The sequence below is a fragment of the Mesorhizobium sp. B2-3-2 genome, assembly GCF_006442295.1.
Lineage (GTDB): Bacteria > Pseudomonadota > Alphaproteobacteria > Rhizobiales > Rhizobiaceae > Mesorhizobium.
In genome coordinates this window covers 346030-400872 of the sequence record NZ_VFWA01000005.1, presented here as the reverse complement: position 1 = coordinate 400872, position 54843 = coordinate 346030, and the positions used below count along the sequence as shown (strand labels likewise).

The window sequence follows — 54843 nt, the reverse complement described above, 5'->3', positions numbered from 1 at the left end:
GACGATGCCGCGCTCGGCCAAGCCTTCCTGACGGCCGCGCAACGCGCGCTCGCCGATCTCCAGAAGATCGACCCGCGGGAGATCTCGCAGTCGGTTGTCAAATATTGGGGGCTCGATCCCGCGCTGGGCGCCAAGGTCATCGGCGACGAGGTGCTTTTCCAGCGCGGCTGGATCTGGCCGACCGAAGGCGATGCAGCGGCGATCAGCCAGATCTCCCAGTTCATGGTTGCCGGCAAGATGATTCCTGAGGCGCTGAGCTGGGACCAGGTCAAGGCGGCCTTCGGCAAAGCGGCGCCGCTGCTTCAGAAAGCCTATGAGGGCACGGGCAAGGTCCCGGACGAAAGCGGCTTCACCGACAAGAATGCCAAGGATCTGCGTGGCTTGCCGGCATGGCAGCTCGACCAGTGGAAAGTGCCGTCCTGAGGAGTTCGGGCGGCACGCGCATTCGCAGTAGAGTCATTCAGGGAAGGAAGTTGATCCATGACGTCAGTCGGTTTTGTCGGACTTGGAACCATGGGCGCACCGATGGCCCGCAACGTGCTCAAGGCGGGGCACCCACTGACGGTCTTCGACCTCAATCCCGTGGCGGTGAAAAAACTGGTCGACGCCGGCGCCCGGGCGGCGGCGTCGCCGCGCGAGGTTGCGCAGCAATCGGAAATCGTCATCACCATGCTACCGGATGCGCCTGATGTGGAGGCCGCCGTGCTCGGTGCCGACGGCATCGGTCAGGGCCTCAAGGCCGGCAGCCTCTATATCGACATGAGCACGATCGACCCGCAGACCACCCAGCGCATCGGAGCATGGCTGGCGCAGCGCGGCGTCGATATGATCGACAGCCCGGTCGGCAAGACGGTGGAGCACGCCATCGCCGGAACCTCGACGCTGATGATCGGCGGCGATGCCGCCGTGCTGGAGCGCGCCCGCCCGATCCTGTCGAGCATGGGGGCCGACCTCATCCATTGCGGCGGGCTCGGCATGGGGCAGGCAATGAAGCTCACCAACAACCTGCTGGCCAGCGTGCTGATCACGGCCAGCTCCGAGGCGCTGGTCGCCGGCGCCAAGGCGGGCCTGACGCTCGACACCATGATCAGCGTGCTGAAGACGACGATGGCCTGGAACCAGCAATTGGCGGTGGCGATGCACAACCGCGCGCTCAAGGGCGACTTCGAGCCAGGCTTCATGGTCAAGCTTGCCCACAAGGATTGCCGGCTTGCCTTGGCGATGAACGATGCGCTCGGCGTCGAGACGCCGGTCGGGGGCGCCACGCTCGCCGTGCTCAGGGAGGCGATGGACGCCGGCATGTCCGGCAAGGACGTCGGCGCCGTGCTGAAGCTGCGCGAAGACGCGACCGGCGTCCAGGTCCGGCTTGCCGGCGCATGACCAAGCCTGGAGCCATAGTGCTGCACGCTGACGACGACGTGGCTGTCCTCGTCGAACCAGTCGAGGCAGGCGCCGAAGTGACGACGCGAGGCGCCCGCGAGGGGCTTGTCCTCAAGGCCGGCGCCGCGCTGCAAGCCGGCCATAAGCTGGCGTTGCATGACTTGGCCGCCGGCTCCATCATACGCAAATACGGCGAGGCGATCGGCCGCCTGACGGCTGCCGTGGCGGCCGGCGACCACGTCCACGTGCACAATCTGCAAAGCCTGCGCGGACGCTGACGCCGGACCAGCATCCCGAACAGGCCGGACCTTATCGATCGGCCATGGCCACGCCGTCCTTGCGGTTGCCTCCTGGCCGGTTCACTGCCACATATTGCAACATCATTCGTTCGATATGAGGCTCTTCATGTCCCCCGACAGCCGTCTGCCGGCACGTGCCCTTGCTCCCCGCCGCCATGACGAGATCCTGAGGCGCCTGGGCGTCCAGGGCTCCGTCAGCGTCGCCGAACTGGCCGGTTTCTTCGACGTCTCGCGCGAGACCATCCGCCGCGACCTGAAGCTGCTTTCCGACCAGGGACGGCTCGGCATCGTGCATGGCGGCGCCGCTCGCTTCGAGCCGAGCGAGCCGGCGATGGAGCGCATCACCGCCCGCGCCACGGGATCGTAGCGCCGCCTCAGCCGGGTTTGCGTTCGACGATGTAGATGTGGTCCGCGGCCAGCACCACTTCATCGCGCTGGTTGATCACCTCGCAGCGCTCGATCACCCGACCCGCGGCCGGCCGCTTCGGATCGTCCTCTTTGGCTGCGATGGTGGTGCGCGTGCGGATCGTATCGCCGATGAACACCGGCTTGATGAAACGCAGCCGGTCATATCCATAGGAGAAGGCAACCGGGTTGACGACGCTCGCCGTCAGTCCGATGCCGACCGAGAACACCAGCGTGCCGTGCGCGATGCGCTGGCCGAACGGCGTCGTCTTCATGAACTCGGCGTCCATATGGTGTGGGAAGAAATCGCCGGTGTGTCCGGCATGGACGATGAAGTCGGTCTCGGTAATGGTGCGGCCGCTGGTCAGCCGCGAGGAGCCGATTTCGTAGTCTTCGAAATAAATTATCTGTTCCATGTCCTGCCCTCCGGCCTTTCGGCCAGCGGCGTCGCCGACGCCGCGCTCGATTTATAGGCGGCTTCCACCAGCGCCATCGTGCTCCAGGCGTCCTCGACCGAGCTGACCAACTCGTCGTCTTCCCCGCAAGAAAAGCGTTGGACATTGGCCATGCGCCCGACAAAGGCATCGGGGAACCATTCGCCGGCGAGTGGCACGGCAATCCAATCCGTCCCGCCTTTCGGGTATATTTCCAGGACATCCGGTTCGCCGCGGGGATAGTCGAGATTGAGGCCGAGTTTGAGATAGGCCGCGCCCTCGGTGCCGCAGATGCGGAATTCGCAGGCCTGGTGCCGGCGCCCGAACTTGTGGTCATGATTGATCGACAGCGCACAGCGCACGGTGTCGCCATAATCGAGGATGGCGCTGGTGCGCGTCTGAGCCACGCTACGGTTGGGGTGGCCGAGTGTCTTGGCGTGCACCCCTTTGGGATCGCCCAGCAATTGCCTGACGAGGTCGAGATAGTGGATCGAATGCATGGCGATCTCGACACGCGGCGCCTTGAGCAGGAATTCCCACAATTCCCAAGGCGTCGCCAGCGCCAGCCAGGCGTCGAAGTCGACGACCTCTCCGAGCCATCCCTTGGCGATGGCATCCTTGAGCGCCAGCACCATCGGCGCGAAACGCAATTGGAAATTCACCGCAGCCTTGAGCTTCCTGGCGCGGCAGATTTCGAGGATTTCGGTTGCCTCGCCGAGATAGTTGCCCATCGGCTTCTGGATCAGTGCGACCGCCCCCTCGGGAAGCGCCTTCAGGATCTCGGCATGCCGACCGGGCGGTGTCGCGAGATCGAAGATCGCATCGTTGATTCCGGCGGCTTCTTCCACGGAGCGGAATGCGGTGACCCCCCATTTCTCGGCCAGCGTCCGCGCCTTGGCCTGGTCCGGATCATAGAGGCCGGCAATCGGAAACTTGGCCTTCCGGTAGGCGGGAAAATGGGCATCGCCGACAATCGAACCTGCGCCAAAGGTGACGATCGGCCGGGGCTTTGTAGGCTTAGGCCAGGACTGGATGAGTGAGGCAGGGTCGAAACCGCCATCAGTCATGATGGAAGACCTCGTCCATCGAAGCCCACCATTCGCCCTCCTTGCGGGTCGCCAGCGGCTCCTGGCAAGGCATGCAGAGGGCCCACCATTCCTGCGTTTTCGGGTCTGCCGCCATCTTGGCCATGTCGGCGGCATAGTCGGTGCCATGGTATTCGAAATAGGCAAACAGCAGGTTCTCCGGCCGCTTCAGGTAGATCGAATAGTTCTTGATGTTGCAGGCCGAGATCATGGTCAGCACGTCGGGCCAGACGGCGGCATGGAGGCGGATATACTCCTCGACCTTTTCCGGCTTCAGTCCCAGCACCATTCCCATCCGCTGCATATCAGTTCTCCTATTTGGTGATCGCCGTGGTGAATTCGGCGATGCTCATGGCCTTGACCGCGTCCCAGTCCCAATCGATGCCGATGCCGGGCTCGTCGGGTGCCAGCGCCTGCCCATCCTCGATGCGCATGCGCTTGCCGGTCAACTGGTCAAGCTGCGGAATGTACTCGACATACCGGCCGTTCTGAACAGCGCAGGTGAGGCTGACATGCAATTCCATAAGGAAATGCGGGCAGACCGGGATGTCGAAGGCCTCCGCCGCGTGCGCCACTTTTAGCCAGGGCGTGATGCCGCCAATGCGACCGACATCGACCTGCACGATCGAACAGGCGCCTTTCTGCATGTATTCGCGGAAATGCCTGATGGAATAGAGCGACTCGCCGATGGCGATCGGCGTCGGCGTCGAGTTCGACAGCCTGACATGCCCATCGATGTCGTCCGCCGGCAGCGGCTCCTCGATCCAGGCGAGATCGAGTTCACGCAGCCTCGCCGCGCGGCGGATCGCCTCATCGACCGAAAATCCCTGATTGGCGTCGGTCATGATCTCGTAGCCGTCGCCCACCGCCTTGCGCACCGCCGCCAGCCGCGCCAGATCTTCCGATCCGTGTGGTTTTCCGATCTTCACCTTCGAGCCGCGAAAGCCCTTGGCCTTGGCGGCCAGCGCGTCATCGACCAGCGCCTGCGTCTCGATGTGCAGCCAGCCGCCCTCCGTCGTGTAGAGCGGGCAGCGGTCCTTGGCGCCGCCGGCGAGCTTCCACAGCGGCAGGCCCTGTTTCTTCGCCCTGAGATCCCACAGCGCCGTGTCGATCGCGGCTATGGCTATGGCGGTGATCGCGCCGATGGTCGTTGCGTGGGTGGCGAATTCGAGATCGTGCCAGATCGCCTCGATCATGTCGGGGTCGCGGCCGATCAGGCGCGGCGCCAGATGGTCGGACAAGAGCCGCATCACCGACGAGCCGCCGGTGCCGATCGTGTAGCTGTAGCCGGTGCCGACGGCGCCGTCGGAATCGGTGATCGTGACGAGAGGCGTTTCCTGGCTGACGAAACTCTGGATCGCGTCCGTGCGCTTGACCTTGGGCACAAGGTCCACCATCCGCAGTTCTATTTTTTCGATCTTGGCCATGTCTCAGCTCCGCAATGACTTTCCGGTGTCGGCGGCAAACAGATGCGCCTGCGACAGGTCGAGGCTCATGGCCACCCGCTCGCCCGATCCAAGCGGTCGTGGGTTCAGCATCCGCGACACCCAGTCTTGGCGGTTGAATTCGACGAACACCAGGGTCTCGTTGCCAAGCGGCTCGGTGACCGTGATCGGCAGTTCGATCCGGTGGACGTCGGCCGCGCCGCCGGAACTGATACCATGGCCGGTCGGATAGATGTCGTCGGGCCGCAGCCCGAACACCACCTTGTCACCCCGGGCGACATTGGGTTTGAACTGGTTGGGCAGTGGCAGCTTCTCGCCGCTGGCGAAAACCAGTTGGCCGTCATCGATCGTCGCCTCGTGCAAATTCATCGGCGGCGAGCCGATGAAGCCCGCGACGAACCGTGTCGCCGGCCGCCGGAACACCTCGTCTGGGGTGCCGACCTGTTCGATATGGCCGTCGCGCATGATCACGATGCGGTCGGCAAGCGTCATCGCCTCGACCTGGTCATGGGTGACATAGATCACCGTCGACCGCACCTTGGCGTGCAGCTTCTTGATTTCGGTCCGCATCTGCGTGCGCAGTTTGGCGTCGAGATTGGAAAGCGGCTCGTCGAACAGGAACACGTCGGGATCGCGTACGATGGCGCGGCCCATGGCGACACGCTGGCGCTGGCCGCCGGAAAGCTGCGACGGGCGACGGTCGAGGAGCGTGTCGAGGCCGAGGATGGCCGAGGCTTCGGCGACGCGGCGCTCCATGTCCTCCTTGGCGGCCCCGGCGATCTTCAGGGAGAAGCCGAGGTTCTCGCGCACCGTCATGTGCGGATAAAGCGCGTAGGACTGGAACACCATCGAGATGTTGCGCGAACGCGGCGGCAAATCGTTGACGACACGGCCGCCGATCTCGATCGAGCCGGCGCTGATCTCTTCCAGCCCGGCGATCATCCGGAGCGTCGTCGACTTGCCGCAGCCGGACGGACCGACCAGCGCGATGAATTCGCGGTCCGCGATGTCGAGGTCGATGCCGTGCACGATCCCGACATTGCCGTAGCGCTTGGTCAGCTTTTGGAGGGAAACCGTTGCCATGGGATCAGCCTTTCACCGCGCCGGAGGTCAAGCCGCCGACGAGGTGTTTCTGGACGATGTAAGTGAGGGTGAGCGCCGGGATGATCATCACCACGGCGAGCGCGCACATGCCGCGCCAGTCGATGGTGAACTCGGCCGTGTAGTCGAGCAGGCCGACCGGCAGCGTCTTGGCGCTGACCGAACGGGTCAGCTGCGAGGCCAGCGCAAACTCGTTCCAGCAGGTCAGGAAAGCAAAGATCGCGGCCGACGCGATGCCGGGTCCCGCAAGCGGGAACTCGACCTGCCAGAAGGCCTGCCAGCGGGTGCAGCCGTCGATCTGGGCGGCTTCGGCGAGGTCCTTCGGCACTTGGCGGAAGAAGCCGTCGATCAGCCAGATCGTGAACGGCACGTTGAGCGCGACATAGGCCAGGATCAGCCCGAAATGCGTGTCGATGATGCCGAGCCGCACGTAGAGGAAGAACAGTGGCAGCGACAGTGCGATGCCCGGCACCGTGCGCGTCAGCATCAGGCCGAGGAAGACGCCCGACTTGCCGCGGAAACGGTAGCGCGCGAAGGCATAGCCGCCGGCCATGCCGATGGCCACCGCGATCACCGTCGAGGTCACCGAGATGATCAGCGAGTTGCGGAAATATTCGATGACCGGGATGCCGCCCTTGCCGATGCCTGAGAACATCGCGACATAGGCGTCGAACGAGATCTGCTGGGGGATCCACACCGGCGGCTTGGCCATGATCTCCACCGTCGGCCGCAGCGACGAAAACACGATCCACAGGCCGGGCAGGCAGATGGTCAGCATCGCCAGGAACAGGCCGATGCGATAGGCGATGCCCAGCAGCCGGCGCTTGAGGCGGGCGGAAGAATTCTCGTCCATCACCACTCCGCACCGATCTGCGTGCGCGCCGCGGCGAGCTTGTTGAAGAAGTAGACGGTGAAGGCGATCGACAGCAGGATCGAGAAATAGGCCATGGCGTTGGCCATGCCCATGCGCCCGTCGCTGTAGGCGGTGCGCGCCACCAGCGTCCACAAAAGCTCGGTGCGGCCGGCCGGTCCGCCATCGGTCATGATCTTGACGATGTCATAGGCGCGCGCGACGTCGAGCGAGCGTATGGTCATGGCGATATAGGCGAAAGGCATGACGAACGGCCACGTCACATAACGGAATGTCTGCCACGGCGTGCAGCCGTCGACGCGCGCCGCCTCGATCGGCTCCTTGGGCATGGCGAGCAGGCCGGCGAGGATCAGGATGGCGAAGATCGCCGTCGACGACCAGATCTCGGCGATCGAGATGGCGATGAAGGCGAGATGGCCTTCGATCAGCCACGGGATGGCATCCCTGGTGATGCCGAGCGATTGCAGGGCGTTGTTCACCAGGCCGATATTGTCGTTGAACATGAACTTGAACTGGAAGCCGACGAGGATCGGCGAGAACATCATCGGAAACATCATCAGCGTGCGCAGGATGCGCTGGCCGCGGGTCGCCTTCTCGACCAGCATGGCGAGGCCGAGGCCCAGCAGCATTTCGAGATTGAGCGCTATGGTCAGCAGCAGAACCGTGCGCCCGAACGCCCACCAGAAATCGGCGTTCGCCAGGATCGAGAGATAATTGCGGAAGCCGACAAAGACGAAGAACGTTTCGGGCTTGGTCAGCCGGAACGGCGTGAAGCTGGAATAGAGCGACAAAAGCAACGGCACCATGACCACCGCCGCCAGCACGATGATCGCCGGAAGCAGCAGCAGGAATGGCGCGGATGGCTTGAAGCCCTTCATTGGGACCCTGTGAGTTGCATTCGATTGCCGCCTGTCGAGCCCGGCGGGGCAGGCGTCGTCATCGTGGAACACCCGAGGCAGTGCGCGCCTTAAGACGCGAGCGCCTCCCCCATGACTGATGGGGGAGGCGGCCTTGGGAGCGGTTCTACAGCTTGCCGGCGTCTTCGAGGATTTGCGTCGCCTTGGCGGCGGCTTCGTCGAGCGCCTGCTTGGACGTCTTGTCGCCGAGAATCGCCGCCTGCAATTCGGGATAGACGGCGTTCGAGATCTCGATCCATTCAGGCGTCTGCGGCACGGCGAAGGCGTGCTTGGCTTCTTCCTGGAAGGCGGAGAGAACCTCCTTCTTGTACGGATCGTTTTCGGCCTGCTTCAGGTCCCAGTCCCAGACCGCGCTGCGGGTCGGCAGCGGGCCCGCGGCGGCTTCCAGCTTCTGGCTGTCCTCATTGGTGAGCCACCACACCAGCGATGCCGCGGCCTCCTTGTTCGGGCAGTTCTCGGTCACCGAGAAGCCATGGAAACCGGACCAGCCGGTGCGCTTGCCGGACGAGCCTTTCGGCGCGACCTTGACGCCGACATTGCCGGCGACCTTCGACGATTTCGGATCGTTGAAGAAGCCGGCCCAGCCCGGCCAGTCCAAGTTGATGGCAACGGTGCCGGAGGCAAAACCCTGGCCGAGATCATCCCAGAGATAATTGGTGGTTCCGGCCGGCACGGCCTTGGCCTTGTAGAGGTTGACGAACCAGTCGAGCGCCCGCACGCCGGCTTCGGAGTTGAAGACCGGCTTGCCGTCCTTGTCGAGATACTCGCCGCCCTCGGCCACCACCATCTCGTAGAAGCGGCCGTTGATCGCCTCTTCCTTGCCGGCGAACTGTGTGCCGTAGAAATTGGGCGGGTTGGCGAAGAACTCGGCCTGGTCGGTGACCTCTTTCCAGGTGTCCGGGGGCACCAGATCATAGCCGTATTTCGCCTTGAACTTGGCCTTGTTGTCGGCATTCTCGTAGAGGCTCTTCTGGTAATAGAGGGCGGAGACGTCGAACTGCGCGCGCGGCAGCATCTCCAGCTTGCCATCGATGGTCGCCGCCTTGATCGTCGACGGCACGAAGGCGTCGATCTCTTCCTTGGGCAGCAATTTGCTGAGGTCGGTATAGAGGCCGGTATATTGCGGCGCGAAGGAGGAGTGATTCCAGCCGACGCACCAGTTGGTGCTGCCCGAGGCAATGTCGGACTTCAACTCCTTATCGATGTCGAAGCCGTTCTTCTTGGTCAGGATGTTGACCTTGGCGCCGGTCGCCTTCTCCCATTCGGGGATGCGCTCGTAGAGCTTTTCATATTGCTGGCCGCCGATCAGCTTCACGTCGACGGTAATGCCTTCGAACTTGCCGGGCAGCTCCGCGGCAAGGGCTGCGCCTGCGCCTGACGCAAGCAACAATGCGCCGGCGCACACGCCGGAAAGCAGTCTGTTCATTGGTATCCTCCCTGGGTGCGCCTCAGCGGCGACCGCAACTCGTCTGATGACAAGAAGCGCTACATTCATATACAAACAAAACATTCATGGATACGTCAAGGCGAAATTTGTTTCCGCCGGCCGCGTTCCTGCGTATATGAAGAATCGATTTCACTGGAGGGACGGTCGATGGATGATAGCGAAGACGAGCGGTATCGCGCGCCTGCGCTCGACAAGGGGCTCGACATCCTGGAACTGCTGGCCGGCGTCGACGGCGGCCTGACGCAGGCGGAAATCGCCAAGAAGCTCGACCGCAGCCCCAACGAGTTCTACCGCATGCTGGACCGGCTGGTGCGGCGCGGCTATGTCACGCGGCTCGACGGTGACCGCTATTCACTGACGCTCAAGCTGTTCGGTCTGGCGCAACTGCACGCGCCGGTGCGGCGGCTGGTTTCCTATGCGACGCCCTTGATGCGGGAGCTGGCGGAGACATCGCAGCAGGCCAACCAACTTGTTGTTTTTGATCGCGGTTCCGCCGTGGTGATCGGCCAGCAGGAGGCGCCGAACTACTGGGGCATCTCGATCCGGGTCGGTGCCCACATCAGCCTGTTCGACACCGGTTCGGGACATGTGCTGCTCGCCTTCCGTTCGCAGGAGGAGCGCCAGATGATGATCTCCGAACATGTCCGCAGCACCGACAATACGGCGCAGCCGCCCGAGTTCTTTGCCCGTCTCGACCAGATCAGGGAACGGGGATATGAGATGATGGCCTCGATGCAGACCGCCGGGGTCTACAATCTGTCGGCACCGGTGCGCGGCTCCGACGGCAAGGCCATCGCGGCGCTTTCGATTCCTTACATCACCGTCGTCAACGCACCGTCCGCGCCGGACATGACCCGCACCATCGAACTGCTGCTGGCGACATGTGAAAAGCTGTCGCGTCTGGCCGGGTCGGCCGTCGGCTCATCGGTGTAATTCTTATTTGAATGAAGAATTCCTCCGTGAGATGATGTGAAAGACATAGGGAGGAGCCTTGCCATGATCGTCGACACCCACCTGCATCTCATCGATCGCTCGGCCCTGCGCTACCCGTGGCTTGCCGGCGTGCCGGCACTCGATCGCGACTTCTCCTATGAGGAGTACGCCGTGGAAGCCCAGCGTGTCGGCGTCGAGCGCGTGCTGCATATGGAGGTCGATGTCGATCCGGCCGACATCGAGGCCGAGACCCAACGTATCGAAGGCCTGTCGAGACAGGCCGGCAGCATGCTGGCCGGGGCGATCGCCTCCTGCCGTCCGGAAGAGGCCGGCTTTGCGGCCTATCTGGAGCGCCAGCGAGCAAAGCCGTTCGTCAAGGGTTTTCGCCGCGTCCTCCACGTCATGCCCGACGAACTCTCGGAAGGCGCGCTGTTCCGGGACAACATCCGGCGGCTTGGCGGCACCGGGCTCACCTTCGATCTCGTCGTGCTGCCGCACCAGATTCCCAAGGCGATCGCGCTCGCCGACCTGGCGCCTGACGTCCAGTTCGTGCTCGACCATTGCGGCGTTCCGGACATCAAGGGCAATGGCGAGCACCCGTGGCGCGAACACATGAGCGACATCGCGCGGCGTCCGAACGTCGTGGCCAAGATTTCCGGCGTCGTCGCCTATGCAGATCCCGGCAGTTGGACGGTCGAGACGTTGCAGCCCTATGTCGAACACACGATCGGTTCGTTCGGCTGGGATCGTGTCGTCTGGGGCAGCGATTGGCCTGTCTGCACGCTGGGTGGCGGTCTGTCGACCTGGGTGGCGGCGACCCATGCGCTGCTTGCCGGCTGCAGCGTTGCGGAACGCGACAAGCTCTTGTCGGCGAACGCCCGCAAGCTCTGGCGGCTTTAACCGGCTCTGCTTGGGGTTCTTCAGATCGTCGCCGAAACGTGCCGTTCGCGGCCGTAGAGCGAAACCAGCAGCACGATGATGAAGCCGAGTGCTGCCTGCACCGCCGAGGGTTGGAAGCCGAGCCCGATCAGCAGCGTGTTGATCTCGGTCAGCACCAGCACGCCGGCGATGGTCCCGAGATAGCTGCCGCGCCCGCCGACCAGCGCGGCGCCACCGACGACCACGGCCGCGATGGTCTGGAACAGATAGGGCTGGCCGACATCCCCATAGGCCGAGCCGGTGAAGCCGAGCAGCAGCACGCCCGCCACCGCGGCGAAGAAGGCGCTTGCCGCATAGGTGATCACCCACATGCGGACGGGATCAATCAGCGCCAGCGGCGCGGCACCCGGATTGCTGCCGAGTGCGTAGAGCCGGCGTCCATAGGGCGTCCGCTCCAGCACCAGGACGACGAGCGCCGCCAGCACGACGAGGCAGGGCACCAGCCATGGAACCGGCAGCGGCCCGGCCGATCCGCCGATCGACACGAAGCTCGAAACCGCTTGCGGCGCGGAGCCTGAAGGGAAGCCGGCTGTCCACAAGAGCACCAGCCCTTGCACGACCATGCCTATGCCGAGCGTGACGATGAGCGGCTGGATGTCGAGGCTGCGCGCGATCAGCCCGTTGAGGCCGCCGATAAGGATCGCCAGCACGCCGACGAGGCCGCAGACCAGGACAAAATTCCAGCCATCGCCGTAGAGTTGCGCGGCCACGACATTGGCAAAGCCGATGACGAAGGGGATCGACAGGTCGATGCCGCCCATGATGACGACCAGCGTCTGCCCGATCGAGGCGACGGCGAGCAGCGAGGCAAGCACCAGCATGGCGCGCACCGCAAACGGGCTGGAGTAACCCGGAATGAGGATGGTGCCGGCAAGGTGCAGAAGGGCGGCAACACAGAAGGCGCCGACGACACGGGCATTGGTTGTCGCGAATAGATTTCGGCCAGCCATGTCAGCGCCTCCCGATGGCAAAGCGTTCCTGCAGCGCGGTCAGCATCACCGCCAGCACCAGTATTGCGCCGTAGGCGATCTGCAGCACGAAGGTCGAGACGTTGAACGTCGTCAGCACGCTCTGCAGCAGGAAGATGTCGACAGCGCCGATCGCAGCACCCGCAACGCCACCACGGCCGCCGGCAAGACTGACACCGCCAAGCGCGACAGCCGCAATGGCGATCAGCGTGTAGGTCGGGCCGATGTTGGGATCGGCCGACCCGATCAGCGCGGTCAGCATCAGTCCGGCGCAGCCGGCAAGGATGCCGGTCATGACATAGGCGATGAAGCGCACGAGCGTGACGTCGACGCCGGCGGTGTAGGCGGCGCGATCATCGCTGCCGACAGCCATCAGTTGGTCGTAATAGGGGCTGCGCCGCACCAGCCACCAGAAAAGGAACATCAAGGCCAGCGGCAGAAGCGAGAACGGGCCTGCCAGGGCTTTCAGCCAGGCCGGCGCCGGGCCGATCGGCGCCGGCAGGATGGTCAGCGTCACCCCGGTCAGGATCAGATAGGTGCCGAGCGTGGCTACGATCGGCTGGATGCGCACGATTGTCGCCAGGAACCCGTTCGCCGCCCCGACCAGCGCCCCGATGAGCAGCGCCGCCGGAACAAGCATCAGCGGCGAGGATATTCCGGCGCGCAGAAACAGCACCTGGATCACGATGGCGTTGACGAAGCCCATCAGCGGCCCGACCGAAATATCGATGCCGCCGCGCCCGGCGAGGATCACCGGGGTCGAGGCGATGGCCGCGCCGATCAGCGGCGCCGCCAGCCCAACCAGCGCACCCCAGGAGCCCGTCTGGAACCGTGCCGGGCTAAGGATCAGATTGACCGCCAGCAGGACGATCAGCAGCACGACGGCGAAGCCGACGCTTCGCCCGAAGGACAACAGGCGTGCAAAGGGTCTCATGCTGCGCGTCCGAACATGGCTGCGATCACGTTCTCGGTGGTCATCGCCAGACCGGCGATTTCCGCCGCGACTTCATTTTCGCGGAACACCAGCACGCGATGGCAGAGAAGAAGGATCTCCTCGATCTCGCTGGACAGGATGACGAGCCCCATGCCGTCGGAAGCCAGCCCGCGAAAGACGTCGTAGAGAACATGCCGGGTCGCCACGTCGACGCCGCGCGTCGGGTCGTTGAGAAGCAACATTGCGGGGTCCAGCGCCAGGGCTCGCGCCAAAAGCACCTTCTGCTGGTTGCCGCCAGACAGGGTTGTGATCGGTGCCTCGGGCCGGGGCGCTGATATCGACAGGCTTTCGCGATAGGCCTCGTAGCGCGCCTTGCGCGCCGCCGGGCTGATCAGGCCGAGGCGGGTGTCGCGCGACAGCGTCGAAACGGCGAAATTGTCGAGTACCGACTGGGTCGGGAAAATGCCATTGGCACGCCCGCGCGGAAGATAGGCGATGCCGCTCGATACGGCCTTGCGAAAGCCGGTGATGGCGCGGGATGCGCCGGGCAGATCGAGGGTGATCGAACCGCCGAGCGGCGCGACAAGGCCGGCGAGCATTTCGAGGAAAAGCTCCTGGCCATGGCCATCCAGGCCGGCGAGCCCAACGATCTCCCCGGGAGCTATTCGCTGCATGATCGGGCTGGCGCCCGGTGCGATGACGAGGTCGCGGATGGTGAGGGCGGCGCGATCAGCCATGCGCCAGCTCCGCGGCGGTGCGTGGCGCCATCGCCTTGAGAAGTTCCGCCGGCGTCGAGGCGCCGCGCTCCTCGGTGCGCACCACGCTGCCGCCGCGAAGGATGGAGATGCGGTCCGAAAGCGACGTCACCTCGTCCATGCGGTGCGTGATGAACAGGATCAGGCAGCCATCGCCGGCAAGCGTGCGCATCAGCGAAAAAACCGATTCGCGGTCGGCGAAGTCGAGTGCTGCCGTCACTTCGTCGAGGATCAGGATCTTTGGATTGCGCACGACCGCACGGGCAAGAACGACGAGTTGCTGCGCTGCGAGCGGCAACTGCCCGGCGGGCATGTCGAGCGGCACGTCGGTGACGGCGAAACGTTTGAGCGCGGCGGCTGCCCTGTCGCGCCGCTCGTTGCGGGGAACCGCGCGCCGGACCAGGCCGTCGAGGCCAAGCAGGATGTTGTCGGTGACGCTGCGGTCCGGCGCGATCAGCACTTCCTGGAAGACCGTGGCGAAGCCTTGCGCCTGGAAGGCCGAGGGGATTCCGCCCGAAAACGGCCTGCCTTGCAGCAGGACCGCGCCGCTGTCTGGCTGAACGATGCCGGACAACAGCTTGACCATGGTGCTCTTGCCCGAGCCGTTCTCGCCCAGGATGGTGTGGATCGTCCCCGCCCGGAACGCGATCGAAGCGTCCGCAAGCGCGACCGTCTCGCCATAACGTTTGGATATGTTTCTGATTTCAAGCATGTCGCGTTTCAAAGCTGGCAAGCCGGCCCTCCGAAAGAGCCGGCTTGTCGAGGTCCTATCTGGCCCAGGCGTCACTTCGCGCAGGCGTCAGGTACTTTCGAGTAATCCCATCCCTTGGTCGGCGCCGGGTTGGAGAAATAGGCGTCGAGCCATTCTTCCGGCATCGGATCCTTGGGCGGCACCGGGAAGATCGATACGGCATCCGTCGTCATGCAGTCCTTGTACCATTGGCCGAGATCGGCGTTGTGGACCGGCGGAATCGGAATGAGCAGCGTGTTCAACTTCGGCTTCTGGCCGTCGAGCATGCGTTCGCCGACGCGAAACAACGTTTCGGCGGTCCAGTGCGGCAGCACGGCATGGCCTTCGAAGCGGTACTTGTCGGGGTTGGCCTTCCAGTAGCCCAGGGCATCGCCGGTGATCGAACCGGTGATCAGCGGCGCCGGCCGGCCGGCTTCGGCGAAGGCTTCCGCGACGACGCGGCTTTCGCTGCCTGTCGTCCATACCGCATCGATCGGGGCCGGGTTGGTGGCGATCGCCTGCAGCACGACCGTCTTGGTGACATTGGCCGTCCAATTGCCGTTGACCGTGCGCGAGACCTTCAGCTTGGGGTTCTCCGCCAACGCCTTGTCGGCGCCCTGGCGCTCCTGAACCACGATCGGGTGGCCGGCGATGCCCTCGACCAGCAGGATGCTGGCGCCATCAGGCTCGGCCTTGCCGATCGCCGTCATCATGTCGTAGCCCCAGCGCGCATAGTTGGAATCGACATTGATCGCGTTCGGGCTGGTCACCGAACCGGCGGCGGTGATGAATGGGATGCCGGCCTTGGCGGCGGCATCGATGGCGTCGTCGAGCGCTGTTGCCGAGCCCGGAATCGAGGTGATGATCGAGCACTTCTTGTCGATGAAGGCGCGGATCTGGTTGATCTGCTGGCTGGCGTCGTTGTTGGAATCCGACACTTCGAAGCTGGAGACGGTGCCGTCGGCGATCAGTCCGTTCACCAGGCGCTTCAGCTCCTTGGTGACGGTGACCCGCCAGGGGTTGCCCTGGTAGGATTCCGAATGGCACCATTTCCATGGCTTGGGCGGCGGGGTGAAATTGTCCCAGGCCGATGGCAGAACCTTCTGCGGCGCGCCGTCATATTGCGCCTTGAGTTCATCGGGCAGCCCGCTGATGACGCCTTGCACGTCTTCGGCAAGCGCAGTCGTTGCGAGTGAGGCGAAGGCGGTTGCGGCCACAAGGCCGCGGATCAGGCTTTTCATTTGTCTCCTCCGTTCGATTTCTTCAGGCTCCTCCACCGGCAGTGCCGGTCGCCTGCGTCGGGGCGCTCTGCCGAAACAGGCGATTGAGATCGGCAATGACCTGGCTGGAACGATGCCCTGAGGTGATGCCGGAATTGACGCGGTCGGACGCGGCCTGCTGGAACGCCATGTAACCATCATGGCGAGGCCGCACCCATGCGCCCTCCAGGGTCGCGCGCGTATCGCGATAGAAATTGCCGGTTGCCGCATTGACGGCCTGATCCTCCCAGGCCGCGGCATGGCCGGGCTGGCCGCCGGCCGCAGCATAGGGGCCACGCTGGACCTCGCCGCTGGCGAGCCAGTAGGCGAAATCGGTTGCCGCTTCTTTCGCCTTCGTGAAGGCCGACACCGCTATGCCTGTGCCGCCAAGCGCCGTGCCAACCGGGCCGCTGGCGCCGACAACAGGGATGTCGCCAAAAGCCAGGCGATGTGGGCGAAACCCGGCCATCGCATAGGAAACGTAGCCATAGATCAGCGGCGAGCAGGCGATCAGGGATCCGGCCTCACCCATCCGCTCCGAGACGGCGATCGGGTCCATCTCGAGGCAGGCGGGGTCGACCAGCGCGGCAATCTCTCGCATTGTCTCGAAGACCTCGCTGCCGGCCTCGCCGTCGATGAGATCGCAGGACGGGTCGGTCGCGCAAGCATGCCCGAGATTGCCTGCGAGCGTGAAGAACACCATCATCGAATGCGGTGGCCGCAACGGCAGAAGCACGCGGCCCTGCCGGGCGAGATCGAGCACTTCGCTCCATCGCGATGGCGGTGCGTCGAGCGCATCGGGTCGCCATGCCTGCACCTGCGTCGCCGCATCGATGGGAAACGCCCACTGCCGTCCTTGCCATGTATAACTCGGATAGGACTGGCCGACGCTACCGGAGGAAAGGGCTGCGCGTTCCGCCTCACGGCCGGCGACATCGAGCGGCTCCAGGCAGCGTTCGGCGGTGATCTGGCCGACATGCGGATGATCGATGACGATCAGGTCATAGGCGCGTGCCAGTTCCTCGACCGGGAAGGACTCGAAGTCCTGCAGCGAACGCTTGTCCCATTCGACGGCAATGCCGGTTTTCTGCTTCCACAGCGACGAGCAGGCGACCATCGGATCATAGCCGCGCGGATGGTTCCAGGTCATGCCCCTGAGCGTGGGCTTGATGAAGCGCGTGGTCACAGGCCGAACTCCGCGCGGATCGCGGCACTGTGCTCGCCGATGCGGGGTGCTGCCCGATCGACCTTGGCCCTGATGCCGTCGACCCTGAGCGGCGAGCTGGTGGTGAGGATCGAGACATCGTCCTCGCGCGTCACCGTCTGCAGCATGTCGAGCGACTGGAACCCTCCGCTTGCCAACAATTCCGGCCAGGTCAGCACCTTGGCGCACCAGATGTCGGCGGGTTCGAGAACATCAAGCCACTCGTCGACCGTCCCGGTGGCGATCCTCTGCGCGATGATCGCCTTGATGTCGTCGCGCGCGGTGAACCACGATGCCGGCTTGTCGCGGTAGGGTGCCAGTTCCTCCAGCGACAGCAGGTCGGCGAGTTTCGGGATCGGCGTCATGGCGATGGCGAGGTAACCGTCCTTGGCGGGATAGACGCCGTAAGGTGCCGACAGATAGGCATGCGCGCTGCGGAAGCTGGAGCGGCGCGGCAGTCGCCGGCCGTCATTGAGATGCGTGGTCAGCACCTCGAACTGGAAGTCGACCAACGCCTCCAGCAGGCTGGTTTCGATATGGCTGCCCTGGCCGGTGATGCCGCGCCGCACAAGGGCGGCCAGTATGCCTTGCGCGCATGCCGCGCCCGCCAGCATGTCGCCGATGGCAAGCCCGAACGGCACCGGCCCCTGGTCCTCGTCGCCGTTCAGCCACATCACCCCGGAGCGCGCCTGCGCCAGGAGGTCCTGGCCGGGCCGCTTGACCCATGGGCCTTCCTCGCCATAGCCGCTGATCGAGGCATAGACCAGGCGCGGGTTGATCTTGCGGACGGCCTCGTAGTCGAGGCCGAGCCGTTCGATGACACCCGGCCTGAAATTCTGGATCAGCACGTCGGCCTTGCCCAGCAGGCCGTGCAGCGCCTTGAGATCCGCCTTGTCCTTGAGGTCGATGGCGAGGCTTTCCTTGGCCCGGTTGATGGCATGGAAAATGGTGGAATCGCCGCCGATCTCGGTGTCGCTGAGATAGAGCCGGCGCGACAGGTCGCCGCCGTCCGGACGCTCGATCTTGATGACGCGGGCGCCGAGATCGAGCAGCCTGAGCGAGCAATAAGGCCCGGACAGGAACTGGCTCATGTCGACGACGACGAGACCGGCAAGCGGCAATTCGGCTGCTGCCGGCATTTCTACTTCTCCGTTTTGCCGACGAAATCGGCAGGGTTGCGGTACTTCACCGTCTGCAGATGCTCGCAATAGAGAACGAGTTCGCCTTCGCCCTTGAACACCTCGTAACTGGCGCGGATCAGCCCCATTTCCTTGTAGCGCGGCGTCTTGTCGAGGTTGGAGCGGATCGAATAGATCGTATCGCCGATGAAGACGGGCTTTATGAAGCGGAGCTTGTCGTAGCCATAGGAAAACGCATTGACGCAGTTGGTTGCGACGAGCCCCAAGCCAGCCGAGAAGACGAAGGCGCCCGCCACCAGCCTCTTGCCGAAAATGCCCTCTGTCTCAGCAAACATCTGGTCCTGCACGTAAGGATGGATGTCGAGCACCAGCGTGTTGAAGAGGTGGCTGTCGCCCTCCGCCATGGTGCGGCGCAAAGAGCGGATCTTCTGGCCAACCGGCCAGTCCTCGTAGAACCAGTTCTCGGCGTTCCAAACCGGCAGGGCGGCATGCGCCTCGGGCATGTTGGCCGGGTGCGTCGAGGCGACGCCGACAGTCGGTGCGAAGTCGTTCATCGCTGGCTCCGGAAGCCCTGCGCGAGGCACGGCACAAGTTTCGGAACACGCGTCAAGGCGCCAGATTGCACGACGTCTCCTCCCGTCAATCTTCTTTTGTAAATAGTATTTTCACATATGGGGTTGCGTTGCAAGCGAGGACAGGCGAAATTTTGGCTGTTTCCGCTGCGCTCGAGCGCGAGCGGACAGGGAGGAAAACATGCGCGATGCCTGTCTGGTCTTTGTCGGCAGCCTGAACCGGGAGGCGCCCTATTTCCAAGGCGCACGCGGCGTCGGTCTCGGCGTCTACAGCTTCGACGAGGAGACGCTGGAAACACGCAAACTGGCCGAGACCAGTGACATCGACAATCCGACCTTCCTGTCGGTGACGCCGGACGGTTCGCGCCTCTACGCCAATTCGGAAGTGTTCGCCTGGCGCGAAGGAACGGTTTCGGCCTACGGCTTCGACCGCGCCTCGGGTACGCTCACTTACCTGAACAAGCAGCCGTCGCTCGGCAGCATCACCGCGCATAACACCATCAGCCGCGACGGCACGAAGCTGCTGGTCGCCAATTACGGCATGGGCGAGGGCGGTCCGGATCGCGCAGTCGCGGTCTATGGCTTCGACAGGGATGGCGCCTTGTCGGCTCCTCTGGCCAGCGTTTCGCACAACGGCACCGGCCCGAACGCGGCCCGGCAGGAGCGCTCGCATGCCCATAGCGTCACCGAAACCATCGCCGGCGGAACGGCCATCGTCGCCGATCTCGGCATCGACCGGCTGGTGTCCTACCGGATCGAGCACGATGGCAATCTGACCAAACTGGCCGAATCCGCTTTGCCGCCGGGCGCCGGTCCGCGCCATCTCGCCTTGCATCCGAATGGCCGTTTCGTCTTCGTCATGAACGAGCTGGATTCGACCATCGTGTCGATGGCGCTGGACGAGGCAAGCGGCAAGCTCTCGATCATCGACGCCAGGCCGGCCGTGCCGGCCGAGGCGCGCCAGGCCAATCACTGCGCCGATATCCAGATCTCGCCCGACGGCCGCTTCCTCTACGGCTCCAACCGAGGCCATGACAGCGTGGTCATCATGGCCGTCGACCAGCAAAGTGGCGCGCTGAGCCTCCTCGGCTATGTCCCTTGCGGGGGCGCCACGCCGCGCAACCTGGCGCTTACGCCGTCAGGCGGCCATCTGTTCTCGGCCAACCAGAATGCAGACCGCATTTCGATTTTCGCCCGCGATGCCGAGAGCGGCGGGCTGACCGACACCGGCCGTGCCATCGAGATCGGCACACCGATGTGCGTCAAGATCGTGCGGTGAATCGTGCGCAACATCGGCATCGAAGCCTCGGACTGAAACGGGCCGGAGCTCAGGCCAAGGCAACAAATCCGAGCTGATGGATCGCTCGGACCCTTCGCCGGAGCTGTTGACGGAGCCTTGAACGAAAAAACCCGCCTGCGCGGCGGGTTCCTGGCGCAACTCAGCACCATAGATAAATATCTACCATAGCTGCCTGCATCTAGTCAAGAAAAAATTCCTATCTTGAGCAGTTGCGGGCTATGGAAGGCTGCTGGCACAGCCGGACCGGCCGTCGTCAGGCCGCCTTTGTCAACTCGAGTTCACACTCTGGAGCTCAGGCCTGTTGTATTGCCGAGAGCTTCCAGCTCGAGCCATTCTGACGCGTGAAGGTCCACAGCTCCGTCGTCTCCGTGGGATGATCCTCGTCGCCCTCGACGACCTTGCCGCTGGCCCGGTCGCGCATCACGTCGCGCGATTCGTAACGCAGTGCGGCCGTTGCATAGTCACGGTCATCCTCGCGCCAGCTTTCCGCGATGTCGGCCTGCAGGAGGGTGACGTCGGACACCTCGTTCCTGAGGCCCTTCTTCGCATTGTCGGCCAGCTCTTCCGACAAATAGGACACCATTTCGGGCGTCAGCGCACGCCGCAAGGCGGCATGATCTTCACGCCCGAACGCTTCCTGGACATCGCTCAACAGCTGCTGGAATGCGTCGAGGTCGGCCTGGGCGAGCCGGATCTCATCGGAACCGGCCGCCGCGGAGCCTCCTCCTGAACCGCCACCAAAGCCGGGAATCGTGAAGGAACGCGCATTGTCCGCATCGCTCTGTCCGGCGGCGCGGTTTTCGAATCGCGAGGCATTGCCGGCGCCGGCGAGCGCAGGGGCGGGGCCACGCGCGGATTGCGACCGGAAGAACCTGATTGCCAGCATGATGGCGCCACCGATCAGCACGGCCTGCAGCAGGAAACCGAACATGCCGGCCAGCCCGCCGAAGCCCTGGCCCAGGAGCAGCCCGATCAGGCCGCCAATCAGCAGGCCGCGCATCATTGTCCCACCGAAGCCGCTCATGAAGCCGGGCCTCTGTGGGCCGGCCTGAGGCTGCCGGGCCGCGGTGTTCACGCCGGTGTTGGGTGTCATCGAACGCTCGACCGGAGCGGTCGGCGCCGGAGCGGTCCTGGTCGGCGGCGCCGATTGGAACGTGCGCATGCCGCGGCTGCCGAAACTGCCGCCGCGACGGGCCTCGGCATGGTCGATCGCGACCATTGAGAATGCCAGGAACAGTCCGGCAAACAGGGCGGCAAATCGGCTTGTGCGGGAAGTCATCTGGACGGACCTTTTATCGATGTGGTTTCGGAAATTCTCGGCGGACGCCGACCCGGCTAACCGGGCGTCGTGCGGTCAATCGAACAGCTCTTCGAAGAACGATTTCTTCCGTTTCGGATAGCGGTGGCCCTGCGAGCGCGCATAGTCGTCATCGCGGTCCCGGCCATGCTGGGGCTGGGAGAACGCGGCCGGCTGTGGCGCGGGCGAGGCCTCCTTGGCCGATCGCTCGATGATCTTGTCGAGTTCGCCTCGGTCAAGCCAGACGCCACGGCACTGCGGGCAATAATCGATCTCGATACCCTGGCGTTCGCTCATCACGAGCGCGACGCGGCAGGAGGGGCAAACCAAGCCAAGAAGGGAAGAAGATGTCATATGGGGCTCCAAACCAAAAGAGATGAGCCCGCTTGACCGAAAGGGTGGAAACGGGCCCGTTAAAGCGGTCCGACATCACGGTCGCGAGATGCGACAGTCAGAGGGGCCCGGCCCGCATGCGAGAATTAGGAACGCAGAGCGGCGCCTTCAAGGGCGACATTGTCCGCAAGGATCGAATTTGTTCCCCATCGCTGACGTCATTGCGCGTCGAGCGCTGGGTACCGCGCCTGCGCCCACGACCCCGGCGTCCCTGCTCAGACCGTCACCACGATCTCAGATCGTCACCACGATCTCAGATCGTCACCACGATCTTGCCGAACTGCTCGTTCGATTCGAGATAGCGATGCGCCTCGACGATGTGCTCGAACGGGAAGGTCCTGTCGATGATCGGCTTCAGCGCGCCGGCCTCCAGCCCTTCGAGGATGAACGCCTTGGCGGCTTCCAGCTTTGCTGGGTCGCCGGTGATCTCGTGGACGAGGTAGCCGCGCAGCGTCAATGTCTTGCCAAGCACGGCGGGCAAGGGAAACGGCGTCGGCTCGGGGCTCAACCCGCCATATTCGATGAGAATGCCACCACGGGACATCGCCGCCGCGAGCGGCTCGAAGATCGGGCCGCCGATCGCGTCCAGAACCACGCGCACGCCTTGCGGTCCGGCGATTGCTTCCAGTCTTGCGGCAAGATCCTCTTCGGCCAGAACCACGACATGTGGCGCGCCGGCGTCGAGCAGGGCCTGTTTCTTCGTCGAGGTCCGTGTCACCGCGATCGCCGTCGCGCCGACGCTGTTGACGATCTGGATCGCGGCAAGCCCGACGCTGCTCGAGGCTGCCGTGATGACGACGAAGTCCTCGTTGCGCAGCCTGGCGATGTCGATCAGCGCGCCATAGGCGGTGAGGTACGCCATCCACATCGCGGCCGCGGTCTGCCAGTCGAGTGATGTCGGGTTTTTGACGACGAGCCCGGCGGGATAGGTAACTAGCTCTCCATAAGCCGGCCAGCGGATCATCGATTGCGGCGGGATGACGCTGACGGCATCACCCGGCGCCAGACCCGTCACAGCTTCACCGACCGCGTCGATGAGGCCTGCGGCCTCCAGGCCAAGCCCGGACGGCAGGGTGGGCGTCTCGATATAGGTGCCCGCGCGCAGCAGCGCCTCGGCGCGATTGAGGCCGAGCGCCTTGACGCGGATCTGAACCTCGCCCGGGCCGGGTTGGAGAGGGTCCACATTTTCGATCCGCAAGACCTCGGGCCCACCATGCTGGTGAAAGCGAACGACGCGCGCCATTGGGTTACTCCAAATTGTCTGAACCGAAAGGAGCTATGCCGGTAAGACGAACTTGGATAAATGGCATCGGGAGCAGGACAGTAGAAACCAGGAGTTTCGAATATGGATCGGCTTGAGAGCATGGCCGTGTTCGTCAGGGCGGTCGACCTCGGCTCGTTCGCGGCGGCCGCGGCCGCGCTCGATCTGTCAGGACCGATGGTCGGCAAACACGTCCGGTTTCTGGAGGAGCGCCTCGGCATGCGCCTGCTCAACCGCACCACGCGCCGGCAGAGCCTCACCGAGTTCGGACGCGCCTATTACGACCGCTGTCGGCTGGTTCTGGCCGAGGCCGAAGCGGCCGATCAACTCGCCGCCGGCCAGCTTTCGGAACCGCGCGGCAAGCTGCGCGTCACCATGCCGGCGCATTTCGGCCGCCACTGCGTAACACCGGTGCTGCTGAACTTGGCGCGGCAATATCCGATGCTGGAACTCGACCTGTCGCTCAGCGACCGCTTCGCCGATCTTGCCGAGGACGGCTACGATCTTGCCATCCGAACCGGCGATCTGGAGGACAGGGCAGGCGTGATCGCGCGCCGCGTCGCTCGCCAGGGCATGGTTGTCTGTGCGGCGCCGTCCTATCTGAAAACTCAGGGCGAGCCACGGCGGATCGAAGACCTCGCCAATCATCATGCCATCGTATACCGCCGGCTCGGCCAAGCCGTTCAGCCTTGGCTGTTCCCGCGCGAGGGACAACCAGCACAGGAGATCATGCCCGGCGGCCGGCTGCGGCTCGACGATCTCGATGCCATCGCCGACGCTTCGGCCGAGGGCATGGGGCTCGCCTGGTTGCCCTGGTGGCTGGTTCGCGAGCGCATTCAGGCCGGCGCGCTGGTCGAGCTCCTGCCGGACCAGCCGCGATGTCTCTATGACTGCCACGCCCTTTGGCTGCAGACGCCCCATTTGCCGCTGAAAGTTCGGCTGGCCGTCGATGCGTTGGCGGCCGCCTTGCCGAAACGGATGGCTTGATCGCCAGCGCCCGCGACCACTCTCGTTTGGGATCGCGCGGACATTCCGTGAAGAGGCGCCTCGGCTCTTTGAGGCATCGCTTTCCAGTGCCATATCAGGCAAAGCTGGCGGCATGCGGGCACATTGCAGGAGAGACGGTTGATGACCAAAGGTTCGGATCTGTTCGTGGCGGCCCTCGAGAACGAAGGGGTCGACCGGATATTCGGCATTCCGGGCGAGGAGAATCTCGACATCGTCGAATCCATCCGCCGCTCCTCGATCCAGCTCGTCCTGACCCGTCACGAGCAGGCGGCCGCCTTCATGGCAGCCACGTATGGCCGGCTCACCGGCAAGCCAGGTGTGTGCATCACCACGCTCGGCCCCGGCGCGCTCAATCTGACGACCGGCTCGGCCTATGCGCTGCTCGGCGCCATGCCGATGATCATGATCACCGGCCAGAAGGGAATCCTGTCGTCCAGGCAGGCGCGGTTCCAGATCGTCGACATCGTCGCGGCGATGAAACCGCTGACCAAGCTGTCGCGCCAGATCGTCTCGCCCAAAATGATCCCCTCGCTGGTGCGCGAAGCCTTCCGCGTCGCCCAGGAAGAGCGGCCAGGCCCCGTGCATCTGGAACTGCCGGAAGACATTGCGGCGGCGGAGTGCGATCCGGTTCCGCTGGTGCCGACGCATCCGGTCGAACTGCCGTTGGCCGGTGCGGGCGCGCTCGACCGCGCCGCCCGCATGATCATCGAGGCCAAACGTCCCCTGCTGATGTTCGGCGCCGCGGCGTCGCGGCCACGCGTCACGCCTGATGTCGCCCAGTTCGTGCTGCGCACCCAAATTCCCTATTTCACCACGCAGATGGGCAAGGGCACCGTGCCTGGCGGCACCGAACTCTACATGGGCACGGCGGCCCTTTCGGAACGCGACTACGTGCACGAGGCCATAGAACAGGCCGACCTGATCGTCACCATCGGTCACGATACGGTCGAGAAGCCGCCCTTCATCATGGGCGCCAACGGGCCGAAGGTCATCCATGTCGGCTATCAAACCGCCGATGTCGAGCAGGTCTATTTCCCGCAGACCGAGATCGTTGGCGACCTCGGCCCTTCGCTGGCGCTGCTGGCGGATCGCATCGAGGGCAAGATCCCCAACGCGCAGGCCCTGCTGCCGCTGCGCGAAGGCATTCTGAGCCGCATCGCCGCGCGCGCCACCGAGGACCGCTTCACGCCGCAACGCATCGTGCATGACGTGCGTTCCGTGATGCCGGCCGACGGTATCCTTGCCCTCGACAACGGCATGTACAAGATCTGGTTCGCGCGCAACTACCGCACGCGCATGGCAAATACGCTGCTGCTCGACAATGCGCTGGCCACAATGGGCGCGGGGCTGCCGTCGGCGATGATGGCGGCACTGCTCTATCCGCAGCGCCGCGTCATGGCCATCTGCGGCGACGGCGGCTTCATGATGAACAGCCAGGAACTGGAGACCGCCGTCCGCCTCAAGCTCAACCTTGTCGTCCTGCTGCTCGAGGACCACGCCTATGGCATGATCCGCTGGAAACAGGCGGTCGACGAGTTTCCGGATTTCGGCATGACCTTCGGCAATCCCGACTTCGTCAAATACGCCGAGGCCTATGGCGCCAAGGGAACCAGGGTCGGCGCGATCGCCGAATTCCGGCCGGCGCTGGAACAGGCCTTCACCGGCGGCGGCGTCCATCTCGTCGTCGTGCCCATCGACTATTCCGAAAACATCAGGGTGCTTGTCGACGAATTGCGAGAGCGGCTGCCGGCGGTGCAGGCGAACTGACGGCGGTCGGCGCCAAGGCGTTGCCGGCAAAGACCAGATTCGGTGCGATGGCTGCGCGGCTGGGGCAAACCCGTATGCCGCGCAGCCGGGACTCCTACAGCTTGCAGTAGGGCGTTACCGGAGCAATGGTGCCAAAGTCCTTGACGATCTCGTAGCTGATGCCATCGGCCGCCGCCTTGCCGACATAGGAATGGCAGAGCGTGTGGTTGTTGCTGGCGTCGACGCGGATCTTGCCCTGAGGCGCGTCGAACTCGATGGTCGGCAGTGCCTTGAGCACGTCGTCGTCCTTCAGCGACCCTGCTTTTTCGGCGGCAAGCGCGTAAAGGTGCAGGCCGTTGTAGCCGGCCTCGCCGATCCCGTTGACCATCTTCTCCTGGCCGAACTTTTCGCGGAAGCTCGAAATGAACTTCTTGTTGACCGGGTTGTCGAGCGCCATCCAATAGGGTTGCGGCGCATAGGTTCCGGCCGCCACGCCGGGCGGCAGCGCGTCCTTGTTGAACACCTCGTCGAGCGGCGCGATCAACGGCTGCTTGACGTCGAAGCTGCGGTACTGCTTGAGCTGCGTGACCGCGTCGTTGCCGACCACCATCGACCACACGACATCGGGCTTCAGCGACTTGATTTTCTGGAAGGCGGGACCGAAATCCGTCGTGCCGAACGGATAGTAGTCTGCGCCGATGATTTTGCCGCCCGCCTTTTCATAGGCGGCCGTGATCGCCTCGGTCATCTTCTGCGGCCAGGCGTAGTCTGAAGCCATGATGTAGATCGTCTTGCCGAGATTCTCCGCCACCCATGGCATCATCGGGTCGACCTGCTGCATCGGGATCGGACCGGTGGCGACGAAGTAGCGGTTGCACTCGCCGCCCTCGAAATTGGTCGGATAGAAGAACAGCTTCTTGGCCTTCGATGTCACCGACAGCGTGGCACTTCGCTCGGGCGAAATGATCGTGCCCATGATCACGTCGACCTTGTCTTCGTTGAGGAGCTTGCGCGCCTTGTCGATCGAGCCCTTGGTCGTGGTCTGGTTGTCCTCGACGAACAGTTCGACTTGGCGCCCGCCGATGCCATTGGCGGCGTTGAGCTCCGCGGCGGCGAGCTTGTAGCAATTGAGCAGCGTCTCGCCGAGTATCGCCTGCAAGCCGGTGATCGGGATCGACAGGCCGATCTTGACGGTGTCGGCCGCGCGCAGGATGCCCGGAGCGCCGACTATGGCGAAGGCAGCCGCGGCGCCGCCGGATTTCAAGACAGTTCTTCTGCTTATCATTGTTGTGTTCCCTTCCAGTCCAGGCGCGCCCCATGCACGCCTTACAAAGTCAACAGGTTCCAGGCGCTTCAGGCGCGCCCTATAAGGCCAACAAATCCTTGAGCAGGCTCTCGTCGGCGAATGACTCCGGCGGGCCTTCGTGCACGATCCTGCCTTTCTCCATCACCAGACAGCGGTCCGCCGCCTTGAGGACGAGATCGAGATTCTGCTCGACCAGGACGATCGCGATGCCGCGCTCGCGCGCGATGCGCGGCACCAGTTCGGCGATCGTCTGGACGATGTTCGGCTGAATGCCTTCCGAGGGCTCGTCGAGCAGCAGCACCGATGGCAGGCCGCACAGCGCACGGCCGATCGCCAGCATCTGCTGCTGTCCGCCCGAGAGCGTGCCGGCGATTTGCGCCTCGCGTTCGCGCAGGATCGGAAAATAGCCGAAAATGTCGGCCGGAATGCCGCCGTCGCCACGATCTTTGGCGGCACGGGTGCCGACTTCAAGGTTCTGTCGCACAGTGAGCTGGTTGAAGATGCCGCGCCCTTGGGGCACATGCGCGATGCCGGCGCGCGCGCGGCGGAAGGCCGGCGCACTGGTAAGGTCCTGGTCACCGAGAACCACCGCGCCGCCGCTCGCCTTCAAACCGCCGGCGATGACGCGCAGCAGCGTCGTCTTGCCGGCGCCGTTGCGGCCGAGCAGGCCGACGACTTCGCCCGCCGCGACGCCGAGATCGATGCCGTTCAGCACCGGGAGCAGGCCATAGCCAGCCGAGACGGCAAGTGTCCGCAGCATGCTCAGCGCCTCCCAAGATAGACGTCGCGGACCATCTCGTCGGCTTCGATGTCGTGGAAGGGGCCGCTGCGCAACCGACGCCCCTGGTGCAGCACCAGCGTCTCGCAATTCAGCGCCCGCACGAAACGGATGTCGTGCTCGACCGCGACGATCGAGAACTCGCCCTTGAGCCGCAAAAGCATCTGCGCCGTCGCCAGCGTCTCCTGCGGCGTCATGCCGGCGGTCGGCTCGTCGAGCAGCAGCAGGCGCGGCTCGATCGCCAGCGCCATGCCGATCTCCAGCCACTGCTTCTGGCCATGCGCAAGTTCGCCGGCCAGCGTGGCGGAGCGGTTGCCGAGCGCGACCAGCTCCATCAACTCGCCGACCGGGCGCGCCGGGGAGGGGGCGCCCCAGCGCGCCACCTTCAGATTGTCTTCCACCGACAGGCTGGGGAACACCGACGGGATCTGGAATTTGCGGGCGATGCCGAGCCGGGCGATACGGTGCAGCGGCAGGCCGGCTATGTCGTGGCCGAGGAAACGCACGCTGCCGGTGGTCGGGCGCAGCGTGCCGGTCAGAACGTTGAGGAACGTGCTCTTGCCGGCTCCGTTCGGCCCGATGATGCAGCAGAGTTCCTTGTCGCGCACGGTAAGGTTCAATCCTTCCAGCGCTTGCAGCCCGCCAAAGCGGATGCCGACATTCTCGGCCTCGAGCAGGACGTCGCTCATTGCGTGCGCCTCCGGGCCCTGAACAGGTTTTTCAGCCGTGCATAGATCGACAGGATGCCGTCCGGCAGCACGAAGACGATGATGACGAAGACGCAGCCGAGCAGCAGCGGCCACAGGCTCGGGTTGAAGCTGCTGATCTGCTGCTGCGCGCGCTGGATGAAGATTGCGCCGAGCACCGGCCCAAGCAGCGTGCCGCGCCCGCCGACCGCCACCCAGACGATGACTTCCGTCGACAGAAGCAGTCCGGAGAGGTCCGGTGCCACCAGCCCGGCCATGCAGACGTAAAGCGCGCCGGCGAGCCCGGCGATTGCCGCCGATGCGATGAAGGTCACCAGCAGCCGCAGCGGAGCGTTGTGGCCCAGTGCTGCTGCCCGAACCTCATTGTCCTGGATCGCGGTCAGCACCGTGCCCCAGCGGCCACGGCCGATCGACCACAGCGTCAGCACGGCCACCGCCGCGATGGCCGCGACGAAGATATAGCTCGGCAGGTCCTGGCTGAGATCGACATGCAGACCGCCAAGATCGAATTCGATCGGCGGGATGCCTATCAGGCCGCTGTCGCCGCCCGTGACCGAACTCCAGGAGATGGCCGCCTGCTGGCAGATGACGCCCATGGCCAGCGTGACGATGGTGAAGTAGCTGCCACGGATGCCGCCGAAGAACAGGAAGTAGCCGATGATGGCGGCGACGAAGGCCGCGCCCGCGACCGCGCCTGTGATGCCGACAAGGCTGGCGAAGGGGATCGCGTCATTGAGCGTGACCAATGCCATGATGTAGCCGCCGATGCCGAAGAAGGCGGCGTGGCCGAAACATAGGATTCCGGTGCGGCCCCAGAAGAAGTCGAGGCTCGCCGCGAACAGGCCGAAGATCAGCGCGTCGCGGATCACCGTCAGCTGGTAGCCGTCGGCGAAGAAGGGATAGACGATGGCAAGCGCCACGCAGACGCCGAAGATCAGCAGCCAGTTGCGGTCCCGGGCGATCATCGAGAAGCCCCGTTGAACAGGCCGTTGGGTCGCACGCGCACGGCGACGATGGCCGCCAGCAGCACGACCGCCTGCGCCAGCGATGGCGAGATCTGGTAGTTGAGGATGCTGGTCAAGCCACCGACGAAGACGCTGCCGGCGACGAGGCCGCCGATCGAGCCGACGCCACCGACGATGACGACGAAGAAGGCGTTGGCGAGATAGTTCACCCCCATCTGCGGCAGCACGATCGCCAGCGGCGCGACCAATCCGCCGGCCAGCCCCGCGATTGCCGCGCCGAAGGTGAAGGCGATGGCATAGGTGCGCCGCGTGTTGATGCCGACGCCCTCCGCCATTTCGCGATTCTGGATGACGGTGCGGATGTCGAGCCCGAACGACGTCCGGCTGATCAGCAGGATGACACCGAGCAGGGTCAGCATGGCGATGGCAATCAGGATCAGCCGGTAGGCCGGATAGACTGTGAAGAAGAGGTCGAGCGTTCCCTCGACCGGCGGCGTCACGGGCTTGGCGCCGAGGCCAAAGGTCAGTTCCAGCCCCTGCTGGAGGATGAGGCTGACGCCCCAGGTGGCAAGCACCGTCGACACCGGCCGCGAATAGAGGTGGCGAATGATGGCGAATTCCAGGATGCAGCCGACCACGGCGCCGGCGATGGGTGCGGCCGCCAGGCCCAGCCAGAACGAGCCGCCCATGCTCTGGATGAAGTAGACCGCGAAGGCGCCGACGCTGACGAACTCGCCATGCGCCAGATTGGTCACGTTCATCAGGCCGAAGCTGATGGCGAGTCCGAGCCCGACCAGCATAAGGATGCTGATCAGCGTCAGCGCATTGAGCAATGTCGTGATGGCGAAATCCATCGCTTCAGGCCGCGCTGGCGAGGCGTTGGCGCAAGCCCGCGAGCAGGCCTTCGGCCGCATCGATCACCGCCGCCTGATGCGGCTGCAGGTCCTGCCCCGCCCAGTCGTCGATATGGTCCGACAGCGGGTCGACCACCTCGGTGCGGTGATTGGCTAGCGTCTCGATGACGGCGTGGCCGCAGAATGGCACATAGCCTTCGGAATAGCCGCCTTCATGGCTCATCATCAGCCGTCCGTTCGAGACTTCGGCGGCGAGGGCCACCATGCGTGCGGCAAGGCGGCGAAAACATTCGCTGTTGAGCATCATGCGGCCGAGCGGGTCGAAGCCGGACGCATCGAAACCGGAAGCGACGATGACGAGGTCCGGCTTGAACGCGCGCAAGGCAGGGCCGATGACGCGGTCGAACGTGGCTTCATAGGCGCCGGTGCCGCTGCCGGCCGGCAGCGGGACGTTGATGTTATAGCCTTCGCCGGGCCCCTTGCCGTTGTCGCGGAGCGCGCCGCGTCCGGTCGGATAGAGATTGTCCTGATGCACGGAAATGGTCAGCACCGAGGGGTCGGAATAGAAAACCGTCTCGGTGCCATTGCCATGATGCACATCCCAGTCGACCACGGCGGCGCGGCCGAGCAGGCCCTCATGCTGCAGCCGGCGGACGGACACGCCGATGTTGGAGAACAGGCAATTGCCTATGGCCTGGTCGGGCTCGGCATGGTGGCCCGGCGGCCGCGCCAGCGCGTAGGCGTTGTCGACGCGGCCGGTCAGCACGGCGCGCATGGCGGCATAGGTCGTGCCGGCGGACAAAAGGGCGATGTCGAAACTGTTGAGCCCGATCGGGGCCTGCGGCCCGGCGAAGCCGGAACCGCGTTCGCTGAGCATCCTGATGTCGTCGACATGGCGACGCGTATGCACGCGCAGCAGATCCTCGACCGAAACCGGCTCCGCGATGATCGGCACGAGATGGCGGGACAGGCCGCTGACCTGGATGAGATTGTTGAGCCGGCGCTTCGAGCCGGGTGACTCCAGGTGCCGGCCGGGCTCCACGAAACGGCCGGGAGGCATCATGTCGGCGCTGGAGCCGGTGTCATGCCACATCAGCTGTTCGTGAAAAACGTAACCTGTCGCCATCCGCAGCGTCCTCCAAACGATTTTGAGGCTAACAGGCCTGAGCAGGCTTCGCCCGACCCGAAAGGATGGGTTGGCCCGTTGCCTATCCCCCTCCTTTCGGAGGGGTATGCCGGCGATCGGCGGCCTGGGCCGCGCGCACCGCCTGGACGCGGTTGGTGACGGCCAGCTTGCCGAAGATGTTCTTCAGGTGCCATTTCACCGTGGTTTCGCTTACCGACAGGGCAACCGCTATATCGCGATTGGACATGCCTTCGGTCAGGCAGTGCAGCAGTTCGGACTCGCGCTGCGTGAGTTGCTCCTTCTCCGCGGCCGGCGCGGCTGGCTTGCGCGTCCCGAGGGGCATCGTCTGCGCCGCATCGATGATGCGCGTGGCATAGGCCGACAGTGCCGGATCCGACTTTGCCTGCGCCGCACGCAGCCGCATCAAGCCTTCGATGACGAGCTTTCCCTCGTCGACGAAGGAGCGGATGAAGCCGGACGGTCGGGCAAGCCGCAGCGCATCGAGCAGATAACGGTCGGCTTCGCGCATGTCATGGCTGGCACTGGCCGTCTTGGCGCGCAGGATCAGCGCCAGTATGTGCCGGCGGATGCGTCCGCCGCTTCCGGTCCGCGCCAGAAGAGCATCGAAAATCCCGGCCGCTTCGGCATGGGCTTTCTCGGCTGTCAGCAGGCGGCCTTCGGCAAAGAACTCGAACTCGTTGGCGGTGGTGATGGCCATCGGGGCTACGGCGTCACCGCGGTGCTCGGTCAGCAGTGCGCGCGCTTCGGCATTGCGGTTCTGGTCGAGCAGCATCCGTATGCGGTCATGCAGGACCATCGATGCCAGGCGACGGTACACGGTGCCGCGCACGCGCTGGTAGACGCGGTCGAGCATGTCGAGCGCGGCCTCCGGGCGGCCGGTCAATTGCAGCACGCGGGCATATGTCGGCACGCTGGCCAAGGGATAGACGATGACCGCCGCGCCCTCGATCAGCGGTCCGAGGTTCTCCACCAGCGCCAGGGCTTCGCCCGAGGAATTGGTCTCATAGGCGAGTTCGGCAAGCAGCGTTCCGGCGAGCGCCTCGGCATAGGAATTGGCGCCGATCCGGGCCCTCGCCTCGATGATGGCGTTGCGCAGCAGCCGTTCGGCGGCGGGCAGCCGTCCGGCCGAACGCTCGATGACAGCCATGTAGCAGTTGGCGATGGTAACGCCGAGCAGGCTGCCGCTTCGTTCATGCGCCAGCCGCGCGGCATCAATCGCGGCGCGTGCGCCATCGAGATCGCCCAGCGCATAGAGATTGTAGCCGATGACGTTGGCGGTGGCGCCCTCCATGAACCAGGCGTCGGGCGCGATGATGCGCAGGGCCGCCAATGCGGTGTCGCGCGCGTCCTCGAACTGCTCCAGAGTGCTGTGCACCGCGGCATCGAGCACCGCGAGTTCGGCTTCGATCGTGGTGCCGGCCAGCGTGCCCGGATCCTTGCCGTCAGCAGGCCCGCTTTCGACGAGCTTGCGCGAGGAGGCGAGTGTCTGCTTGGCAATCTCCGGTTGGCTGCTGTGCACCGCCAGCCACAGCACGACCAATTGCAGCCGGATGCGCTGGTCGATCAGTTTTTTTGGCAGCAGCGCCAGCAGCTGGCGCACATAGAGCAGCTGGCATTGGGCGATGAGATCGAGCGCGTTGTTCTCGACGAACACCGCCGCGCGGGCCTGGTCGCCGGCGGCCAGCGCGTGGCCGATCGCCTCGGTCAGCATCTTGCGTTCGCCGAACCATTCCGAGGCCGCCAGATGCAGCGGCGCGATCATTTCCGGTTCGCGCCGCTCCATTTCGCGGCTGAGGAAATCGCGGAACAGATGATGGTAGCGGAACCAGCGCCGCTCGTCGTCGAGCGGCACCAGGAACAGATTGCGCGTTTCGATTTCCGTGATCGCCGCCTCCGCGTCCGCAGCGCGCATCACCGCGCGGCAGGCGTCGGCGCAGAAGCGTTCGAAGATCGAGCTGTAGAGCAGGAATTTTGCAATGTCGGGCGGCAGTTCCCCGAACACTTCGCCCATCAGGAAGTCGGCCACGTTGCGGCTGGCGCCGGTGAAATTGCCGATGACGGTTTCAGGCGCACGCGCGGCGCTCAGCGACAACGAAGCGAGCTGCAGGCCGGCTGCCCAGCCTTCCGCGCGGGAACACAAGGTTTCCACCGTGGTGGCGCTGACGCTCAGGCCGAGTTTGTCGTTGAAGAACGCCTCGGCTTCGGATGAGGCGAAACGCAGATCGTCGGGCCCGATCTCGAACACGTCGCCGAGCACCCTGAGCTTGCCGAGCTGCAGGTCGGGCAAGCTGCGCGAACCGATGACGAAGGCGACATTGGCAGGCGCCTGCCGCGTCAGCCGTTCCATGAAGCGCTTCACGGCCGGCGCTTCGACGGCGTGATAGTCGTCGAAGAACAGGGTGATGTCGGCCTCACGGGCGGCAAAGCCCGCGACCAGTGCGGCAAGCACGACATCGAGCTGCGGGATCGGGCTCGACTGGAACGCAAGATCGAGCTCAGCCGGATTTTGCACGAGATGACGAAGCGCCCCCACCAGGTGGGCGAGGAAAGCGCCTTCGTCATTGTCGCTCGCCTCGCAGGACAGCCATGCCGTCAGCCGGCCGAGGCGTGCCGTTTCAGCCATCCATTGGGCCATCGTGGTCGATTTGCCAAAGCCGGCGGGCGCCGAAAACAGCACGATGCGGGTGTCGACATGCCGGTCCAGCGTCGACAGGATGCTCTCGCGCCGTACCCATCGGCGGTGGTGGAGCGATGCCTGGCTGGCTGGTTGCGAAGGCGTTTTCATCTGGCGTGGGGACACCATTCCGTCTCGATCAAGGGAATCTGCGGCGCCGCGTCACGCGGCAATGTTCCCTTGATCCTGGGATCGTCGGCGATTTCGAAGCCGGTCGCAAAGGGCTCGAATCCGCAGGCCCTGTAAAAACCGATGACGCTGTGATGGTCGAAGCTGCTGGTGTGCAGCCAGATGCGGCTGGGCTTGAGGCGCCATGCCAGGTCGAGCGCGCCGGCCATCAGCCGCTTGCCGAAACCACGGCCGGTCACGGAGGGGAACAGGCCGAAATAGGTGATCTCGATCTCGTCGTCGGCCACCGAAAATTCGACCATGCCGACATGGGCGCCGCTTTCATCATGGCCGTGATAGAGGTGCTGGCGCGGATCGGCGAAATGCGTGGCGATCTCGGCATCCGACATTTCGGCAGCGCGATCCCAGAGCCAGGGTGCACCGATCTCCAGGAAGATCGTGCGGTAGGAAGCACTGTCGGGTTTCGTGATCCTTGTCATGGTCAACGGCCGCGCGAGATCCGGCACCGGTGCGAGCGCTTCCATCCATGTCACCGCATTGACGATCTTGCCGGCCGGCACGCGCCGATAGCCGACCGTCAGATTGGTGTTTTCATCAGGCAACCTGCCTTCGGTGACCAACATCTGTCCTCGACCTTTCGCCGCATCGCGACACCGGCATGCGGAAAGCTGATGCCAACTCTGCGCTCACCTGCCAAGGGGTTCTCGGGGTGGGTCAAGATTTTTTGGCCCGCCTGTTCCTTGCATTTCACAGAGATGGCATATGAGATATGATACACCATCGAAGGGAAAGCGGAATATTATGCCTGAGCGAATTGCGGACGAGGCCATTTTGAACGCGGTCGACGACGGCTTCGCGCGGCAGGTGGAATTCCTTGCGGACCTCGTGCGCTTTCCCTCGCAACGGGGCGAAGAACACGCGGCGCAATCGTTCATGGCAGCCGCGTATGAAGCGGATGGCTATACGGTGGACATGTGGCGTGTCGATGTCGATGCGATTCGCGACCTGCCGGGCTTTTCGCCCGTCGCCGTCTCCTATGACGACGCCTTCAACGTCGTCGCCACCCACACGCCGCGAAACGCGACCGGCCGCTCGCTGATCCTCAACGGCCATATCGACGTCGTGCCGACGGGGCCGCTCGATCGCTGGCTGCGCGATCCCTATGACCCGGTCATCGAGGATGGCTGGATGCATGGCCGCGGCGCCGGCGACATGAAGGCCGGCCTCTCGGCCTGCCTTTACGCGCTGGCCGCATTGCGCAGCCTGGGCTATCAGCCGGCCGCGAAGGTCTTCCTGCAATCGGTGGTCGAGGAAGAATGCACCGGCAATGGCGCGCTCGCTTGTCTGCAGCGCGGCTACCGCGCCGACGCCGCCTTCATCCCCGAACCCCTGGAGCCGAAGCTGATGCGGGCGCAGGTCGGCCCGATCTGGTTTAGGGTCGAGGTCGACGGCGATCCCCAGCATGCGTCGGGCGCTTTCTCGGCCGGCGCCAACGCCATCGAAAAGGCTTTCCTCATCATCCAGGCGTTGAAGCAGCTCGAAATCGTCTGGAACGCGCGCAAGGTCGACGACAGGCATTTCTGCGATCACCCGCATCCGATCCGTTTCAATCTCGGCAAGATCGAAGGCGGCGAATGGACATCGAGCGTCCCCGCGCGCTGCGTGTTCGAGATGCGTGTCGCCACCTATCCCGGCCAGAAGCTGGAGGATGCGAGAGCCGAGCTCGAGGCCTGCATCGCCGATGCGGCCCGCGCCGATCCGTTCCTGGCCAACCGCCCGCCCAGGATGACCTACAATGGCTTCATGGCCGAGGGCTATGTGCTGGAGGGCGCCGACGAGATGGAAGCCGTGCTGCGCCGTAGCCATACCGCCGTCTGGGGTGAGCCGCTGCAGGAACACGTCACCTCGGCCACCACGGATGCGCGCTTCTTCGGCCTTTACGCCGACACGCCGGCCATCGTCTACGGCCCGATCTGCCGCATGCCGCATGGCTATGATGAAGCGGTGGACCTCGATTCCGTGCGCAAGGTGACCCAGACGATCGCGCTGTTCATCGCCGACTGGTGTGGGCTGGAGCCTGTCGACCCCGAGGCGAGGCCATGACCGGCGCCGTGACGGACGCATTCGGCGAGACACTGGCCGAGGACGCGCCCGATGTCTCGATCGCCGATGCGCTTGCCATCCTGAGCCGGCACTACGGCCTTGTCGGCACCGCTCAGCCCTTGCCTGGCGAGCGCGACCACAATTTCCACATCCGCACCGATGGCAATGGCGAGTTTGTCCTGAAAATCTCGCATCCGGCGGAAGAGGCCGGCTTCACCGATTTCCAGAACAAGGCGCTGGACCACATCCTTGCGGTCGACCCTGCTTTGCCGGTCCCTTCAGTGCGCAAAAGCCTCGATGGCGATGCGCAGTTCACCGTCAGCATCGGCGGTTCGCAGCCGCGTATCGTCCGCCTGGTCACCTATTTGCCCGGCCAGTTGCTGTCGCGCTCGCCGGTATCGGCTGCGCAAGATCGCAATCTCGGCATCTTCCTCGCTCGTCTTGCCCGGGCACTGCGCGGCTTTTTCCATCCGGCCGCCGGCAGCGACCTTTTGTGGGACATCCGCAAGGTCGCCAAGACGCGGCCCATGCTGGGGCATATCGCCGATGCCAGGCATCGGGCCATGGTCGAGCGCGTCATCAATGCCTTCGAGGAGCACGCCGCGCCCCTCATCCCCAGCCTGCGCGCCCAGATCGTCCACAACGACATGAATTCCTACAATGTGGTGATGGACGCATCGCGGCCGGAGGTCATCAGCGGCATCCTCGACTTCGGCGACATGATCCATTCGCCGCTGATCTGCGATCTCGCCATCGGCGCCGTCTACCGCTGGCCGGCCGACGGCCACCCGCTGGCGCCCGCCGCGCGCTTCGTCGCCGGTTATCAATCGGTGCAGCTGCTCGAGGCCGAGGAGATCGGCATCCTGTTCGACCTGATCCGTGCCCGCCTGGCGCTCATCGCCAACATCGCCACCTGGCAGGCGGAGCGCTTCCCGGCCAAGCGCGATTACGTGCTGCGCCTCATCACCGAGGTCTGGGCCTCGCTCGAGCGGCTGGACGGACTGTCACATGGTGACGCCCGTCGCTATTTCCTCGATCATTCCAATCCGGAGTAGACGCTCGTGTCCCAATCCTCGCCCGCAAATGCCTCCGCCGACGCCGGCGCATCAGCATCCGAACGTGCTTTGCTCGAGCGTCGCGCCAGGCTGCTCGGCCCGACCTATCGCGCCTTCTACCGCAATCCGATCCATCTCGTGCGTGGCAGCGGCGTCTGGCTCTACGATGCTCAGGGACGCAAGTTTCTCGATGCCTACAACAACGTCGCCTCGGTCGGGCACTGCCACCCGCGCGTCGTCGAGGCGCTGTCGGGGCAGGCGGCCACGCTCAACACCCACACGCGTTATCTCAGCGAAATCATCCTCGACTACGCGGAAAGACTTCTCGGCACGCTTCCGCCCCATCTCGGTCATGCCATGTTCACCTGCACCGGCAGCGAGGCCAACGATCTCGCCATCCGCATCGCCCAGCATTCCAGCGGCAATACCGGCGTGATCATCACCGATTTTGCCTATCATGGCGCCACCATCGCCACCGCGCAGCTGTCGCCGGCCGCGGTCGGGGCAAAGGGCGTGCCCGCGCAGCACAGGACCGTGGCCGCCCCGGATACGTTTCGCGATCAGGGCCGGGCCGCGCGCGATTTCGCCAGGAACGTCGCCGCCGCCATCGAGGACATGCGCGCGCAAGGCATCCGTCCGGCGGCGCTGTTGCTCGACTCCGCCTTTTCCAGCGACGGAATTTTCTTCCCCGATGCGTCGGTGATGCGCGAGGCGGCCGATCACATCAGGAAGGCGGGCGGCATCGTCATTGCCGACGAGGTCCAGTCCGGCTTCGGCAGGCTTGGCCAGGGCATGTGGGGTTTCGCCAATTACGGCCTCGAGCCCGACATCGTGACCATGGGCAAGCCGATCGGTGACGGGCATCCGATGGCCGCGGTCATCGTGCGGCCGCAGCTTGTTGCCTCCTTCGGCTCCAACACCGGCTACTTCAACACATTCGGCGGCAATCCGGTCGCGGCCGCCGTTGGCATCGCGGTGCTCGACGTGATCGAAGGCGAGGGACTGATCGAGAATGCCCGCATGGTTGGGGCCTATACGGGCGAGCTGCTGCGCGCCTTGCAGGGTCGCCACGGCATGGTCGCCGATGTCAGGCATAACGGTCTCTATTTCGGCGTCGAGTTGACGGCGGAGGGAGACGAGGCGCTGGCATCCACCAGGACGTCGGCGGTCGTCGAAGCCATGCGCGAGGATGGCGTGCTGATCTCGTCGTGCGGTCCGCGCGGCAACGTGCTGAAGATCAGACCGCCGCTGCCCTTCGCCAGGGACAATGCCGAGCAACTGGTCGAAACGCTCGATCGCACCCTGTCGCGCTGGGGATAGGAAAGGGGCGGCGATCGACATGCTGAAGCTCGAACATCAGACCCTGAACGACCGCGCCTATGGCGCGCTCAAGCAGGAGCTGATTTCGGGCGGCTTCAGCCCGGGCCAGACATTGGTCATCCGCAAGCTTGCCGAGACGTTCGGCATTTCGACGACGCCGATCCGCGAGGCGCTGCAACGGCTCGTCGCCGAGCGGCTTCTGGAGTTGCAAAACAACCGCTCGATCATCGTGCCCTTGCTGTCTGCGCCCGCCTTCGAGGAACTGACGCGCATCCGCGTCGCGGTGGAGGGACTGGCGGGTGAGATGGCCGCCTCGCGCATCACCGAAGACGGGCTGGTCGACATACAGGCCACGCTGGCGGGCATGCAGCGCGCGATCGAGGCGGGCGACGCCGGGGCCTATCTCTCGCTCAACGAGGCTTTCCACTTCGCCATCTACCGGCATGCCGGCGCGCCGATCCTGCTCAACATGATCCGTGACCTCTGGGGTCGGGTCGGGCCCTATCTCAAGCTCCTGATGCAGGCCGAGCGCTATATACCCCAGTCGAACGAGGCGCATCGCAAGATCGTCGCCGCGTTGGCGCAGCGCAATGGCGCCGGCGTCAGGACCTTCATAGAACAGGACATCGCCACGGCGGCAGCGGTGCTGGCAGGAAATCTTCGCGCGGCCGAATGACGACGCGATCCCGTCGCGGCCCGGCGTTCGGCTATCCGGTCCTGTCCAGCCGGTCGCGAAGCATGCTCCACGGCAGCAGCGCGTTCGGCGCGAAGCGCAGCAGGCCGTGGAACGGCATCGGCGACGGCGGCGCAAAGGGCAGCGGCAGATCGCGGGCATCGGTTCCTCCAGCCCAATCCGCAAGCACCTTGCCCATGGCCGTGGTCATGGCGATCCCGCGACCGTTGCAGGCGCGACCGGCGATCAGCCCCGGTCCGAGATCGATGAGGTGGGGCAGGAAATCAGGTTCGACCGCTGCCATCCCCGACCAGGCATAAGCGAGTGGCGGCAGGTCCGGGAGCTCGAGATGCCGGGCCAGCCGCCGCCGGATCGTCTGCGGCAGGCGTCGGTCGGCACCGAGGCCGAAGACATGCATGCCGCCGCTGATCAGCCTGTTCTCGGCATCGAAGCGGTAGGTGAAGAGATTGCGTCTCGTGTCGCCGACGCCTTGCCCGCCGGGCAACAGGCGGCTGCGCACCTCGCGCGGCAGCGGCGCCGTCGCGATCTGGAAGATCTTCAGCGGGAAATAACTTTTCCGAAGCCCCGGATTGAGCTGTCCGCCATAGGCATTGGTGGCGATCAGCACCTTTCCGGTGCGCACCGAACCCATTTGCGTCCTCAGCGACCAGCCGTCCGCGATGGGGTCGATCGCGGCGACGCGCGTGTGCTCGAACAGGCGCGCCCCGGCTTTTTCAGCCATATCGGCCAGCCCGCGCGCATAGGCGACCGGATTGATCACGCCGCCGGAGCGGTCCATCCAGCCGCCGGCATAGCCGCGCGCGCCGGTCAGCGCCCCGACTTCTTGGCGGTCCAAGACGACGGCCGGCCGGCCGCGCTGCGCCCATTGCCCTGCGCGTGATTTGACCTTCTCGAGCGCGGCGGGGGAATGCGCGGGCTGGATCCATCCGCTCTGTACCGCGTCGCACTCGATGCCGTGCCGCCTGATCAGGCCGAAGACCAGATCGGCGCTGCCGGCGGCAAAATCGATCAGCCTCTCGCCGCGCGCGGGTCCGAGATGGGCTTTTATCGCATCCGGATCCATTTTGGCGAAGTTCGGCACGACGAAGCCGGCATTCCTGCCGGTAGCGCCCCAGGCGATGGTCTCGGCCTCGAGAACGGCGACCGAAAGACCTCTGGCCGCGGCATGCAGGGCGGTCGAAAGCCCGGTGAAGCCGCCACCGACGATGGCAAGGTCGACGTCAATCTCGCCCTCCAACGCCGGGCGGAGGCGGGTCTCAGGGCTGACCGCATGCCACAGCGAAAGCGCTTCCTGCCGGGCCATTGCGGTCACGAGCCGCTCTTGCCGGCGGCAACCTTCGCCCGCTTGCCGAGCCGTGCCCGGCGCGGCCGTTCCCCGAACAGGCCGTTGGGGCGGACCAGGAGGATGACGCACAGCATGACGCCGATTGCGACGATCTGCAGGGATGCGGCGCGCGCCTGTTGCTCCGGCGGGAACAGCGCGCTGGTCAGCGTGCCAGATCCGGCCCAGATCCCCCAGACCAGGATGCTGCCGATGACGGCGCCGGGATTACTGCCCGAGCCGCCGACGATGAGCATCACCCAGACCTGGAACGTCAGGATCGGCAGGTAATTGTCCGGCGCTATGAAGCCGGTGAAATGCGCCTGCAACGCGCCTGCCAGCGCCATGATGGCGCCGCCGACGGCGAAGGCCTGGACACGGTAGAAGCGCGCGCTCTTGCCCAGAGAGATCGCCGCCCGTTCATCCTCCCGCAGCGCCTTCAGCACCCGGCCCCACGGGCTCCGCGACAGGTGCTCCAGCGCCAGATAGGCGACCAGCGTGACCGCTGAAACGACGGCAAGGTTCGACAGGTTGAACAGCAGCGGCGTCTCGGCGAGGCTGCCGAAAGGGCGCGGGATGAAGCCGATGCCGAACGGCCCACCGGTCAGTTTCTGAGCGTTGAGCGCGACCAGTTGCACGACCACGGCGACGCCGAAGGTGGTGATGGCCAGGTAGTCCGATCTTAGCCGCAGCGTGGCGATGCCGGTCAGTGCCGCGGCGATGCCGCCGACGACCATGGCGCCGACCCAGCCGGCCAGGATCGGTAGCCCGAAACCGCCCAGACGCGCGGCATCGTCCGGCGTCGTCAGCAGCGCCGAGGTGTAGGCGCCGATGGCGACGAAGCCGGCGAGCCCGACATTGAAGAGCCCGGTCAGCCCCCATTGCAGATTGAGCCCCAGCGTGACCAGCGAAAAGATCAGCGCCGTGGTCAGGAAGAATGCGCCGTAGCCGACGAGGTCGATCATCTTTCCCGAACTCCGAAAAGGCCGATCGGCCGCACGAACAGCACCGCCATCAAGATGATGAAGGAGACAGCGGCGCGCCATTCGGCGCCGATCAGTTGCACGGCGCCCGCTTCAGCGAGCCCGATGATCAGCCCGCCGAGCACGGCGCCGGGGATGCTGCCGATACCGCCGAGAATGGCCGCAGCGAACATCGGCAGCAGCATGTCGAAACCCATGAACGGGCGGATCTGCACCAGGATGCCGATCATCACGCCGGCGACGCAGGCAAGTGCTGCGCCGATGATCCAGGTGACACGCACCACCTTGGCGACGTCGATGCCGACGATGCGGGCAAGTGCCGCATTCTGGCTCAGGGCCTGCATGGAACGGCCGGTCTGGGTGCGCGTCATCAACAGATGCACACCCAGCACCAGAACCGCCGTCAGCAGCAAAAGCGCGATCTGGTCCGGCGTGATGCGGATGCCGAAGCCGACCGGCATGGCGATCTGGATGGCGCGGCTGAAATAGGTCGGCCGTGAGGTGAAGGTGAACTCGAGCAGGCTGCGCAGCGCCATCGAGGCGCCGAAGCTTGCCATCACCACGATGATGGCCTGGCCTTGAGAGCGCAGCCGCGCGAACAGCACCTTGTCCAGCAGCAGCGCCAGCAGGGCGGTGAATGCCATGCCGACAACCAGCGCGACAATGAGCGGCCAGCCAAAGGAAAGCGGGGCGATCGGCGCCACCTTGCCGACCGTTGCGCCGATGGCGCCGACGACGGCCAGCGTCGCATAGGTGCCCCAGGCCATGAAGTCGCCATGGGCGAAGTTCGAAAAGCGCAGGATCGAATAGGTCAGCGTCACGCCGATGGCGCCGAGGCCGATCATCGAGCCCGTCAGCAATCCGTCGACGATGAATTGCAGGTTCATGCCGCACTTCCCTTTCCTGAAGGCGCGGCCTTGCCGGCGCTGTTGGGGCGCCGGCCGAGATAGAGTTCGGCGACCACCGGATCGCTCCACAGTTCAGAGGAAATGCCCTCGTGCCGGTCCTTGCCTTCGACCAGCACATAGGCGCGGTCGCCGATGGCGAGCGCCGCCTTGGCGTTCTGTTCGACCAGCAGGATGGTGACGCCTGACTTGCGGATGCCGGCCAGCATCTCGAACACCATCGAGACGAATTTCGGCGACAGGCCGGCCGACGGCTCGTCCAGCACCAGCACCTTGGGATGGACGATCAGCGCCCGTGCTACGGCCAGCATCTGGCGCTGCCCGCCCGACAGATTGCCGGCGGCGATGCGGCGCTGGCGCGCAAGGTCCGGGAAGGTCGCGTACATCTCGTCGATGCGGGCGGGAACCTCGCGGCGCTCGATGATGCCGCAGGCAACCCTGAGATTGTCATCGACCGACATCAGTGGAAATACGTTCTCCGTCTGTGGCACGAAGGCGAGCCCAAGCCGCACCATGGTGTAGGCCGGCGCGGTGGTGATATCCTTGCCGTCGAGGAGAACCGTACCGCCGGTGACCGGGACGAGACCGGCAATTGCCTTGATCAGGCTCGACTTGCCGGCACCGTTGGGGCCGAGAACGACGACGATTTCGCCCTTCCTCACCGTGATCGAGGCGCCGCGCACGATCGGCACGCCGGGTTCGTAACCGGCTTCGAGGTTGCGGACGTCAAGCACGGTCCCGCTCATGCCGTGCCCCCGAGATAAGCCTCGATGACGCGCGGATCGCGCGCCACTTCGTCGGCCGTGCCCTCGCACAGAAGCTCGCCGCCGGCCATCACCAGGACGCGATGGCAGAGCCGCGTCACCATGTCGATGTTGTGCTCGATCAGAAGAAAGGTGATGCCGCTTTTGTTGATGTCATGGATGCGGTCGATGATGACTTCGAGCAGCGTGGCGTTGACTCCGGCCGCGGGCTCGTCGAGCAGGATGATGGCCGGGTCGGCCATCATCACACGGGCAAGTTCGAGCAGTTTGCGCTGGCCGCCGGAAAGCACCCGCGCCGGCTCGTGCGCCAGCCGGGTGAGCGACACCAGTTCAAGCAGTTCGGCGGCCTTCTCTGCGGCTGCCCTCTCTTCGGCGGCGACCCGCCACGGAATCAGGAAATTGGCGAGCAGCCGCTCTCCGGCCTGACCTTGCGCGGCGAGCATGACGTTTTCGATCAGCGTGAGATTGGGCAAGGGCCGCGGAATTTGGAAGGTGCGCCCGAGACCCCGGCCAATGCGCAGATGCGCTGCTTCGCCGGAGACGAGCGCCCCGTTGAGACGGATCTCGCCGCTTGTCGGCAGGATGCTGCCGGCAAGCAGGTCGAACATCGTCGTCTTGCCAGCGCCGTTGGGGCCGATCAGGCCGAGGATCTCGCCCGGGCGGACCTCGAACGAGACGTTGTTGACGGCGACGAGGCCGCCGAAACGCCGCACGACGTTCTTCGCTGCCAGAACCGGCGCCTGGGTCTCCGTCCCATGCCGTTTCGCCGTGTCGTTCATCAAGCCCTCTGGCCGAAGCGATCTTTGCCGCTTTCCGATTTTTTGATTTGTGATCACACTTGCTTTGATCACGCTAATCAGCTTTAATTTTCTCCGCAAGCCGAAAACAGGCCAGGCCGACGAAAAGGCCGAGATCGGGAACGCCATGCAAAGGGCTGCTGTCGAGCGCAACAACGAGGTCATCGCCGCGCAACTCGCGCCGGTCGGCCGCGAGACGGTGCAGGACCGCGTCTATTCCGAATTGCGCCGGGCGCTCATCGGCGGTCTGTTCGAGCCGAGCCAGGTTCTGACCATACGCGGCCTTGCCGATGCGCTGGTCACGTCCACCATGCCGGTGCGCGAGGCGCTCGGGCGGCTAATCACGGAAAAGGCGCTGGAAGCGCTTCCCAACCGGTCGGTGCGGGTGCCGCCGATCACGCTGGAACGCATCGACGACCTCCTGCGCGCCCGTGCCCTGATCGAAGGCGAGGCGATCGCGCTTGCCGCCACGCGTATGGATCCGCGCCAGATTGCCACCATCGAAACCATTCTCGGTGAATGGGATGAGATGCGGGCGCTGAAGCACAAGAAGGATGTCGATCGCGAGGTGACGCTCAATCAGAGTTTTCATTTCGAGATCTATCGCGCCTGCGGTTCCGCCGTGCTGATCCCGATGATCGAGAGCCTCTGGCTGCAGTCGGGGCCATGCATCCGCGTTGCGATCTATGCCTTTTCCGAGGCCGGCGAGGTCGACACCGCTCACTATCATCGCAGCATCGTCGCCGCGCTTGCCGCGCAGGACGGCCAGGCCGCGCGCGAGGCGCTGGTGGCCGACATCAGCCGTCCCTTCGCTTTCCTGCGCGACAAGCTGAAGTTGACAGCGAAGGCGGAGTGAATGACCGATATGACCAGACGTGCCATCAGGATCACCGAGCCGCGTTCCGAGCTGTCGGTGACGGCGCAGTTGCTGCCGGAAAAAGCACCCGAGAACGCCGCGTTCCTGTGGTCTTACCTGGCCGAGCCGCGCGTCGTCGCGGGCATTCATGCCATGTGGACCGGCCCGGAAATCTCCTGTCCGATCCCCACGGCACATCTGAAGGGCGAGGCCTTTGCCCAGACTTTGCCGGCGGAGAACGCGACGCTGACGCCGCAGCCCGGTGATATCGTGCTTTCCTACGTGCCGCCGCGCATGTGGGGCGGCAACCCGTATGCGATCTTCGACATCGGCCTGTTCTACGGGCAAGGCGCGCGCCTGTTGTTTCCGATCGGCTGGCTGGCGGGAAGCGTCGTTGCGCAGGTGCTGCCCGAAGAACGCGATCAGTTCGCTTCTGCCTGCGGCATCATTCGCCGCAACGGCGCCTGCGATGTCACCTTCACGCGGCTGGAGAGCTGAAATGGCTGAACGCGACGACAGCTTCGAACTTTTCGACCTCCGCGTCGAGGCCGTCGTCCCCCAAGGCAAGCCGGTTTATTGCGGCGCCAGGCCCGGCGACTATTTCGAGCTGAAGGGCGAGATGCTGTCGATGCCGGCGGGCCAGGGATTTTCGATCTATTCCATAGCGGCCGTGCTGCCGCTGCTGGCGGCAAAGCAGCGCCCCACCCATGCCAATGACTGGATGACCTCGGATGCCGAGATCGCCTGTCCCGATCCCAATTGTGCCAGCAGGCTCAGGATCGTCAGGACCGGCAAACGGCGGTTCAGCCACGCCGAGACCACGGCTGTGCCGCTGCCGAAGGAGAGTGGAGAGAGATGACCGCCAAGACTTTCGAACTCAGCCCCGGCTACACCATCTCGCGCGTCATTCGCGGTGGCTGGCAGTTGGCCGGCGGCCACGGCGCGGTCGACCGTCAGCAGGCGGTGGCCGATCTGGTCGCCACTTTCGACGCCGGCATCTGGACCTATGACTGCGCCGATATCTACACCGGCGTCGAGGAGCTTATCGGAGCGGCGCGGCTGCGTCTGGCCAACGAACGTGGTCTCGATGCCGCGGCCAGGATGAGAGTCCACACCAAGCTGGTGCCGGACCTCGAGCGGCTCGCCGGCATCGGTCGCGATTACATCAGAGGCATCGTCGACCAGTCTCTGCGGCGGCTGAAGACCGAGCGGCTCGACCTCGTGCAGTTCCACTGGTGGGACTATTCGGTGCCTCGCTATGTCGACGCGATGGGCTGGCTCGACGAGCTCCGGCTCGAAGGCAAGGTGCGCAATGTCGGCACCACCAATTTCGATACGCAGCGTCTCGGCGAGATCCTGTCGGCCGGCGTGCCAGTCGTCAGCCAGCAACTGCAATACTCGGTCCTCGACCAGCGCCCCGCGGCGAGCCTCGCCGCGCTCGCCGCACGCAGCGGCGTCAGCTTTCTCTGCTATGGTTCGGTGGCCGGCGGCTTTCTCGGCGACAGATGGCTCGGCGTCGCCGAGCCGGACATGCCGCTCGAAAACCGCTCGCTGGTCAAATATAAGCTGATCATCGATGACTTCGGCGGCTGGGAGCTCTTCCAATCCCTGCTCAATGTGCTGAAGCGGATCGGCGATCGCCACGGCGTCGACATCGCCACTGTCGCCAGCGCCTGGGTGCTCGAGCAGCCGCAGGTGGCGGCCGTCATCGTCGGCGCCCGCAACCAGGCGCATGCGCTGGCCAATGCGAAGATCATGGATGTGGCGCTCGGGGCCGAAGACCGGGCAGAGATCGGCGCCGTAATCGCCCAGAGCCGCGGTCCCCTCGGCGACGTCTACACGCTGGAACGCGACCGTCACGGCCGCCACGGTTCGATCATGCACTACAATCTCAACGCGGCCCGGCCATGAGCGCCACCACCGAAAGCCTGCTTTCGCCGGCCAGCACCGAAATCGTCGAGTTGCATCGCTTCTTCGTCGACTGGTTCGTCGCATCGCGCGCCGGCAAGGCCGATTTCAGCCGCTTCGAAAGCGTCATGGGCGAAGGCTTCGCCATGGTCACGCCTGACGGCAAGGTCCTCGATCGCGATGCGGTCGTCGACCATGTCCGCACGAGCCGCGCTTCCTGCGACGAAGCCTTCGCCATCTCGATCGAGGACATCCGGCCGGGCTGGCAAACCGGCGACGCGATCGTCGTGCTCTATGTCGAGGCGCAGTTGCGGGGCGGCAAGCACAGCCGTCGTCAGTCGAGTGCGCTCTTCACCACCAATCCATCGGCGCCCAACGGCGTCGAATGGCGACATCTGCATGAAACCTGGCTGCAGGTGCCGGAAAGCTGAACAGGCTCAGACGTGAAATTTGGTTCGTGTAACTCAATTCGTGTAGCTCAAGGGGAACAACAATGAGAAAGACGATACTCCAACTCACCACCGCGCTCGCTCTCGTGACGCTCGCCGGCGCGGCCCATGCCGCAGACTGCAAGATCACGGTCGGCCTCGTCATGGAATTGACCGGACCGGCCGGTGAATACGGCCAGGCCGGCGCAAAATCGGTCGAGATGGCCTTCCGCGACATCAACGACGCCGGCGGCGTTCGCGGCTGCGATCTGGTGACCGACACGCGCGACAGCCAGAGCCAGGGCAATATCGCCGTCGATGCGGCGACCCAGCTGGTTCAGGTCAAGAAGGTGCCGGTGATCATCGGCGGCATCATCTCCTCGGTGTCGATCCCGATCCTGACCTCGGTCACCGCACCGGCCAAGATCGTCCAGGTCTCGCCGGCGTCCTCCTCGCCGACGCTGACCGCACTCGGGCGCGATGGCAAGACCAACGGCATCTTCTTCCGCACCATCACCTCCGATGCACTGCAAGGCGTGGCCGCTGCCAAATACGCCATCGACAAGGGCTTCAAGAAGCTGTCGATCATCCATGTCAACAATGATTTCGGGGTCAATATGGTGGCCGAATTCTCGCGCGCCTACAAAGCGCTCGGCGGCACCGTCGTCTCCGACACGCCCTACAACGAGAAGCAGTCGAGCTATGCCTCGGAAGTCACGGCGGCCATGGCCGGCGAGCCTGACGGGCTTTACCTCGTCAGCACGCCGGTTGACGGCGCCACCGTCGCCCGTACCTGGATTTCGCAAGGCGGCGTGCAGAAATTCCTGCTCAATGACGGCATGAACAGCCCTGATTTCATCGAGTCCGTCGGCGCCGATTATCTCAAGGAGGCCTATGGCACCTCGTCCGGCACCAGCCCGACCGCCTCCACCGACTACTTCACCAAGAACTACAAGGCGTTTTCAGGCATCGAACCCTCCAATCCCGCGGCCGACCGTTCCTATGATGCCGGCGCCATTGTCGGTCTGGCAATCGCCATCGCCGGCTCAGAGGATCCGGCCAAGATCAAGGACGCCATGTACAAGGCGGTCGATCCGGCGGGCACGCCGATCTTTGCCGGCAAGGAAGAATTCGCCAAGGCGCTCGGATTGATCAAGGACGGCAAGCCGATCCGCTACGAAGGTGTCATCGGCCCGGTTGCCTTCGACAAATATGGCGACATCACCGGTCCGTTCCGCTTGTGGAAGATCGTCGACGGCAAGGTGACGACCGACGGTGAAATGACCACCGACGACGTCAATGCCCTGCAGGCGAAGCTCCAGTAGGCCGTCGCTTCTCTCCAGTCCGGCATCGATCGCTCGATGCCGGATTGCTCGCAATGCCGCTCCTGCGGTCTAAAGCGCGTCGCGTTGAAACGGATTCATGCGACGCGCTTTAGGTCTTTGTTTTTATGCATGTCGTTTTCCCAAAACCGAGGTCACGGCGACATGCATAAACTCCATGCCGCCACGGCAACGGCGTCCAGGCTCATTCTCCGGATTCGCGTGACAACCAGCGCCTGCGCGCTTCGCGCTGTTCGGCGAGCTCGGCCTCGTCCCAGTAGCCGATCAGCACGCCGGGCTCGATCAATGGATCGAAGTGCCGCATCTTGTCGTCGTTTCCCGTCAGCCATTCGTCGGCGGCGGTGATGCGGTTGTTGGGCAGCGCCAGCCAGCGGAACAGCGCCTGCCGCAAGCGTTCGATGTCGGCCGCCGCCGATGCTTCGGTGCCGATGTCGTTGAGTTCGTGCGGATCGCTGTGCAGGTCGAAGAACATCGGCGCCAGGCCCTCGCCATGGACCAGTTTGAAGCGGCCGTCGGTGATCATGTAGAGCTTGCAGTCGACGACCGGCATGGCGAGCTTCAGCCGCGCGGCATCGCCGCCAAAGTCGTACTCGCTCACCGCGTGGCGGCGCCAGTTCACGTCCTGGCCGGCCAGCAGCGGCAACAGCGATCGGCCCTCGAGAATATGCGGCTTCGCCTTGCCGCCGAAGAAGTCGAGGAAGGTAGGCGCGAGGTCGATCATCTCCACCAGCGCCTCCGACGTCGTGCCGCGCGTCGCGTCGGCCTGCCGGCGCGGATCGTAGACGATCATCGGTACCTTGGCCGCGACGTCGTGGAACAGGTATTTTTCGCCCAGCCAATGGTCGCCGAGATAGTCGCCGTGGTCGGAGGTGAACACGATCAACGTGTTGTCGAACAGGCCGCGCTCCTCCATGAACTCGAACAATCCGCCCAACTGATCGTCGATCTGCCTGATCAGGCCCATATAGCAGGGAACGACCCTTTCGCGGACCTCGTCGCGGGAGAAATTCCTGGAATAGCGTTCCTGCTGGAAGGCTTCGAAGATCGGGTGAGGCGAGACGCGTTCTGCTTCGCTGCGCACGACCGGCTTTATGTCGGCCTTGCCGTACATGTCGTGATAGGGCGCCGGCACGATGTAGGGCCAGTGCGGCTTGATATAGGAGAGATGCGCGCACCAGGCCTCGCCCTTTGCCTCGGCCTCCTCGATGAAGCGCATGGCGCGGCGCGTCATGTAGGGTGTTTCCGAATGCTCCTCGGGGATGCGCGCCGGCTTGTCGGCATGGAGGAGCAGCCAGCCGTTGAAATTCTCGCCATCCTCACCTTCACCGGAATTGGCCCAGTGTTCCCACGGATTGGCGGCGTCGAAGCCGTGCTCGCGCAGATAGGCGTCGTAGGCCGGGTCGGGATCGTAGGCGGATGACGGATGCAGCCCGTCATCGCGCTCGAACGGTTCGAAGCCGCATTCGGCGACGCGCACGCCGATGACGGACGTCTTGTCGATGCCGAGGCGCTCCATGCCTTCCTCGTCGGCCCTCATATGCGTCTTGCCGATCAGCGCGCAGCGCACGCCGATCTCGCGCAGATGCTCGCCGAGCGTAGGCTCGCCGACCCTGAGCGGCACGCCGTTATGCGTCGATCCATGCGAGCGGACATAGCGGCCTGTATAGGCGCTCATGCGCGAGGGCCCGCACACGGTCGATTGCACATAGGCGTTGGTGAAGCGCACCCCCAGTCTGGCCAGCCGGTCGATGTTCGGCGTGTGCAGGGTCTTGTGTCCGGCGCAGCTCAGATAGTCGAAGCGCAACTGGTCGCACATTATGAAAAGGACATTGCGGCGGTCTGTCATTGGTTGTCCGTCATTGTGGTCTCGCAAGACCGGTGTGGCAGAACGGCGGATGTCCTTCAACGATGCCTCAAAATATCATTTTACCGAACCAAATGCCTCATGCACTGTGGGAGCCGGAGGGTCGAAATCGTGCCATTCGTCACCATTGGCGGCCTTGCGCTGCACCATCGTTACATCGAGGCGACCGGCACCGCGCGGCCGGTGGTGTTCATCAATTCCCTGGGTACCGATTTGCGCATCTGGGACGATGTCATCTCGCAATTAAGCGGTGACAGGCCTCTGCTGGTCTACGACAAGCGCGGCCACGGACTGTCCGACATCGGCGGCGGCATCCGGTCGATCGATGATCATGTCGACGACCTCCTGGGCCTCATCGATCATTTCGATCTCGGCAGGGTCGTGCTGTTCGGCCTGTCGGTCGGCGGCTTGATCGCACAGCGGCTCTATACCCGTCATCCCAGCTGTGTGGAGGCTCTGATCCTGTCCGACACGGCGCACAAGATCGGCACGGACGAGAGCTGGAACACGCGCATCGCCACCGTCGAGCGCGATGGGATCGAGGCGATAGCCGACGGCGTGATGAAAGCATGGTTCACGCCGGATTTCCATGCCGCGCGCGCTGCCGACCTTGCCGGTTGCCGCAATATGCTGACCAGGCAGGCGCTGCCGGGTTATATCGGGACATGCAAGGCGGTCCGCGACGCCGACCTCACCGAGGCCGCGCGGCGCATCGCGGTGCCCACGCTCTGTATCGTCGGCGACCAGGACGGCTCGACACCGCCCGATCTCGTCCGCTCGCTGGCAGCGCTGATCCCCGGCGCCCGCTTCGAGATCATCCCTAACGCCGGCCACATTCCCTGCATCGAACAGCCGGAGGCGGTGGTCGCATTGATCCGCGATTTTGTCGCGTCGCTTCCTCCGGAGCAGAAACCTTTGAGCGCGGCTACCCCTTGATCGCCGAGCCGACGATGGAATCGACGAAGAAGCGCTGCAGCAGGACGAAGAGGATTAGCGGCGGCAGCACGGCAAGCGTCGCGCCTGCCATCACCAGCCCGGTGTTGACGGCGCCTCTGTTGTAGCTCAAGAGCCGGCTGAGGCTGATGACGATCGGATAGGCGTCGGCATTGTCTTGCAGCACGGTCAGCGGCCACAGATAGCTGTTCCAGTGATAGACGAAGGCAAACAGCGCCAACGCCGCGATTGCCGGCGCCACGCTGGGCGCCACGATCTTGAACAGGATCAGCAGTTCGGATGTGCGGTCCATGCGTGCGGCGTCGATCAGATCGTCGGGCACGCCCGCAATGAACTGGCGCATCAGGAAGATGCCGAAGCCATTGGCGAGGTTGGGCACGATGATGCCGGCGAGGCTGGCATTGAGGCCGATCGAGCCGACGGGGAATGGCGCTGCGAGTTCCATTCCCCGGCGCATCTCCTGCAGCCGCCCGGCGTGCCGGGCATGGAGGCGGCCGGCATCATCGAAGCCCGTCGCACGACGGGAGGCGCTGGTTCTGGCGCCGGTGTAGCGTCTTCCCCATTCGGGGCCATCTCCCTCGGGTTGCTTCGAAGCTACGGTGTTTTTAAGCGTAAAAAATAATTTGACGCGCGTAATAATTGTGCCTTGTATGGGAACCGTTAAAACTTGACTGGACAAGTTCAGTCGAGCATTGCTGCTTCCAGGCAACGGTCGCATGACTGGTGTCGGCTGGAGCGATTGACCCGACGGGCGAGGGCAAGGGACCCTGAAATATCGATGGCGGAAAAGACGCACCGCACGATGGATGACTTCGCCCGGGCGTGCGGCGTGTCACGGCCGACCCTGTCCAAATATTTCGATGATCCGGCGAGCGTCAAGCCGGCGACGCGGGCCCGCATCGAGGCCGCGCTTCGCTCCTCGGACTATCAGCCGAACCTCTTCGCCCGCAATCTCAACCGCAAGCGCACCCGCAATGTCGGCATCGTCGTGCCGGCGATCACCGATCCGTTCTATGCCGAGATGGTCAGCCGCATTGAACTGCGCTGCCGCGACGAGGGTTTTTGGCCGATCGTCATCTCCTCGCACGGTTCGCCCAGGCTTGAGTCGGAATCGGTCAAGACGCTCACCTCGCTGAAGGTGGCCGGCGCCATCGTGGCCCCGCTGGGATCGGTCTCCGAGCCGGGCGTGTTCGAACGGATGGGCGAGGACATCCCGATCGTCTATTTCGACACCTATATCGAGGGCGACACGCCCTTCGTCGGCAACGACAACCACCAGAGCACGTCGATCATGGTCGATTATCTCTGCCGGTCCGGCGAGCCGCCGGTGTATGTCGACATCCCGCACGTCAACCACAATTCGGGCGAGCGGCTGCAAAGCTACATCGAGACGATGCGGGCCGCCGGCCTTGAGCCTGTCGTCATCGACGCGGCGCGTGATTACACCTGGGACTTCGAGCGGATCGGCCATGAATGGATGGAAAGGACGCTCGACAAGGGAGGCCTGCCTGGCCGCACGATCCTGTGCGCCAATGACCGTCTCGCTTTCGGTATCATGTCGGCTGCGTTCACGCGCGGGCTGAAGATCGGCCGCAAGCCCGATTGCGACTTCCGTGTCGCCGCCCATGACGACCACCCGTTGAGCCGCTACACTTGCCCGCCGCTCACCACCATGGCGCAGGACTTCGCGGCAATGGCCGGCCGCAGCGTAGAGATCTTGCTGGCCTTGCTCGACGAGGCCGGCCCGCCCGCGCATGACATCGTGCGAAACGTCAAGCTCGGCGCGACCCTGGTGATGCGTCAGTCGGCCTGAGCGCGCGTCTGCAATTCGAACCAGGCCGCGGCCTCGCTCATCGCTTGCCGCGCGGCGAGAATATAGCGGCCCATCGACACGAAGCCGTGGATCTGGCCCGGCCAGTGCCGCAGGACCAGCGGCACCCCCTCGGCGAGCAGGCGTTCGCCATAGGCGGTCCCTTCATCGACCAGGATATCGTGACCGGCGGTCACGACAAACGCCGGCGCCGCGCCTGCAAGGCTCGGTGCCAGCAGCGGCGAAACGCGCCAGTCCTTGATGTCGTCCGGGGTGCGCACATAGTGGTCGCGGAACCAGGCCATGGTGGCGGCGGTCAGTCCAAACCCATTGCCGAAACGGCGGTAGCTGTCCGCCGCCTGGCGGGCATCGGTGTTGGGATAAATCAAGATCTGGGCGGCAAGCGGCGGTGCTTGCCCATCGCGGGCGAGCAGTGCCAGCACGGCGGCAAGATTGCCGCCGGCGCTGTCGCCGGCAACGGCGATGCGGGCCGGGTCGATGCAGAGCTCCCCGGCGTCTTGCGCCATGAAGCGAAGCGCTGCCGCGCAGTCCTCGAGCCCGGCGGGGAATTTGTGCTCCGGTGCCAGTCGGTAGTCGGGGCAGACGACGACGGCATTGGCCAGATTGGCCAGCCAGCGGCAGATCTCGTCATGCGAATCGAGATTGCCGATGACCCACCCGCCGCCATGCAGATAAAGCACGGCGCGCGCCCCGGTTCGCGGTGCGCCGATGCCGCGATGCACGCGGATCGAAACCGGGCCGTTCGGTCCGTCGATCTGCCGCTGCGAGGTCGCCGCGACCGGCTCATGTTCGCCCTGCTGCGTCGGGAACGAAGCGTTGTAGGCGGCCCGCGCCGCCGCCACGCTGCCGTTCTCGAACGGCTCACCACCGGCCGCGCGGCCGATTTCCAGGGCACGCAGAGCATCCGGGTCTAGCGTCATTGCCACCTCCGTCATGATCGCATCTAGGCGAGCAGGCCGCGGGCCTCGTCCTCCGAGAGTAGGGCCGGCTGCACGACATCGCCAGCAATGGCGACGGAGCTTTTCGTTTCGCCCGAGAGCAGGATCGCCTCCATGATCTCCAGCACGTGCAGCGCCAGATTGCCGGACGCGCGGGGCATGGCACCTGTCGCGAGCGAACGCACGAGGTCGGCGACGCCGAGCATGCGGTAATTGGCGCGGTCGGGCGCGGCATAGGGCCAGTTGCGGGCGCCGTAGAGTTCGCCCTCGCTGGCGAAATCCTTCCAGTCGGCGCCGCGCTCGGACAGCGACACGGTGCCGCCGAACGTGTCGGGGTCGGGCAGGCGCAGCGAGCCCTCCGTGCCATGCAGCTCGATCGGATGATTGGAGTGCTTGA

Annotated in this window: 56 protein-coding genes and 1 pseudogene (2 of these 57 cut by a window edge); 21 read left to right on the top strand and 36 right to left on the bottom strand. The window is 64.7% G+C overall.

What is annotated here, in order from left to right; genetic code table 11:
• The 4 genes and pseudogenes from FJ964_RS16040 to FJ964_RS16025 form a co-directional block, all read left to right on the top strand.
• Positions 1 to 423, top strand: partial view of a PhnD/SsuA/transferrin family substrate-binding protein gene (locus FJ964_RS16040; protein WP_140551267.1) — the end only. 810 nt of this gene lie to the left of the window's left edge; the window shows 423 of its 1233 coding nt (coding positions 811-1233); the start codon falls outside the window, past its left edge; its stop codon occupies positions 421 to 423.
• A gap of 57 nt (positions 424 to 480) precedes the next feature.
• The gene (locus FJ964_RS16035; RefSeq protein WP_140551266.1) at positions 481 to 1380 is read left to right on the top strand and encodes an NAD(P)-dependent oxidoreductase; all 900 of its coding nucleotides are present in this window, start codon (positions 481 to 483) and stop codon (positions 1378 to 1380) included.
• Entirely contained in the window at positions 1377 to 1658 is a 282-nt protein-coding gene (locus FJ964_RS16030; protein ID WP_140551265.1) for a UxaA family hydrolase, read from the top strand. Before FJ964_RS16035 ends, FJ964_RS16030 begins: the two co-directional genes overlap by 4 nt.
• A gap of 127 nt (positions 1659 to 1785) precedes the next feature.
• Positions 1786 to 2013: pseudogene (locus tag FJ964_RS16025) on the top strand (DeoR family transcriptional regulator); the annotation flags it as partial.
• A 40-nt stretch (positions 2014 to 2053) separates the two neighbouring features.
• Here FJ964_RS16025 and FJ964_RS16020 read toward each other — a convergent pair.
• From FJ964_RS16020 to FJ964_RS15985, 8 genes are all read right to left on the bottom strand, one after another.
• A complete protein-coding gene (locus tag FJ964_RS16020) occupies positions 2054 to 2500 on the bottom strand; it encodes a MaoC/PaaZ C-terminal domain-containing protein (RefSeq protein WP_140551264.1) in 447 nt (148 codons plus the stop codon).
• Complete coding sequence (locus FJ964_RS16015) at positions 2488 to 3585, bottom strand: Gfo/Idh/MocA family oxidoreductase (protein ID WP_140551263.1); 1098 nt, start codon at positions 3583 to 3585, stop codon at positions 2488 to 2490. The genes FJ964_RS16020 and FJ964_RS16015 overlap by 13 nt, the downstream gene beginning before the upstream one ends.
• Positions 3578 to 3907 carry an L-rhamnose mutarotase gene (locus tag FJ964_RS16010; protein ID WP_140551262.1) on the bottom strand — a complete coding sequence of 110 codons (330 nt, stop codon included), beginning with the start codon at positions 3905 to 3907 and terminating at the stop codon, positions 3578 to 3580. The genes FJ964_RS16015 and FJ964_RS16010 overlap by 8 nt, the downstream gene beginning before the upstream one ends.
• A 10-nt stretch (positions 3908 to 3917) precedes the next feature.
• The gene (locus FJ964_RS16005) at positions 3918 to 5030 is read right to left on the bottom strand and encodes a mandelate racemase/muconate lactonizing enzyme family protein (protein ID WP_140551261.1); all 1113 of its coding nucleotides are present in this window, start codon (positions 5028 to 5030) and stop codon (positions 3918 to 3920) included.
• 3 nt (positions 5031 to 5033) lie between these two features.
• Positions 5034 to 6131: a sn-glycerol-3-phosphate ABC transporter ATP-binding protein UgpC gene (ugpC, locus tag FJ964_RS16000; RefSeq protein ID WP_140551260.1), complete on the bottom strand. Its 1098-nt coding sequence runs from the start codon at positions 6129 to 6131 to the stop codon at positions 5034 to 5036.
• Positions 6132 to 6135: 4 nt separating this feature from the next.
• Positions 6136 to 7002, bottom strand: coding sequence for a carbohydrate ABC transporter permease (locus FJ964_RS15995; protein ID WP_140551259.1), 867 nt, complete (start codon positions 7000 to 7002; stop codon positions 6136 to 6138).
• Entirely contained in the window at positions 7002 to 7898 is an 897-nt protein-coding gene (locus FJ964_RS15990) for a sugar ABC transporter permease (protein WP_140551258.1), read from the bottom strand. The genes FJ964_RS15995 and FJ964_RS15990 overlap by 1 nt, the downstream gene beginning before the upstream one ends.
• Positions 7899 to 8043: 145 nt before the next feature.
• Entirely contained in the window at positions 8044 to 9363 is a 1320-nt protein-coding gene (locus FJ964_RS15985; RefSeq protein ID WP_140551257.1) for a sugar ABC transporter substrate-binding protein, read from the bottom strand.
• 168 nt (positions 9364 to 9531) lie between these two features.
• Between FJ964_RS15985 and FJ964_RS15980 the strand changes: the two genes are divergently transcribed.
• Together FJ964_RS15980 and FJ964_RS15975 are read left to right on the top strand one after the other, a co-directional pair.
• Positions 9532 to 10317 (top strand): IclR family transcriptional regulator, encoded by a 786-nt coding sequence (locus FJ964_RS15980; protein ID WP_140514524.1) that lies wholly within the window; start codon positions 9532 to 9534, stop codon positions 10315 to 10317.
• Positions 10318 to 10380: 63 nt separating this feature from the next.
• The gene (locus FJ964_RS15975) at positions 10381 to 11217 is read left to right on the top strand and encodes an amidohydrolase (RefSeq protein ID WP_140551256.1); all 837 of its coding nucleotides are present in this window, start codon (positions 10381 to 10383) and stop codon (positions 11215 to 11217) included.
• 20 nt (positions 11218 to 11237) lie between these two features.
• On the opposite strand, the gene FJ964_RS15970 is transcribed toward FJ964_RS15975, so the two are convergent.
• The 8 genes from FJ964_RS15970 to FJ964_RS15935 form a co-directional block, all read right to left on the bottom strand.
• A complete protein-coding gene (locus FJ964_RS15970; RefSeq protein ID WP_140551255.1) occupies positions 11238 to 12206 on the bottom strand; it encodes an ABC transporter permease in 969 nt (322 codons plus the stop codon).
• Between the two features lies 1 nt (position 12207).
• Positions 12208 to 13158: an ABC transporter permease gene (locus tag FJ964_RS15965; RefSeq protein WP_140551254.1), complete on the bottom strand. Its 951-nt coding sequence runs from the start codon at positions 13156 to 13158 to the stop codon at positions 12208 to 12210.
• Positions 13155 to 13895, bottom strand: a complete 741-nt coding sequence (locus tag FJ964_RS15960; RefSeq protein ID WP_140551253.1) for an ATP-binding cassette domain-containing protein — start codon at positions 13893 to 13895, stop codon at positions 13155 to 13157. The genes FJ964_RS15965 and FJ964_RS15960 overlap by 4 nt, the downstream gene beginning before the upstream one ends.
• On the bottom strand, positions 13888 to 14625 hold the full coding sequence (locus tag FJ964_RS15955; RefSeq protein ID WP_140551252.1) for an ATP-binding cassette domain-containing protein: 738 nt from the start codon (positions 14623 to 14625) through the stop codon (positions 13888 to 13890). The genes FJ964_RS15960 and FJ964_RS15955 overlap by 8 nt, the downstream gene beginning before the upstream one ends.
• A 71-nt stretch (positions 14626 to 14696) precedes the next feature.
• Entirely contained in the window at positions 14697 to 15884 is a 1188-nt protein-coding gene (locus FJ964_RS15950; protein WP_140551251.1) for an ABC transporter substrate-binding protein, read from the bottom strand.
• A 22-nt stretch (positions 15885 to 15906) separates the two neighbouring features.
• Positions 15907 to 17052 carry an extracellular solute-binding protein gene (locus FJ964_RS15945; protein WP_140551321.1) on the bottom strand — a complete coding sequence of 382 codons (1146 nt, stop codon included), beginning with the start codon at positions 17050 to 17052 and terminating at the stop codon, positions 15907 to 15909.
• A gap of 32 nt (positions 17053 to 17084) precedes the next feature.
• Positions 17085 to 18245 carry a CaiB/BaiF CoA-transferase family protein gene (locus FJ964_RS15940; RefSeq protein ID WP_140551250.1) on the bottom strand — a complete coding sequence of 387 codons (1161 nt, stop codon included), beginning with the start codon at positions 18243 to 18245 and terminating at the stop codon, positions 17085 to 17087.
• Between the two features lie 2 nt (positions 18246 to 18247).
• Positions 18248 to 18799, bottom strand: coding sequence for a MaoC family dehydratase (locus FJ964_RS15935; protein ID WP_140551249.1), 552 nt, complete (start codon positions 18797 to 18799; stop codon positions 18248 to 18250).
• Between the two features lie 199 nt (positions 18800 to 18998).
• Between FJ964_RS15935 and FJ964_RS15930 the strand changes: the two genes are divergently transcribed.
• On the top strand, positions 18999 to 20096 hold the full coding sequence (locus FJ964_RS15930; RefSeq protein ID WP_140551248.1) for a lactonase family protein: 1098 nt from the start codon (positions 18999 to 19001) through the stop codon (positions 20094 to 20096).
• 313 nt (positions 20097 to 20409) lie between these two features.
• Here FJ964_RS15930 and FJ964_RS15925 read toward each other — a convergent pair whose 3' ends face one another.
• The 3 genes from FJ964_RS15925 to FJ964_RS15915 all read right to left on the bottom strand — a co-directional run bounded on the left by FJ964_RS15925 (position 20410) and on the right by FJ964_RS15915 (position 23050).
• Positions 20410 to 21396: a Tim44 domain-containing protein gene (locus FJ964_RS15925; protein WP_140551247.1), complete on the bottom strand. Its 987-nt coding sequence runs from the start codon at positions 21394 to 21396 to the stop codon at positions 20410 to 20412.
• 75 nt (positions 21397 to 21471) lie between these two features.
• Positions 21472 to 21768 carry a zf-TFIIB domain-containing protein gene (locus FJ964_RS15920; RefSeq protein ID WP_140497640.1) on the bottom strand — a complete coding sequence of 99 codons (297 nt, stop codon included), beginning with the start codon at positions 21766 to 21768 and terminating at the stop codon, positions 21472 to 21474.
• A gap of 292 nt (positions 21769 to 22060) precedes the next feature.
• On the bottom strand, positions 22061 to 23050 hold the full coding sequence (locus FJ964_RS15915) for a zinc-dependent alcohol dehydrogenase family protein (protein WP_140551246.1): 990 nt from the start codon (positions 23048 to 23050) through the stop codon (positions 22061 to 22063).
• Positions 23051 to 23152: 102 nt separating this feature from the next.
• Between FJ964_RS15915 and FJ964_RS15910 the strand changes: the two genes are divergently transcribed.
• The gene (locus FJ964_RS15910; RefSeq protein WP_140551245.1) at positions 23153 to 24055 is read left to right on the top strand and encodes a LysR family transcriptional regulator; all 903 of its coding nucleotides are present in this window, start codon (positions 23153 to 23155) and stop codon (positions 24053 to 24055) included.
• A gap of 141 nt (positions 24056 to 24196) precedes the next feature.
• On the top strand, positions 24197 to 25843 hold the full coding sequence (locus FJ964_RS15905; protein WP_140551244.1) for an acetolactate synthase large subunit: 1647 nt from the start codon (positions 24197 to 24199) through the stop codon (positions 25841 to 25843).
• 94 nt (positions 25844 to 25937) lie between these two features.
• Here FJ964_RS15905 and FJ964_RS15900 read toward each other — a convergent pair whose 3' ends face one another.
• From FJ964_RS15900 to FJ964_RS15865, 8 genes are all read right to left on the bottom strand, one after another.
• The gene (locus FJ964_RS15900; RefSeq protein WP_246676185.1) at positions 25938 to 27086 is read right to left on the bottom strand and encodes a substrate-binding protein; all 1149 of its coding nucleotides are present in this window, start codon (positions 27084 to 27086) and stop codon (positions 25938 to 25940) included.
• 100 nt (positions 27087 to 27186) lie between these two features.
• Positions 27187 to 27888 carry an ABC transporter ATP-binding protein gene (locus FJ964_RS15895; RefSeq protein WP_140551242.1) on the bottom strand — a complete coding sequence of 234 codons (702 nt, stop codon included), beginning with the start codon at positions 27886 to 27888 and terminating at the stop codon, positions 27187 to 27189.
• Positions 27889 to 27890: 2 nt separating this feature from the next.
• Positions 27891 to 28595 (bottom strand): ATP-binding cassette domain-containing protein, encoded by a 705-nt coding sequence (locus tag FJ964_RS15890; RefSeq protein WP_140551241.1) that lies wholly within the window; start codon positions 28593 to 28595, stop codon positions 27891 to 27893.
• Positions 28592 to 29578, bottom strand: a complete 987-nt coding sequence (locus FJ964_RS15885) for a branched-chain amino acid ABC transporter permease (protein ID WP_140551240.1) — start codon at positions 29576 to 29578, stop codon at positions 28592 to 28594. The genes FJ964_RS15890 and FJ964_RS15885 overlap by 4 nt, the downstream gene beginning before the upstream one ends.
• Entirely contained in the window at positions 29575 to 30432 is an 858-nt protein-coding gene (gene urtB, locus FJ964_RS15880) for an urea ABC transporter permease subunit UrtB (RefSeq protein WP_140551239.1), read from the bottom strand. The genes FJ964_RS15885 and urtB overlap by 4 nt, the downstream gene beginning before the upstream one ends.
• Positions 30433 to 30436: 4 nt before the next feature.
• The gene (locus FJ964_RS15875) at positions 30437 to 31558 is read right to left on the bottom strand and encodes a class II histone deacetylase (protein WP_140551238.1); all 1122 of its coding nucleotides are present in this window, start codon (positions 31556 to 31558) and stop codon (positions 30437 to 30439) included.
• 82 nt (positions 31559 to 31640) lie between these two features.
• A complete protein-coding gene (locus tag FJ964_RS15870; RefSeq protein ID WP_140551237.1) occupies positions 31641 to 34364 on the bottom strand; it encodes a LuxR C-terminal-related transcriptional regulator in 2724 nt (907 codons plus the stop codon).
• Entirely contained in the window at positions 34361 to 35005 is a 645-nt protein-coding gene (locus FJ964_RS15865) for a GNAT family N-acetyltransferase (protein WP_181172488.1), read from the bottom strand. The genes FJ964_RS15870 and FJ964_RS15865 overlap by 4 nt, the downstream gene beginning before the upstream one ends.
• A gap of 178 nt (positions 35006 to 35183) precedes the next feature.
• Between FJ964_RS15865 and FJ964_RS15860 the strand changes: the two genes are divergently transcribed.
• From FJ964_RS15860 to FJ964_RS15845, 4 genes are read left to right on the top strand one after another with little or no spacing between them, the layout of a single operon-like run.
• The gene (locus FJ964_RS15860) at positions 35184 to 36485 is read left to right on the top strand and encodes an ArgE/DapE family deacylase (protein WP_181172487.1); all 1302 of its coding nucleotides are present in this window, start codon (positions 35184 to 35186) and stop codon (positions 36483 to 36485) included.
• A complete protein-coding gene (locus FJ964_RS15855; RefSeq protein WP_140551236.1) occupies positions 36482 to 37540 on the top strand; it encodes a phosphotransferase in 1059 nt (352 codons plus the stop codon). Before FJ964_RS15860 ends, FJ964_RS15855 begins: the two co-directional genes overlap by 4 nt.
• A gap of 6 nt (positions 37541 to 37546) precedes the next feature.
• Positions 37547 to 38860: an aspartate aminotransferase family protein gene (locus FJ964_RS15850; RefSeq protein WP_140551235.1), complete on the top strand. Its 1314-nt coding sequence runs from the start codon at positions 37547 to 37549 to the stop codon at positions 38858 to 38860.
• A 19-nt stretch (positions 38861 to 38879) separates the two neighbouring features.
• Positions 38880 to 39536, top strand: coding sequence for a GntR family transcriptional regulator (locus FJ964_RS15845; RefSeq protein ID WP_140551234.1), 657 nt, complete (start codon positions 38880 to 38882; stop codon positions 39534 to 39536).
• Positions 39537 to 39567: 31 nt separating this feature from the next.
• On the opposite strand, the gene FJ964_RS15840 is transcribed toward FJ964_RS15845, so the two are convergent.
• The 5 genes from FJ964_RS15840 to FJ964_RS15820 are packed head-to-tail and all read right to left on the bottom strand — an operon-like array spanning position 39568 to position 44306.
• Positions 39568 to 40866, bottom strand: coding sequence for an FAD-dependent oxidoreductase (locus FJ964_RS15840; protein WP_140551233.1), 1299 nt, complete (start codon positions 40864 to 40866; stop codon positions 39568 to 39570).
• Positions 40863 to 41840, bottom strand: a complete 978-nt coding sequence (locus FJ964_RS15835) for a branched-chain amino acid ABC transporter permease (RefSeq protein WP_181172486.1) — start codon at positions 41838 to 41840, stop codon at positions 40863 to 40865. Before FJ964_RS15835 ends, FJ964_RS15840 begins: the two co-directional genes overlap by 4 nt.
• A complete protein-coding gene (locus FJ964_RS15830) occupies positions 41837 to 42745 on the bottom strand; it encodes a branched-chain amino acid ABC transporter permease (RefSeq protein WP_140551232.1) in 909 nt (302 codons plus the stop codon). Before FJ964_RS15830 ends, FJ964_RS15835 begins: the two co-directional genes overlap by 4 nt.
• On the bottom strand, positions 42742 to 43509 hold the full coding sequence (locus tag FJ964_RS15825; RefSeq protein WP_140551231.1) for an ABC transporter ATP-binding protein: 768 nt from the start codon (positions 43507 to 43509) through the stop codon (positions 42742 to 42744). Before FJ964_RS15825 ends, FJ964_RS15830 begins: the two co-directional genes overlap by 4 nt.
• Positions 43506 to 44306, bottom strand: coding sequence for an ABC transporter ATP-binding protein (locus FJ964_RS15820; RefSeq protein ID WP_140551230.1), 801 nt, complete (start codon positions 44304 to 44306; stop codon positions 43506 to 43508). The genes FJ964_RS15825 and FJ964_RS15820 overlap by 4 nt, the downstream gene beginning before the upstream one ends.
• A 145-nt stretch (positions 44307 to 44451) precedes the next feature.
• Here FJ964_RS15820 and FJ964_RS15815 point away from each other — a divergent pair, with 145 nt between their 5' ends.
• From FJ964_RS15815 to FJ964_RS15790, 6 genes are all read left to right on the top strand, one after another.
• Positions 44452 to 45180, top strand: coding sequence for a GntR family transcriptional regulator (locus FJ964_RS15815; protein WP_140551229.1), 729 nt, complete (start codon positions 44452 to 44454; stop codon positions 45178 to 45180).
• The gene (locus tag FJ964_RS15810; protein WP_224713288.1) at positions 45181 to 45678 is read left to right on the top strand and encodes a DUF3830 family protein; all 498 of its coding nucleotides are present in this window, start codon (positions 45181 to 45183) and stop codon (positions 45676 to 45678) included.
• 1 nt (position 45679) lies between these two features.
• Positions 45680 to 46039, top strand: a complete 360-nt coding sequence (locus tag FJ964_RS15805; RefSeq protein ID WP_140551228.1) for a TIGR04076 family protein — start codon at positions 45680 to 45682, stop codon at positions 46037 to 46039.
• Positions 46036 to 47091 carry an aldo/keto reductase gene (locus FJ964_RS15800; RefSeq protein ID WP_140551227.1) on the top strand — a complete coding sequence of 352 codons (1056 nt, stop codon included), beginning with the start codon at positions 46036 to 46038 and terminating at the stop codon, positions 47089 to 47091. Before FJ964_RS15805 ends, FJ964_RS15800 begins: the two co-directional genes overlap by 4 nt.
• Positions 47088 to 47519 (top strand): DUF4440 domain-containing protein, encoded by a 432-nt coding sequence (locus FJ964_RS15795; protein WP_140551226.1) that lies wholly within the window; start codon positions 47088 to 47090, stop codon positions 47517 to 47519. Before FJ964_RS15800 ends, FJ964_RS15795 begins: the two co-directional genes overlap by 4 nt.
• A gap of 62 nt (positions 47520 to 47581) precedes the next feature.
• On the top strand, positions 47582 to 48841 hold the full coding sequence (locus FJ964_RS15790) for an ABC transporter substrate-binding protein (protein ID WP_140551225.1): 1260 nt from the start codon (positions 47582 to 47584) through the stop codon (positions 48839 to 48841).
• 202 nt (positions 48842 to 49043) lie between these two features.
• On the opposite strand, the gene FJ964_RS15785 is transcribed toward FJ964_RS15790, so the two are convergent.
• Entirely contained in the window at positions 49044 to 50705 is a 1662-nt protein-coding gene (locus FJ964_RS15785) for an alkaline phosphatase family protein (RefSeq protein WP_140551224.1), read from the bottom strand.
• 129 nt (positions 50706 to 50834) lie between these two features.
• Between FJ964_RS15785 and pcaD the strand changes: the two genes are divergently transcribed.
• Complete coding sequence (gene pcaD / locus FJ964_RS15780) at positions 50835 to 51659, top strand: 3-oxoadipate enol-lactonase (RefSeq protein WP_140551223.1); 825 nt, start codon at positions 50835 to 50837, stop codon at positions 51657 to 51659.
• Here the strand turns inward: pcaD and FJ964_RS15775 are convergent.
• Entirely contained in the window at positions 51649 to 52122 is a 474-nt protein-coding gene (locus FJ964_RS15775; RefSeq protein WP_224713287.1) for a carbohydrate ABC transporter permease, read from the bottom strand. The genes pcaD and FJ964_RS15775 overlap by 11 nt on opposite strands.
• A 333-nt stretch (positions 52123 to 52455) precedes the next feature.
• Between FJ964_RS15775 and FJ964_RS15770 the strand changes: the two genes are divergently transcribed.
• Positions 52456 to 53490, top strand: a complete 1035-nt coding sequence (locus tag FJ964_RS15770; protein WP_140551222.1) for a LacI family DNA-binding transcriptional regulator — start codon at positions 52456 to 52458, stop codon at positions 53488 to 53490.
• Here the strand turns inward: FJ964_RS15770 and FJ964_RS15765 are convergent.
• Both FJ964_RS15765 and FJ964_RS15760 read right to left on the bottom strand, forming a co-directional pair.
• On the bottom strand, positions 53478 to 54428 hold the full coding sequence (locus tag FJ964_RS15765) for an alpha/beta hydrolase (protein WP_140551221.1): 951 nt from the start codon (positions 54426 to 54428) through the stop codon (positions 53478 to 53480). The genes FJ964_RS15770 and FJ964_RS15765 overlap by 13 nt on opposite strands.
• A gap of 23 nt (positions 54429 to 54451) precedes the next feature.
• A protein-coding gene (locus FJ964_RS15760; RefSeq protein WP_140551220.1) for a Gfo/Idh/MocA family oxidoreductase crosses the window boundary here: on the bottom strand, positions 54452 to 54843 show its 3' portion. Its footprint extends 757 nt past the window's final position; 392 of the gene's 1149 nt are visible here — the last part of the coding sequence; its start codon lies off the right edge, out of view — the gene reads right to left on this strand; it ends in the stop codon at positions 54452 to 54454.

What these genes read in the sequence shown, in the direction of transcription:
- FJ964_RS15790 (WP_140551225.1), top strand. Translation starts at nt 47,582, where the DNA reads ATGAGAAAGACGATACTCCAACTCACCACCGCGCTCGCTCTCGTGACG.
- FJ964_RS15825 (WP_140551231.1), bottom strand. Translation starts at nt 43,509, where the DNA reads ATGAGCGGGACCGTGCTTGACGTCCGCAACCTCGAAGCCGGTTACGAA.
- FJ964_RS15910 (WP_140551245.1), top strand. Translation starts at nt 23,153, where the DNA reads ATGGATCGGCTTGAGAGCATGGCCGTGTTCGTCAGGGCGGTCGACCTC.
- FJ964_RS15890 (WP_140551241.1), bottom strand. Translation starts at nt 28,595, where the DNA reads ATGAGCGACGTCCTGCTCGAGGCCGAGAATGTCGGCATCCGCTTTGGC.
- FJ964_RS15895 (WP_140551242.1), bottom strand. Translation starts at nt 27,888, where the DNA reads ATGCTGCGGACACTTGCCGTCTCGGCTGGCTATGGCCTGCTCCCGGTG.
- FJ964_RS15980 (WP_140514524.1), top strand. Translation starts at nt 9,532, where the DNA reads ATGGATGATAGCGAAGACGAGCGGTATCGCGCGCCTGCGCTCGACAAG.
- FJ964_RS15950 (WP_140551251.1), bottom strand. Translation starts at nt 15,884, where the DNA reads ATGAAAAGCCTGATCCGCGGCCTTGTGGCCGCAACCGCCTTCGCCTCA.
- FJ964_RS15820 (WP_140551230.1), bottom strand. Translation starts at nt 44,306, where the DNA reads ATGAACGACACGGCGAAACGGCATGGGACGGAGACCCAGGCGCCGGTT.
- FJ964_RS15775 (WP_224713287.1), bottom strand. Translation starts at nt 52,122, where the DNA reads ATGGAACTCGCAGCGCCATTCCCCGTCGGCTCGATCGGCCTCAATGCC.
- FJ964_RS15955 (WP_140551252.1), bottom strand. Translation starts at nt 14,625, where the DNA reads ATGCTTGAAATCAGAAACATATCCAAACGTTATGGCGAGACGGTCGCG.
- FJ964_RS15795 (WP_140551226.1), top strand. Translation starts at nt 47,088, where the DNA reads ATGAGCGCCACCACCGAAAGCCTGCTTTCGCCGGCCAGCACCGAAATC.
- FJ964_RS15915 (WP_140551246.1), bottom strand. Translation starts at nt 23,050, where the DNA reads ATGGCGCGCGTCGTTCGCTTTCACCAGCATGGTGGGCCCGAGGTCTTG.
- FJ964_RS15945 (WP_140551321.1), bottom strand. Translation starts at nt 17,052, where the DNA reads ATGACCTGGAACCATCCGCGCGGCTATGATCCGATGGTCGCCTGCTCG.
- FJ964_RS15805 (WP_140551228.1), top strand. Translation starts at nt 45,680, where the DNA reads ATGGCTGAACGCGACGACAGCTTCGAACTTTTCGACCTCCGCGTCGAG.
- FJ964_RS15865 (WP_181172488.1), bottom strand. Translation starts at nt 35,005, where the DNA reads ATGTTGGTCACCGAAGGCAGGTTGCCTGATGAAAACACCAATCTGACG.
- FJ964_RS15940 (WP_140551250.1), bottom strand. Translation starts at nt 18,245, where the DNA reads ATGCCGGCAGCAGCCGAATTGCCGCTTGCCGGTCTCGTCGTCGTCGAC.
- FJ964_RS16015 (WP_140551263.1), bottom strand. Translation starts at nt 3,585, where the DNA reads ATGACTGATGGCGGTTTCGACCCTGCCTCACTCATCCAGTCCTGGCCT.
- FJ964_RS15830 (WP_140551232.1), bottom strand. Translation starts at nt 42,745, where the DNA reads ATGAACCTGCAATTCATCGTCGACGGATTGCTGACGGGCTCGATGATC.
- FJ964_RS15920 (WP_140497640.1), bottom strand. Translation starts at nt 21,768, where the DNA reads ATGACATCTTCTTCCCTTCTTGGCTTGGTTTGCCCCTCCTGCCGCGTC.
- FJ964_RS15870 (WP_140551237.1), bottom strand. Translation starts at nt 34,364, where the DNA reads ATGAAAACGCCTTCGCAACCAGCCAGCCAGGCATCGCTCCACCACCGC.
- FJ964_RS15960 (WP_140551253.1), bottom strand. Translation starts at nt 13,895, where the DNA reads ATGGCTGATCGCGCCGCCCTCACCATCCGCGACCTCGTCATCGCACCG.
- FJ964_RS15935 (WP_140551249.1), bottom strand. Translation starts at nt 18,799, where the DNA reads ATGAACGACTTCGCACCGACTGTCGGCGTCGCCTCGACGCACCCGGCC.
- FJ964_RS15965 (WP_140551254.1), bottom strand. Translation starts at nt 13,158, where the DNA reads ATGAGACCCTTTGCACGCCTGTTGTCCTTCGGGCGAAGCGTCGGCTTC.
- FJ964_RS15925 (WP_140551247.1), bottom strand. Translation starts at nt 21,396, where the DNA reads ATGACTTCCCGCACAAGCCGATTTGCCGCCCTGTTTGCCGGACTGTTC.
- FJ964_RS15905 (WP_140551244.1), top strand. Translation starts at nt 24,197, where the DNA reads ATGACCAAAGGTTCGGATCTGTTCGTGGCGGCCCTCGAGAACGAAGGG.
- FJ964_RS16005 (WP_140551261.1), bottom strand. Translation starts at nt 5,030, where the DNA reads ATGGCCAAGATCGAAAAAATAGAACTGCGGATGGTGGACCTTGTGCCC.
- FJ964_RS16010 (WP_140551262.1), bottom strand. Translation starts at nt 3,907, where the DNA reads ATGCAGCGGATGGGAATGGTGCTGGGACTGAAGCCGGAAAAGGTCGAG.
- FJ964_RS15975 (WP_140551256.1), top strand. Translation starts at nt 10,381, where the DNA reads ATGATCGTCGACACCCACCTGCATCTCATCGATCGCTCGGCCCTGCGC.
- FJ964_RS15765 (WP_140551221.1), bottom strand. Translation starts at nt 54,428, where the DNA reads ATGACGCTAGACCCGGATGCTCTGCGTGCCCTGGAAATCGGCCGCGCG.
- ugpC (WP_140551260.1), bottom strand. Translation starts at nt 6,131, where the DNA reads ATGGCAACGGTTTCCCTCCAAAAGCTGACCAAGCGCTACGGCAATGTC.
- FJ964_RS15800 (WP_140551227.1), top strand. Translation starts at nt 46,036, where the DNA reads ATGACCGCCAAGACTTTCGAACTCAGCCCCGGCTACACCATCTCGCGC.
- FJ964_RS15990 (WP_140551258.1), bottom strand. Translation starts at nt 7,898, where the DNA reads ATGAAGGGCTTCAAGCCATCCGCGCCATTCCTGCTGCTGCTTCCGGCG.
- FJ964_RS15970 (WP_140551255.1), bottom strand. Translation starts at nt 12,206, where the DNA reads ATGGCTGGCCGAAATCTATTCGCGACAACCAATGCCCGTGTCGTCGGC.
- FJ964_RS16035 (WP_140551266.1), top strand. Translation starts at nt 481, where the DNA reads ATGACGTCAGTCGGTTTTGTCGGACTTGGAACCATGGGCGCACCGATG.
- FJ964_RS16020 (WP_140551264.1), bottom strand. Translation starts at nt 2,500, where the DNA reads ATGGAACAGATAATTTATTTCGAAGACTACGAAATCGGCTCCTCGCGG.
- FJ964_RS15770 (WP_140551222.1), top strand. Translation starts at nt 52,456, where the DNA reads ATGGCGGAAAAGACGCACCGCACGATGGATGACTTCGCCCGGGCGTGC.
- FJ964_RS16030 (WP_140551265.1), top strand. Translation starts at nt 1,377, where the DNA reads ATGACCAAGCCTGGAGCCATAGTGCTGCACGCTGACGACGACGTGGCT.
- FJ964_RS15810 (WP_224713288.1), top strand. Translation starts at nt 45,181, where the DNA reads ATGACCGATATGACCAGACGTGCCATCAGGATCACCGAGCCGCGTTCC.
- FJ964_RS15995 (WP_140551259.1), bottom strand. Translation starts at nt 7,002, where the DNA reads ATGGACGAGAATTCTTCCGCCCGCCTCAAGCGCCGGCTGCTGGGCATC.
- FJ964_RS15875 (WP_140551238.1), bottom strand. Translation starts at nt 31,558, where the DNA reads ATGGCGACAGGTTACGTTTTTCACGAACAGCTGATGTGGCATGACACC.
- FJ964_RS15845 (WP_140551234.1), top strand. Translation starts at nt 38,880, where the DNA reads ATGCTGAAGCTCGAACATCAGACCCTGAACGACCGCGCCTATGGCGCG.
- FJ964_RS15860 (WP_181172487.1), top strand. Translation starts at nt 35,184, where the DNA reads ATGCCTGAGCGAATTGCGGACGAGGCCATTTTGAACGCGGTCGACGAC.
- FJ964_RS15930 (WP_140551248.1), top strand. Translation starts at nt 18,999, where the DNA reads ATGCGCGATGCCTGTCTGGTCTTTGTCGGCAGCCTGAACCGGGAGGCG.
- FJ964_RS15855 (WP_140551236.1), top strand. Translation starts at nt 36,482, where the DNA reads ATGACCGGCGCCGTGACGGACGCATTCGGCGAGACACTGGCCGAGGAC.
- FJ964_RS15785 (WP_140551224.1), bottom strand. Translation starts at nt 50,705, where the DNA reads ATGACAGACCGCCGCAATGTCCTTTTCATAATGTGCGACCAGTTGCGC.
- FJ964_RS15985 (WP_140551257.1), bottom strand. Translation starts at nt 9,363, where the DNA reads ATGAACAGACTGCTTTCCGGCGTGTGCGCCGGCGCATTGTTGCTTGCG.
- FJ964_RS15835 (WP_181172486.1), bottom strand. Translation starts at nt 41,840, where the DNA reads ATGATCGACCTCGTCGGCTACGGCGCATTCTTCCTGACCACGGCGCTG.
- urtB (WP_140551239.1), bottom strand. Translation starts at nt 30,432, where the DNA reads ATGGATTTCGCCATCACGACATTGCTCAATGCGCTGACGCTGATCAGC.
- FJ964_RS15885 (WP_140551240.1), bottom strand. Translation starts at nt 29,578, where the DNA reads ATGATCGCCCGGGACCGCAACTGGCTGCTGATCTTCGGCGTCTGCGTG.
- FJ964_RS15815 (WP_140551229.1), top strand. Translation starts at nt 44,452, where the DNA reads ATGCAAAGGGCTGCTGTCGAGCGCAACAACGAGGTCATCGCCGCGCAA.